Here is a 55,625-nt window from a genome sequence, read left to right as displayed (position 1 = left end):
CGTCCAGCAGGTCCTCCAGCCGCACCGTCGTGCCCTCACGGGTCTTGAACGGCTTGCCGTCCTTGCCCAGGACCGTACCGAACGCCAACTGGTGCGCATGGACGTCCTCGTTCAGCCAGCCCGCCCGGCGGGCCGTCTCGAAGACCATCTTGAAGTGCAGGGACTGACGGGCGTCGACCACGTAGACCAGGGTGTCCGCCTTGAGGTTCTGCACCCGGTCGCGGATCGCGGAGAGGTCGGTCGCCGCATAGCCGTAACCGCCGTTCGTCTTCTTGACGATCAGCGGGACGGGATTGCCGTCCGGACCCTTCACGTCATCGAAGAACACACACAGCGCACCCTCGGAGCGGACGGCGACGCCCGTCTCCTCCAGGATCCGGCAGGTCTCCTCGAGCATGTCGTTGTAGCCGGACTCACCGACGATGTCGGGGTCGCGGATCTCCATGTCGAGCTTGTTGAAGACGGAGTAGAAGTAGATCTTCGACTCGTCGACGAACCGCTGCCAGTGCGCCAGCGTCTCCGGGTCACCGGCCTGGAGGGCCACCACCCGGTCACGCGAACGGGCCTTGAACTCCTCGTCGGAGTCGAACAGGACCCGCGACGCCTTGTAGACCCGGTTCAGCGACGACATGGCCGCCTCGCCGTCCGCCTGGCCGCCCTCGTGCTTCAGCTCGTCCGGGTGCTCGAAGAGGTACTGGATGAGCATGCCGAACTGGGTGCCCCAGTCGCCGATGTGGTGGCGCCGGACGACGTTCTCGCCGGTGAACTCGAGGATCTGGACCATCGCGTCACCGATGACCGCCGACCGCAGGTGACCGACGTGCATCTCCTTGGCCACGTTCGGCTGGGCGTAGTCGATCACGGTCGTGCCGGCGGCGGCCTTCAGCGGGACACCGAGCCGGTCGCCGTCGGCGGCGCGCGCGGCGAGCGTCCGGATGATCGCCCCGTCGGTGAGCGTGACGTTCAGGAAGCCGGGGCCGGACACCTCGACGTCCTTGATCAGATCACCCGTCGGGAGGGCCGCCGTGACCTGGGAGGCCAGCTCGCGCGGGTTGCCCTTGAGTTTCTTGGCGAGGGCCAGGATCCCGTTGGCCTGGAAGTCGGCCCGATCGCTTCGGCGCAGCAGCGGGTCCGCGGTGCCGGCCTCCGGCAGAGCTGCCGTCAGGGCGTCCGCCAGCTGCTGCTGGAGCGTGGAAGCGAGGGAAGTGACCGAAGCCATGAGCCGGCTGCCGTTTCCGTAGAGGACAAGAGATCACCCAAGTATCCCACGGGGCGTAAAGCCGTTTTCGCGCTGTGGGCGGTAGCTGGGAGAATGGGGGTGCCCCTGCGAGGGGTTGCCCCTACGAGTCCTACACGAGAGAAGGACGTGCCGACCGTGGCTTCGAGTCAGAGCAGCACCGAGACCGACTGGGTCTCCCGCTTCGCGGACGATGTCATCGCCGAATCGGAGCGACGTGCGCCTGGCAAACCGGTCGTCGTCGCGTCCGGCCTCTCCCCGTCCGGCCCGATCCACCTGGGCAACCTCCGCGAGGTCATGACCCCGCACCTCGTCGCCGACGAGATCCGCCGCCGCGGCCACACCGTGCGGCACCTGATCTCCTGGGACGACTACGACCGCTACCGCAAGGTCCCGAACGGGGTCGCGGGCGTCGACGCGTCCTGGGCCGAGCACATCGGCAAGCCGCTGACCTCGGTGCCCGCCCCCGCCGGGTCCGCCTACCCGAACTGGGCCGAGCACTTCAAGGCCGCCATGACCCAGGCGCTGGACGAGCTCGGCGTCGAGTACGACGGCATCAGCCAGACCGAGCAGTACCAGGCCGGCACGTACCGCGAGCAGATCCTGCACGCGATGAAGCACCGCGCCGACATCGACGCCGTCCTGGACCGCTACCGGACCAAGAAGGACGGTGCCGCGGGCGGCAAGAAGCCCCAGCAGAAGAAGGTCGACGAGGCCGAGCTGGAGGCCGCCGAGGGCTCCGGCGCGGCGGACGAGGACGACGGCAGCGGCAACACCGCCGGCTACTTCCCGTACAAGCCCTACTGCGGCAACTGCGAGAAGGACCTCACCGTCGTCACCTCGTACGACGACGACTCGACCGAGCTGAACTACACCTGCTCGGCCTGCGGCTTCGCCGAAACGGTCCGGCTGAACGAGTTCAACCGCGGCAAGCTGGTCTGGAAGGTCGACTGGCCCATGCGCTGGGCCTACGAGGGTGTGATCTTCGAGCCCAGCGGCGTGGACCACTCCTCGCCGGGCTCCTCCTTCGTCGTCGGCGGCCAGATCGTGCGCGAGATCTTCGACGGCGTCCAGCCGATCGGACCGATGTACGCGTTCGTCGGCATCTCCGGCATGGCGAAGATGTCCTCCAGCAAGGGCGGCGTGCCGACCCCGGCCGACGCGCTGAAGATCATGGAGGCACCGCTCCTTCGCTGGCTGTACGCCCGCCGCAAGCCCAACCAGTCCTTCAAGATCGCCTTCGACCAGGAGATCCAGCGGCTCTACGACGAGTGGGACTCGCTGGCCCGCAAGGTGGCCGACGGCACGGTACTGCCGGCCGACGCCGCCGCCTACGCGCGGGCCATCGGTACGGCCGCCGGGGACCTGCCCAGCACCCCCCGCCCACTGCCGTACCGCACGCTCGCCTCGGTCGCCGACATCACCGCCGGTGCGCAGGACCAGACGCTGCGCATCCTCAGCGAGCTCGACCCCGAGAACCCGCTGACCTCGCTCGACGAGGCGCGGCCGCGGCTCGACCGGGCCGAGAACTGGATCACCACCCAGGTGCCGGCCGAGGCCCGCACCATCGTCCGGGACGATCCGGACAAGGAGCTGCTGGGCTCCCTGGACGAACAGGGCCGCGAGTCGCTGCGGCTGCTGCTCGAAGGGCTCGACTCGCACTGGTCGCTGGACGGGCTGACGACACTCGTCTACGGAGTCCCGAAGGTGCTGGAGGGAGTGGCGCCGGATGCCAAGCCGACGCCCGAACTGAAGGTGGCCCAGCGCTCCTTCTTCGCGCTGCTGTACCGGCTGCTCGTCGGCCGTGACACCGGGCCGCGGCTGCCCACGCTGCTTCTTGCGGTCGGGGCGGACCGGGTGCGGACGCTGCTCGGCGCGTAGCACCGCGGACGTACGGACGGGCGGGCCGCTGAGCGGCCCGCCCGTCTCGTCCTGCGCTGCCGCGTTCTACGCGATGTGGTCCGCGGTCATCTCGTTGTCGAAGCGCTGCTTGAAGCCGGGCAGCAGCCGGCGGAGCAGGGCCGCGCTGCGCGGATGACGCACGTTGTGGCCGTCCGAGAGGTGGATGTCGAGCACCTCGGCGCTCGGGTAGTCCTGGTGCTGATGCGTGTACGCGGTGAACACGTCGTACGCGATCTCACTGAACTCGATCTCGGCCTCGGCCCATTCGGCCGGGTCGGCCTCCGCAGTCTCACCGAGGGGCTCCTGCGACGCGCGCCGGGCCACCGGGGCCTCGGGGCGGGCTGCCTGCTGCTCCTGGTGGGGGGCGGGCTGCTCCTCACCGGGCTGCGGTTCCGCGCTGCGGGGGTGCGGGAACGCACCGATCGTCCCCACGTTGCCGAGCGGTCGGGTCCGGCCACCGGGGCCCGAGGGGATCATGACCGGGGAGGGCTCCAGACCCTCGACGTACGTGGGGTTGTACGTGCCCTCGTACGCCTCCTGCGGCGCCGCGAACCAAGGGCTGTCGTGCGAGCCGGGGCCTTCCTGCCACTCGCCCTGCTCATCGGGCTGGTGCTCCGGGGCCGGCTCCCGGCCCTGCTGCGGATGCTGCTGCCGGGGCGCGGCGGGCTGCTGCTCCGGCCCTTGCGGGGCGTAGGCGAGCTGGGGCTGCTGCCCCGCCTCGACGGCTGCCGGGGCCGGTGGCAGCAGGGCGGGCTCGATGCCCGCGGCTGCGAGACCGGCCGCAGCCGTCTCGGCGAGCGGAACACCGTACTTCGCCAGACGCAGCGGCATCATCGACTCGATGGGCGCCTTGCGGCGCCAGTTGCGGCCGAAGCGGGCCTGAAGGCGGGCCTGGTAGATCAGCCGGTCCTGCTCCAGCTTGATGACCTGCTCGTAACTGCGCAGCTCCCACAGCTTCATCCGGCGCCACAGTTTGAACGTGGGTACGGGGGAGAGCAGCCAACGGGTGAGCCGCACGCCCTCCATGTGCTTGTCGGCCGTGATGTCCGCGATCCGGCCCACGGCGTGCCGGGCGGCCTCGACGGAGACGACGAACAGGATCGGGATCACCGCGTGCATCCCGGTGCCCAGCGGGTCGGGCCACGCGGCGGCGCCGTTGAACGCGATGGTCGCCGCCGTCAGCAGCCACGCGGTCTGGCGCAGCAGCGGGAACGGGATGCGCATCCAGGTCAGCAGCAGGTCCAGTGCCAGCAGGACGCAGATGCCCGCGTCGATGCCGATCGGGAAGACGATCGAGAACTGGCCGAAGCCCTTCTCCTCCGCGAGCTCGCGCACCGCTGCGTAGGAGCCTGCGAACCCGATCGCGGCAATGAGTACAGCACCGGCGACGACAACCCCGATGAGTACGCGGTGCGTGCGTGTCAGCTGCATTGCGGCCACCCGCGTTCCCCTCCCGACTTTGATGGACCGGCCCTGCCTCGGTATCCGGCGCGGGCACAGCCTGGCACATGCGTGCGAGTGATGTTGCGCGGGGAGGGTGCGAAGCCCGGCCCTCGGGGGAGGGCCGGGCTGGGCAAGTACGCCTCTGGGCAGGTGCGTTCGTGTCCCTGCCGGGCTTGGGTTACGAGCTGGTGTCGGCCGACCCCGAGGCCTTGCCGGACGGCTTGGCCGAGGGCTTCACCGTCGCGGCAGCCTCGTCCTCGTCCGCGGCGACCGCGGCGACCGCCTCCTTGGCCGCCGTCTGGGCGTCCTTCAGGATGTCGGCGGCGGCGGGTGCCTTGGCACCCGCGTACCCCGCACCGTTGTAGGTGAGGGTGACGACGACGTTGCCCGTACGGGCCACGATCGTCGCGTACTTGAAGTCCTCACTCGTCTTGGTGAGGCCATAGGTCACGGCGGTCGCCTGCTCACCGATACCGGCGGCGGGCGCGGCCGAGACCTTCTGGGCGCCCTCGGTCGCCTGCGCCTTGGCGATCTGCTTCGTGTAGTCGTCCGTCGCCCGCTTGGCACCGCTGCCGAGGGCGTCGTCCGACTCGAAGCGGGTGAAGCCGACGTCGAGCCAGCGGTACTGCGAACCCTTGACGCCGTTGTCGTCCAGGCCGTTCCAGGAGCAGCTGCCACGGCTGGCGCTGTCGCTGGACCGGCCCGGCGTGCCGCCCTTGTTCTTCGTCTTCGGAACCAGGTTCTCGATCGTCTTCTTGCCGATCGACGTACAGGCGTCGGGCAGCGCGGCGAACTTGGCAGGCTCGACGCTCGGCTGCGACTTCTTCGCACCCGGGGAGGTGGAGGAGCCCGAGCCCTTCGTGTCGTCGGGGTCCGACGAGCAGCCGGCGACGACGAGCATCACCGGAACAGCGGCGCAGACGAGTATGCGGGACAGTCGCGGGGCGGATCGGTGCATGGTTCCTTCACTCGGACGGCACGGCGGTCTCGGTCGTGCGGATGGTCGGGCGGGCGGGTACGTCGGCCTGGCCGACCGTCGTACCGAAGGGCCACGGTACGACGGACGGCGGCCGGATGCCGCCTCCGTCACACGTCCCGGGAGGGCACCGTACGGCCCCGGCGGGGCCGCCGGACCCGGGCTACTCGCTGATCGTCTCGGCCAGCTTCCGGGCCAGGGCCTGGGCCTTCTCCTGGAGTTCCTTGCTGTCGGGAACCTCGGTGACGAGGGCGGACTGCTCGGTGTACTCGATGGTCACTATGACGTTCGATGTGCGGAATACCACGCTCACGGTGCGGTGCTGTGCGGTGGAACCTGCCCTGGTGAGCGCATCGTCCAGAAATGCGGCGTCGCCGAGGCCGTCGAGCAGACGCGGCCGCAGGTCCTCGTCGGAGCCGGTTTCGGGTGCGGAGGGCGTCGCGGGCGTGCCGGAGGCCGACCCGCCGGGAGTACCGGAGGGGGAGCCGCTCGGAGTGCCGGAGGGGGAGCCGCTGGGCTTCCCGCTGGGCGACCCCGTGGGCGTCCCGGACACGGAGCTGCTCGGCCCGCCCGACAGTCCGGCGGCGCTCTCCTTCTTCGCGTACACGTCCTGGGCCCGGTCGTCGTCGCTCACCGCCGGGTCGTACGACACCACGCGCTCGAGGTCGATGGACAGATTCCGGGACGCGTCCGGGGCCTCCGACTTCCAGCGGCACCCGACCTTGCGGTCCGTGTCGAAGGTGACGGAGGCCGTGCCCTCGTACACCTTGTCCTGCTGCTCCTGGGGCAGCTCGGCGGCGCCCGGCAGCAGGTCCTTGAGGGTGGAACGCGGCACCGCGCTGCAGGATCCGGGCAGCGTCCGGTACTTGCCCGGGGGCGCGGCCGAGACCGTCGGGCTGCCGGGCTTGCTGTCGGCGGCGGGGTCGTCGGCGCCGGAGCCGGCGCTGCAGCCGGCGACGAGCGCTGCGAGAAGCGCGACGCCGGGTACGTACGCCATGTGTCGCACGGTCCCAGGCTCCCTTCGGTACGGAAAACAGGTTGCCGCTCGATGGCGGCCGATGGACACAATGTGTATCGCACGCGCCGCTGTGAATGCCGGTCGGCCGACCTGTTTGCCGACCTCGGCACCGGTTTTGCGCTTTGAGTCTTTTCGGGGGAATTGAGGGGTCATGTCGTATGTAGAGGTGCCGGGTGCGCAGGTTCCCATCCGCATGTGGGCCGATCCGGCTTCGGTCGAGGACGTCGCGATGCAGCAGCTGCGGAACGTGGCCACGCTGCCGTGGATCAAGGGTCTGGCCGTCATGCCGGACGTCCACTTCGGCAAGGGTGCGACCGTCGGCTCGGTGATCGCGATGCACGGAGCGGTCTGCCCGGCCGCGGTGGGCGTGGACATCGGCTGCGGAATGTCCGCGGTGAAGACCTCGCTCACGGCCAACGACCTGCCGGGGGACCTGTCGCGGCTCCGGTCGAAGATCGAGCAGGCGATCCCGGTGGGCCGCGGAATGCACGACAGCATCGTGGACCCGGGAAAGCTGCACGGATTCCCGACAGCGGGCTGGGACGACTTCTGGTCGCGGTTCGACGGGATCGCCGATGCGGTCAAATTCCGGCAGGATCGTGCCACAAAGCAGATGGGAACGCTCGGAAGCGGAAACCACTTCATCGAGTTCTGTCTTGATGAGGAGGGATCGGTATGGCTGATGCTGCACTCCGGATCCCGGAACATCGGCAAGGAGCTTGCCGACTTCCACATCGGGCAGGCTCAGAAGCTTCCGCACAACCAGGGCATCATCGACCGTGACCTGGCCGTCTTCATCGCGGACACCCCGCAGATGGCGGCGTACCGCAACGACCTGTTCTGGGCGCAGGAGTACGCGAAGTTCAACCGCGCGATCATGATGGGGCTCTTCCAGGACGTTGTCCGGAAGGAATTCAAGAAGGCGAAGGTCGCCTTCGAACCGGTCATTTCCTGTCACCACAACTACGTGGCGGAGGAGCGGTACGAAGGCATGGACCTGCTGGTCACGCGGAAGGGCGCGATCCGTGCCGGCTCCGGTGACTTCGGGATCATCCCGGGGTCCATGGGCACCGGTTCGTACATCGTGAAGGGGCTGGGGAACGCGAAGTCGTTCAACTCCGCCTCGCACGGCGCGGGGCGGCGGATGAGCAGGAACGCCGCGAAGCGTCGCTTCTCGACGAAGGACCTGGAGGACCAGACGCGGGGCGTGGAGTGCCGGAAGGACTCCGGCGTCGTGGACGAGATCCCGGCCGCGTACAAGCCGATCGAGCAGGTCATCGAGCAGCAGCGCGACCTCGTCGAGGTCGTCGCGAAGCTGAAGCAGGTCGTGTGCGTGAAGGGCTGAGCCCGGATCCCTGAACGCAGACGGAGCCCCCGGGCCGCACAGCGGCGGTCCGGGGGCTCAGCTGTGCGCGCATGCTGTTCGCCCCGGGACCCGCCGCTGCCGCTCGCTGTCCTCAGAGTGTGCGGTGGACCTTGGAGTTGGAGGCCTGGGCGCGGGGGCGTACCACCAGGAGGTCGATGTTGACGTGGCTGGGGCGGGTGATGGCCCAGGTGATCGTGTCGGCCACGTCGTCGGCCGTGAGCGGGGCGTCGACGCCCGCGTAGACCTTGGCCGCCTTCTCGGTGTCGCCGCGGAAGCGGGTGGTGGCGAACTCCTCGGTCTTGACCATGCCGGGCGCGACCTCGATGACGCGGACCGGGGTACCGACGATCTCCAGGCGAAGGGTCTCGGCCAGGACGTGCTCGCCGTGCTTGGCCGCGACATAGCCGCCGCCGCCCTCGTACGAGGAGAACGCGGCCGTGGAGGAGAGGATCACGACCGTGCCGTCGCCGCTCTCGGTGAGGGCGGGGAGCAGGGCCTGGGTGACGTTCAGCGTGCCGATGACGTTCGTCTCGTACATCTGGCGCCAGTCGGCGGGGTCGCCGGTCGCGACGGGGTCGGCGCCGAGGGCTCCGCCCGCGTTGTTGACGAGGACGGCGAGGGAGCGGAACGCGGTGGCGAACTCGTCGACCGCGACACGGTCGGTGACGTCCAGGGCGTAGGCCGTTGCCTGGTGGCCCGCCTCGGTCAGCTCGGCGGCGAGCGCCTCGATGCGGTCCTTGCGGCGGGCGGTGAGCACGACGCGGTATCCGGCAGCGGCCAGCTGTCGGGCGGTCGCGGCGCCGATGCCGCTGCTCGCGCCGGTGATGACGGCGATGGGGGTGGCGGCCATGGCGAACTCCTCGGACAGTTGATCGGTACGGCCAAGGATAGGCAGTCGGCCGGAGCGCGGATTCAGTGGTTGCGGGGTGCGTACATGATCAACGCCATGCCGGCCAGGCAGACCAGTGCGCCGATCACGTCCCAGCGGTCGGGGCGGTAGCCGTCGGCGACCATGCCCCAGGCGATCGAACCGGCGACGAACACCCCGCCGTACGCGGCGAGGATGCGCCCGAACTCCCCGTCCGGCTGGAGCGTCGCCACGAAACCGTAGGCGCCGAGCGCGATGACGCCCGCGCCGATCCAGATCCAGCCGCGGTGCTCGCGCACGCCCTGCCATACGAGCCAGGCGCCACCGATCTCGAACAGCGCGGCAACGGCGAAGAGTGCGACGGAACGGGCGATCAGCATGGGAGCAGCGTTTCACGGCAGCCGGAAGGCGCTGTGCGGGACCGGGCTGCGAGGCTGCGGGGCTGCGGGGCTGCGGCGGAGGCGCTGCCGTGCGCCGTCCTCCGGCCCCGGCCCGGCGGTCATCGGGCTATGGCCTCGCGCAGTGCCTCGGTGTCGGGGTGCTCGCCGGCCCAGGCGATGTATCCGTCGGGGCGGACGAGCAGTGTGGTGGTGCGGTCTCCGGTCCAGTGCGCGTGGACGAGCGGCGCCGGGGTCGCCGGGGTGGGGGTGTCCGGGGGCGTGATCAGAGTGAAGGAGCCGTCGCCCAGGAGGTCGTGGAGCCGGCCTTCGAGAAGCTTCAGGTCGGGGGCGCGGGTGCCCGTGAGGCGATGGCTGCCCCGAGGCGCGGGGTAGGAGATCCCGATGCCGGTGATCATCCCGATCGCCTTGTCCGAGGCCGGTCGCACGGCGGACAGCAGGCGGGTGACCGCGGCGCGCACGGCTCGTTGCAGCGGGGTCCTGGCCATGGCGAGACGGATGATCGAACCGCTGGCGCGGAGGACCTCGGTGCCGACCGGGTGCCGTTCGGTGTGGTAGCTGTCGAGGAGTGCTTCGGGGTCGGCGCTGTGCCCGTGCAGGGCTGAGGCGAGTTTCCAGGACAGGTTCGCGGCGTCCTGGAGTCCGGTGTTCATGCCCTGCCCGCCGGCCGGGGAATGGACGTGGGCGGCGTCCCCGGCCAGAAAGACCCGGCCGGTGCGATAGGCGGACACCTGGCGTTCGTCGCTGTGGAAGCGCGAGATCCAGCGGGCGTCGTGCATCCCGTAGTCGGTGCCGAACGCGAGGCGGGCGGTCTCGCGCAGTTCGTCGAGCTCCACGGGCTCGTTGTCGGAGGCCTGCCGGGTGCGGTTCCAGCCCATGACCCGGTACCAGCCGTCGCCGAAGGGGGCGATGAAGGCGAAGGCGTCCCCCACCCCGTTGACGGTGAGGAGGCTCGGGGGTTCCTCCGCGAGGCGGACGTCGGCCAGGACGATGGACCTGATCACGGATTCGCCCGGGAAGGGCAGCCCGAGGGCGTGCCGGACTGAGCTGCGGACTCCGTCGGTGCCGACGAGGTACTTCCCTACGAGGGTGGAGCGGGTCCCGTCGGTGTCCCGTATCTCGGCGGTGACCGTGCCCCGGTCGGCGGACTGGCTCAGGCCCAGCAGCTCCGTCCCGTACCGGAAGGTCACGCCCGCCGTGCGTGCGCGGCGCTCCAGCAGGTGTTCCACCTCGTACTGCGGGGTGATGAGGAGACAGGGGTAACGGGTCCGCAGCCGCGACAGGTCGAGCGAGAGCCTGCCGAAGAGCCGCATCCGGGTGAGGAGGGTGCCGGTCGCGATCAGTTCGTCGGCGAGGCCGCGGGTGCCGAGCAGCTCGAGGGTGCGTGCGTGGACGGCGAAGGCGCGCGTCATGTTGCCCGTCTCCTGCGGGCGGCGCTCGACGAGGGTGACCGACAGGCCTCGGGCGGCGAGGTCACCCGCCAGGAGCATGCCGGTGGGTCCTGCGCCCACGACGATGACGTCGAGGGTGCCCGAGGTGCTGGACGCGGTGCTGGACGTGCCGGTCATGACGGCCTCCTGTGCAATGCCAACGGTTGTGGGTCAACGCTTGTTGGCAAACATAGAGCGCATGGATGTGGCGTGTCAACACGTGTTGGCCTACGATTGTTGGCATGACAGCGCAAGCCCCCTCCTCCCCGCGCCGCTCGGACGCCACCAAGGCAGCGATCCTCGAAGCCGCACGCGAGCGCTTCGCCGCCGACGGGTACGAGCGCGCCACCATCCGCGCCATAGCCCGCGACGCGCGCATCGACCCGTCGATGGTGATGCGTTACTACGGTTCCAAGGAGGGGCTGTTCGCCGCGGCGTCCGAGATCGATCTGCGGATTCCCGGTCTGGGAGCCCTGCCCGGAAAGCACATCGGCGCGGTCCTCGTCGAGCACTTCCTGGACCGCTGGGAGCAGGACGACGTGCTCACGGGCCTGCTCAGGGTGGGCGTCACCAATGAAGCGGGAGCCGAGCGGATGCGGGCCGTCTTCGCCGATCAGCTCGGGCCGGTGGCGGCCGGCGTCTGCCCCGACCCGGCCGATGCACCGCGCCGGGCGGCGCTCGTCGCCTCGCAGATCCTGGGCATGGCGCTCGCGCGGTACGTCCTGCGCATCGGACCCGCCGTCTCGATGTCCCGGCAGGAGATCGTCGCCTGGCTCGCGCCGACGGTCCAGCGCTATCTGACGGCCGAGCAGCCGTAGGAGTCGTCGGGCGTGGCAGGGTCGGTGGCCCGGGCAGGCGGGTGTACGCGGCAGGGTCGGCGGCCTCGGACGGGTATGCGCGGGAGGAGGCAGCCCGTGGTGTCCGGACGCGGTGGCTACGCGGTCGGCGCCTCGTTGCGGAGCTCGCCGAACTCGCGCACGGCGTCGGCCACGACGGCCTCCAGGCGGGCGTGGTGGGCGCCCCGCCAGTACACCCGCCCGCAGTCCGTGCACTGCGCGAACACGTCGTAGGCCTCCTGCGTGCCGTGTTCCAGTCGGGCGCTCACGGAGTCCTTGTCGGCCGCCGCGAGCCGCCCGTTGCAGGCGGTGCAGCGGGTCCACGGCGCGAGTGCCGGCGCGAAACGGCCCAGGACGTCGCGGAGCTGCTCCTCCGGGCGGTCGCTGTAGATGTACGCCCCCGCCCAGATCTCCCGCCGCCTGAGCAGCCCCCGGTCGCGGGAGAGCAGCACCCGCTGCTCCTTCGCCGAGAGGGCCGCCAGCGCCGGGTCGCCGATGTCCTTGCTCTGGTACGCCGCGTCCACGCCCAGGAGCCGCAACCGGCGTGCGAGCGTGCCCAGATGAACGTCCAGCAGGAAGCGGAGCGGGGCGCCGGGGACCTGCTGCGGGCGTTGCACGGCCCGCACCTCGACCAGCTCGCCCGTACCGGGGATGTGTGAGACGGGCACGGGGCGTCCGTCGACGAGGAGCTGTCCGGCCTCGGTGAGCGGGATACCGAGGGATTCCACGACGTGTCCCAGGGTCGAGGAGCCGTCGGTGACGACGCCGGTGCGCCCCTGCCGGCGCTCGTGGGCGACGAAGAGCCGCAGTTCCGGGGCTACTTCGAGGGCGATCTCGGGTCCGTTCACCTGGCCAGGATGCCACTGTGCGGGCACGGCAGCGAGAGGTTTCCGCGGCGCGGACGCGGGCCGGGGCCGCCGGGTTCAGGGTGGGTGCGGTCAGCGGTCCGGGTACAGGTCCAGCCGCCAGTCGTTGGCCACCATGGGACGGCCCGGCGGGTACTCCAGGTCGCAGGTGCCGAGGAGCATGAAGCCGGCCTTGCGGCACACCGCGTTCGACGCCGCGTTGGCGACGGACGGGAAGGCGTGCAGGAAGCGGTGCTTGTGCTCGGCCCGTGCCTGCTCGGCAACGGCGTTCGTCGCCGTCGTGGCGATGCCGAGCCCCTGGAAGCCGTGGAGGACCGCCCACCCCGTCTCGTACACCTGCTCGCCCTGCCAGGTCGTCTCCCAGAAACCGATCGTCCCCACCCCCTCGCCCGTGGCGGCCAAGGAGATCCGGAACATGCGGCCCCTGCCCGTCCGGTCGGCGCTCAGCGCCGCGTACCGGGCGTGGCGGGCTTCGAGCTGCTCCTCGGTCTCGGGACCGCCGAGGTGGTCCATCAGCTCGGGGGCGTTGGCCAGGCGGAGCAGTTCGAGGTCGTCGTCCGACCAGGGCTCGATCCGCAGAGGGGCAGGGACCGGCGCGGTGCGTTCCATGGGGGGACTGTAGTGCGCGGCGCCGACAGCGGGCCGGGACAGCGGGCCGAGGTCAGCGGGGCGCAAAGGTTGTCGGTGGCACGCCCACCGTCGCCGTGAAGTCCCTGACCAGGTGCGCCTGGTCGCTGTAGCCGAGATCGGCGGCGAGCGCGGCCCAGTCGATGTCCGGTTCCGTCTCGGCGCGCTGCAGCGCTTCGTGGATGCGGTACCGCAGGATGACCCACTTGGGCCCGACACCCACGTACGTGGAGAAGAGCCGCTGCAGAGAGCGTGCGGACAGGCCCTCGGTCCGGGCCAGCGCGTCGACGCGGAGCAGCGAGCGGTCCGTGCGCACGAGTTCGACGAGTGCCATCGCGCGTTCGGCCTGCGGGTCCGGCGGGGGTACGAGCGGCAACAGGTACGCGTCGAGTGCTGCGACCCGGGCGTCCTCCGTGCCGGGATCGAGGACGGTGCCGACCGCCGGCGCCGCGAGCACCTCCTGGGCCGGGAGCCGCTGCCCTGTCCACGCCGACACGGGCCGGTCCGGTGCGAACGGCCGGAACCCGCCGGGCCGGAACTTCACGCCGCAGACGCGTCCGCGGCCCTCCAGCCGCTGGCTGAACAGTCCCTGAACGATGCCGACGACTTCGGCGAAGCCGGCCCGTTCCGTCCTGTTGCCGGACTCGTGCCGCTGGAGGACGAGATGGACCGACGGGTGGGGGACCACATGCGAGGTGTACGGCTCCGTGAGGTCCCAGTCGATCAGCCAGTAGTGCTCCAGCCAGAGGCGCAGCGGCGGGGCGGGTTCGCGCAGGCGGAATTGCACGCGGGTGAACAGGTCGGGGGCGTCGACGATGCCCCGTGTGTCGCGTGCGGGTCCGGCCATGGTCGGGATCCTATGGCGGGCCCTCGGCGTGCCTGTCGCGTTCCTTCAAGACGGGCGTGCCCGGCCGGGGGCATTGTCGGGAGCATGAAGAAGATCAGTGAACTTCTGGACGTTTCCGCCGCACAGGCGTGTCCCGTCGTGCGGGGGATCGGTGACGAGGACCTGACGGCCCCCACGCCGTGCAGCGAATACGACGTGCGGGCCCTGCTGAACCACCTGTTCCTCGTGGTTGCCAACTTCCGCGCCCTGGCGGCCCGGGAGCCGGTCGACTTCAGCCGGACGCCGGATGTCGTCACGGGCGACTGGCGCGGCAGGTTCGGGGACGAGACGGCGCTGCTGGTGAAGGCCTGGGACGAGCCGGGCGCTGAGGACGGTGTGGCCGGGGGCATGGGGCTCCCGGCCAGAACGGTGGGGCTCATGGTGCTGGGGGACTTGACCGTGCACGCCTGGGACCTGGCGCGCGCGACGGGTCAGGACTATGTGCCCGACCCGGCCGTGGTGCGGGAGCTGGGCCCGGGTCTGGCCGGGATGGCGCCACAGGCCCGGGAGATGAAGGTGTTCGGCGAGCCGTTCCCGGTACCGCCCGAGGCCGGAGCCTTCGAGCAGGCACTGGCTGTCACGGGCCGTGATCCGGGCTGGCGCCCGCCCCGGCCGTGACGCCGCCGGCCTCCTCCGCGGCCCGGTCCCGCATGTCCCACGGCCCGACGTAGAGGTGGCCGAGGGAGGCGTACGCGCGGTCGACGATGCCCTCGGCCCGCGTCAGCAGCTCCTGTTCGGCGAGACGGGCCGCGTCACGGGTGTACGGGGACGGCGGAGCCGGATGTCTGCGCCGCCACCAGGAGTCGCACGCTGCGTGGATGCCGACGGCGAAGGTCAGGACCGGGATGGACAGGGCCAGCAGAATGTCGCCCATGCCGGGCCTCCTCCGACGTCGATGCCTCTTGCATCGGCACAGCCGGAGGGGTGGCTGGAGATCCTTCTTCGGACAATGAATGGCTGAATGAGGGCGTGACCTGTGCGGGGCGGGTCGGGCGCCCCGCCCCGTCATCCGCTGCTGCTCCCTCGGGACGTGCCGGCCGGGCCGATCTCCTCGATCAGACCCTCGACCAGAACCCTGAGACTGTCCCGGACGGTGCGGACGGCTGCGACGACCTGGCCGGCCGGGTCGTCGAGCTTCCGGTCCAGGTGCCGCTTGCCGGGGAAGACGGGACAGGTGTCACCGCAGCCCATGGTGACGCAGACGTCGGACTCCCTGACCGCGTGGACGGTGAGGATCTTCGGGGTCTCGGCTGCCGGCGGAGGTTCGCCTCCCGCAGCCGTCGCCCCCGCCTCTGCTCCCGCGGCCGTCGCCGATCCCCGAGGGAAGAGCTCCTGCGGCCGTCGCCGATCCTTGAGGGAAGAGCTGACACGGCGCGCCACGCCCCGGCGGAGCGCGTGCCCGCCCCGCGAGCGGCGCAGCTCGGCTGCCGTGAGGTCCTCGTCACGGGCGGGGGCGGACCACGCCCCCGGAAGCGTCCCGCCGAACGGGGCGTGGAGGCGGGAACCCGGCGCTTCCAGCGGGCTCTGGATCGCGTCCGGAACGCACCGGCGGGTCCGTGACCCCCTCGGGCGCACCGGCCGGGAACGGTAGAGTTGCTGAGTTCCCAGGCACGGGACGGGGCCGACGATGCCCCCGGCGGAATCCGGTGCCCGGGGAGTTGCGGGCCGGCGAACCCACTCGCCGCGAAACCGCCCCGGCAGCGGCCATCGGCGCTACTGCCCCGGCGGCAGCCGTCCGTGCTGCTGCCCCCGAGACTTCCGTCCGCCGCAGCGGACGATCCGCGGAATGCCGTCCCGGCTCCGCGGTCCACGCATGTCCCATGGTGCTGCCGGGCGTGCCCGAGTACGACAGGTGTCGCTCCCCTTGCCCTCTTCCGTGCTTTCCGTGGCCGGCCTGCTGCGCGGTCACCGCCCGTCCTGGCTGTCCCCGAAGGTCTTCCGGACGGAGGCCCTGGCAGGCCTCGTCGTGGGCCTGGCGCTGATTCCCGAGGCGATCTCGTTCTCGATCATCGCCGGTGTCGACCCCGCGGTAGGTCTGTTCGCCTCGTTCACCATGGCTGTCGTCATCTCCTTCGTCGGCGGCAGGCCCGCGATGATCTCCGCCGCGACGGGAGCGGTGGCGCTGGTCATCGCCCCCCTCAATCGCGAGCACGGGTTCGGTTACCTGGTCGCGGGCGTCATCCTGGGTGGTGTCTTCCAGGTCGTCCTCGGGGCGCTCGGAGTCGCCCGGCTGCTGCGGTTCGTGCCCCGGAGCGTGATGGTCGGCTTCGTCAACGCGCTGGCCATCCTGGTCTTCATGGGGCAGATCTCCGAGATCACCGATGTCCCGTGGCCGGTGTATCCGCTGGTCGTCGCCGGGCTGGCGATGATGGTGTTCTTCCCGAGGATCACCAAGGCGGTCCCGGCCCCGCTGGTCTCCATCATCATCCTGACCGTGATCACCGTCGCGGCCGGCATCGCGGTCCCGACGGTCGGTGACAACGGTGAGCTGCCCTCGTCGCTGCCCGTCCCGGGCCTGCCGGACGTGCCCTTCACCCTGGACACGCTGACGACGATCGCGCCGTACGCGCTGGCCATGGCGCTGGTCGGCCTGATGGAGTCGCTGATGACGGCGAAGCTGGTCGACGAGATCACCGACACCCGATCCAGCAAGACCCGCGAGTCCATCGGCCAGGGCATCGCCAACATCGTCACCGGATTCTTCGGAGGCATGGGCGGGTGCGCCATGATCGGCCAGACCATGATCAACGTACGGGTTTCGGGCGCCCGTACCCGGCTGTCCACGTTCCTCGCCGGCACGTTCCTGATGGTCCTGTGCATCGTCTTCGGGCCGGTCGTCTCCGACATCCCGATGGCGGCACTCGTCGCGGTCATGGTGATGGTGTGCTTCGCGACGTTCGACTGGCACTCCATCGCGCCCAGGACCCTCAAGCGCATGCCCGCCGGTGAGATCACGGTCATGGTCATCACGGTGGTCTGCGTGGTCGTCACCGAGAACCTCGCGATCGGCGTCGTCGTCGGTTCGGTCACCGCGATGGTCATCTTCGCCAAGCGGGTCGCCCACCTCGCCGACGTCACCGCGGTCACCGACCCGGACGGCAGCCGGGTCGTCTACTCCGTCACCGGTGCGCTCTTCTTCGCGTCGTCCAACGACCTGGTCGGTCGGTTCGACTACGTGGGGGATCCGGACGAGGTCGTCATCGACCTGACCGCCGCACACATCTGGGACGCCTCGTCGGTCGCGACCTTGGACGCCATCACCACCAAGTACGAACAGCGCGGCAAGAGTGTGGAGATCACCGGGCTCAACGAGCCGAGCGCCCGCATCCACGACTCACTCAGCGGTGAGCTGACCGGCAGCCACTGACGTCTCAGGCCGCGGTGGTGCGCAGCAACTGCCCCATCGCGGCGAGCACGGAGGGCTCGACCCGGTAGTAGACCCAGGTGCCGCGCCGCTCGGAGGAGAGCAGGCCGGCCTCCTTGAGCTTCTTCAGGTGGTGGGAGACGGTCGGCTGGGAGACGCCGACGTCGGAGATGTCGCAGACGCAGGCCTCGCCGCCCTCGTGCGAGGCGACCAGCGAGAACAGCCGCAGTCGTACCGGGTCGCCGAGTGCCTTGAACATCGCGGCCGTGCGTACGGCTTCCTCGGAGGTGAGGGCGCGCTCCGTCATGGGCGGGCAGCAGGGAACGGTTTCCGGCTCCACCAGCGGCAACGCCTTCGTATTCGACATACGTCTATGTTGACACACATCGAATCACGCGCTCGAAGAAACTGCTGACTCGACGGCAGGTCCCCTCCCTCGCCGGCGACCGGGACGCAGCCGAACGCGTCGAGCCGACCCCGCCCGAGACCGGCGTCTGCGGCGGTGCGGGGCTCTTCGACGACGCAGCCCGCCACGGGGGGCCGAGGGTGACGGAGAGGGCTGCTGCGCCGCCCCGCTCACCCTGCGCAGATCGGTCGGCGCCCCGGCGTCATAACCGGCTGCTGATCCGCTCCCCGGGGGTGTCCGCAAACGGCCGGCTGCCCAGCGGGGCTCCGGGCTCCGGAAGAGCCGGCCCGGCCACCAGAAGCAGTCCGGCGGATACCGCGAAGGTCGCCGCGCACCCCCCGGCGCGGGACGCGCGTCTGCTGAACGGATCGGGCAGCCCGGCCCCAGGAGCGTTCCGGCCCTTGCCGAGGGCCGCCCGTCAGTTCGTCAAAGGCCAGGTCAGGGCCATACCAGGCAGTACGCCTGGTGCCCCGCGTCATGCAGCCGGTGGGAGAAGTCCTGCCACTCGTGGAGCAGCTGGTACACGTTGAACGCGTCGCGCGGGCCACCGCGGTCCGGGACCGTGGACCAGATGAAGGCCGCCGCGCCGACCGACTCCTCGCCGACGCCCCGCAGCGGGTCGACGACCGTCATCGGAAGCTTGACCACCGCGTAGTCGGGGTGGAGCACGACCAGTTCCAGCGGAGGGACCTTGTTCAGGGGTATGCCCTGTATGCCGGTGAGGACCATGGCCGCCACCGTCTCGGGCTTGATCTTGCTGAACATGCCGCCCATGCCCAGTTCGTCGCCGCCCAGCTCCTCCGGGCGCATCGAAATGGGCACACGTGCGGCAGTGGCGCCGTCGGGGGCACCGAAATACTTGTAGGTCACCCCCACCAGTCCACTGCTCCTGCTCCCGGGACTCCCCGCCTGGGTGTCCCGTACGCGTTCGCCCTCACGCCGGTGCCGCCCTCGACGGGCAGGCTCGGGCCCCAGGTCGTCGGTCCCTTCGCCCACTCCGCCACCGCGATGCATATCTCATCCACCCGACTACTTCTTAGGAGACACAGCCCCCGCCGCGCAACCCGATCATCGTGTCAGTGACCTCCCCCACGAGCGTGCGGTGAAACACCTGTCCGCAAGACCGTCGGTGCCTCTGACACCATGGCATGTGTGAGCTTTCCCTATGACGCCCCAGTTTCGCAGACGCGAGGAGACTGAAGCCCTTTCGTTGTACGAGCCTCATACGGGGAGAGCGCGCTCCCTGCTCACCGGTGGCCGAGAATTCCGGCCGGACCCCCCGAACCTCGAATCGCAGATCAGGACCAAAGTGGCGTATTCATACGAAGCCCCAGTTTCGCAGACGCTTTTCGACCGCGCGTCCCTCGTGACGCCCGGCGGCGTGAACTCACCCGTGCGTGCCTTCCGGGCCGTGGGCGGTACGCCCCGGTTCATGGTGTCCGGTACAGGTCCGTACCTCACCGACGCCGATGGCCGAGAGTACGTCGACCTCGTGTGTTCGTGGGGGCCGATGATCCTCGGGCACTCCCACCCCGAGGTCATCGCGGCCGTCCAGGACGCGGTCGCCCGGGGTACCTCGTTCGGTACGCCCGGTGAGGGCGAGGTCGCGCTCGCCGAGGAGATCGTGGCCCGGATCGAACCCGTGGAGCAGGTGCGGCTGGTGTCCTCGGGCACCGAGGCGACCATGTCCGCGATCCGGCTCGCCCGTGGATTCACGGGGCGCGCGAAGATCGTGAAGTTCGCCGGGTGCTACCACGGGCACGTCGACGCGCTGCTGGCCGCCGCCGGTTCCGGTGTCGCCACCTTCGGCCTCCCCGACACGCCCGGAGTCACGGGCGCCCAGGCGGGCGACACGATCGTGCTGCCGTACAACGACCTGGAGGCGGTACGCGCCGCGTTCGCCGCGCAGCCGGGCGAGATCGCGTGTGTGATCACCGAGGCGTCGCCGGGCAACATGGGCGTCGTACCGCCGCAGGACGGCTTCAACGCCGGGCTGAAGGAGATCTGCGCGGCCGACGGCGCGCTGTACATCTCCGACGAGGTGATGACCGGCTTCCGTACGTCCAGGGCCGGCTGGTACGGCATCGACGGCGTCCGCCCCGACCTGATGACCTTCGGCAAGGTCATGGGCGGCGGCTTCCCGGCCGCGGCCTTCGGCGGCCGTGCCGATGTGATGGCGCACCTGGCCCCGGTCGGCCCCGTCTACCAGGCGGGCACCCTCTCCGGGAACCCGATCGCGACCGCCGCCGGCCTCGCCCAGCTGCGGCTGCTCGACGACGCGGCGTACGTGAAGGTCGACGCGGTATCCGCGGAGCTCCGGGCGCTGGTGGGCGAGGCGCTCACCAAGGAGGGTGTCGCGCACACCGTGTCGGCGGCGAGCAACATGTTCTCCGTCTTCTTCACCGACGGGCCGGTACGCAACTACGAGGACGCGAAGAAGCAGGAAGCTTTCCGCTTCACCGCCTTCTTCCACTCGATGCTGGAGCAGGGCGTCTATCTGCCGCCTTCCGCGTTCGAGTCCTGGTTCGTCTCCACCGCCCATGACGCGCGGGCGGTCGAGCGGATCGCCGCAGCACTGCCCGCCGCCGCACGTGCCGCATCGGAGGCCACCGCATGAGCGAGACCAGCGCGCGCAGCAAGGACATCACCGTCGTCCACCTGATGCGCCACGGCGAGGTGCACAACCCGGAGGGCGTGCTCTACGGGCGGCGCCCCGGCTACGGACTCTCCGACCTCGGCCGCCGGATGGCCGACCGGGTCGCCGAGCACTTGGACAAGCGCGACATCACCCATGTCGTCGCCTCGCCGCTGGAGCGCGCCCAGGAAACGGCCACCCCGATCGCCAAGTCGCACGGTGTGGACCTGGCCACCGACGAGCGGCTCATCGAGGCGGCCAACGTCTTCGAGGGCAAGACGTTCGGGGTCGGCGACGGCGCGTTGCGCAAGCCGGACAACTGGAAGCACCTCACCAATCCGTTCAAGCCGTCCTGGGGTGAGCCGTACGTCGAGCAGGTCGTCCGGATGATGAGCGCCCTGGACGCGGCGCGCGACGCCGCCCGCGGGCACGAGGCGGTGTGCGTCAGCCATCAGCTGCCGATCTGGATCGTGCGGAGCTTCGTGGAGCGGCGGAGGCTGTGGCACGACCCGCGCAAGCGGCAGTGCACGCTGGCCTCGCTCACCACGTTCACGTACCAGGGCGACAGGATCGTGTCCGTCGGGTACACCGAGCCGGCCCGGGACCTGGTGCCCGCGCATCTGCTCGCGGGGGCGAAGCCGGTGAAGGGGAAGTCCAAGGCGTTCGGGGCATAGGGCCCTTTACGCCCCGGGCGCCACTCCTTCGCGGTCGCGTTATGTGCAGTACCTGTAAGGGTCTGATCACGTAACAACTTTTGTGATTATCAGCGGAACCGTCGTGTTGCTTTCCTCATCTAAGCCTTCGCCAGTTTGTATGGGCTTGAGGTAAAACGACCGCAGATGGGGACGCCATGCGTGAGATCAACCGAAGGGGCCTGCTCGGGGCGGGGCTCGGCGCCGCAGCCGCTCTCACCATGAACGGCTGCGGCACCCTGGGATCGTCGGACAGCGAACGTGCCGGGCCCGGGAAGACCCCCAAAGGCGACAAGGGAACGCACGGGAACGGCGGAGGCCCTCCCAAGACGAATGTCAGGCTCATCGGTGACGGTTCCACCGCCGATACCGGAAAGCAGCCGAATCAGCCCGCCGCCCCCGTCCCGCTCGAACCCGGGCAGAAACCGCCGCAGTTCGTGATCTTCTCCTGGGACGGGGCCGGTGAGGTCGGCAACGGCCTCTTCCCCCGCTTTCTCGACATCGCCGAGGAACACAACGCCGGGATGACCTTCTTCCTCTCCGGGCTGTATGTCCTGCCCGAGTCGAAGAAGTCCCTGTACCGCCCGCCCAACAACCCCAGGGGCGCCTCCGACATCGGTTACCTCACCGACGATCACGTCAAGCAGACCCTGAAGTACGTCCGCCAGGCCTGGCTCGACGGCCACGAGATCGGCACGCACTTCAACGGGCATTTCTGCGGTGGTTCGGGATCCGTCGGCAACTGGTCGGCCGGGCAATGGCAGAGCGAAATCGACCAGGCGATCTCCTTCGTCACCGAATGGCGGACGAACACCGGCTGGACAGACCTCGATCCACTGCCGTTCGACTACCGGAAGGAACTCGTCGGCGCCCGCACCCCCTGCCTGCTCGGCCAGGACAATCTCCTGCCGACCGCGAAACAGCTGGGCTGGCGCTACGACGCGAGCTCGCCCGGCGGCCGGCAGATGTGGCCGGAGAAACGCCAGGGCATCTGGGACCTTCCGCTGCAGGGTGTGCCGTTCCCCGGCCACAGCTTCGAAGTTCTCTCCATGGACTACAACATCCTCGCCAACCAGTCGGTGAATTCGACCAACGGCATGCCCGCGCGTTATCCGGGATGGCGCACCCAGGCCACCGGCGCCTACCTCGCCGGTTTCGATCGCGCCTACGAGACGAACCGCGCACCTTTCTACATCGGCAACCACTTCGAGGAGTGGAACGGCGGTATCTATATGGACGCCGTCGAGGAAGTGATCAAAAAGATCGCGGACAAGCCGGATGTGCGCCTCGTCTCCTTCCGGCAGTTCGTCGACTGGCTCGACGTGCAGGACCCGGCGGTGCTCGCGAAGCTTCGTACCCTCGAGGTCGGCCAGGCGCCGGACGGCGGCTGGAACACGTTCTTTAAACAGGCTTGACAAGGGGCTTTACGGGCACCGAGGGGGGTGCGGAAGATCCCTGGAACTGCCATGCGAAACTTTTCACATGAGCTCTGGCCGCGCACCCCGACGCCGCTTCACCCTGCTCGCCGCCACAGCAGTGGCCGGTGCACTGACTCTGTCCGCATGCAGTGGTGACGGCGCCAAGTCCGGCGGTGGCGGCAACACGAACTTCGTCACCGGCAGCGGCGGCATTTCCACCGTGGCCAAGGGTGAACGCACCGACGTACCGAAGCTCGACGGCACGACCCTGGACGGCAAGGCTCTCGACATCGCCGACTACAAGGGCAAGGTCGTCGTCCTGAACGTCTGGGGATCGTGGTGCGCCCCCTGCCGCGCCGAGGCCAAGCACTTCGCGAAGGTCGCCCAGGAGACCCAGGACCAGGGTGTCCAGTTCGTCGGGATCAACACCCGTGACCCGCAGAAGGCCGCCGCGATCAACTTCGAGCAGGACTACGGCGTCACCTACCCGAGCCTCTTCGACCCGACCGGAAAGCTGCTCCTCCGCTTCCCCAAGGGCACCCTGAACCCGAAGGCGATCCCATCGACCGTGGTCGTGGACCGCGACGGGAAGATCGCGGCCCGCACGCTCGCCGCCGTCGACGCGGAGAAGCTTCGCGAGATGATCGACCCGTTGATCGCGGAGAAGTGATCCGGTGTTCCAGCTCGCCGCGACCACCGGAATGAACGAGACGGTCTTCAGCGGGGCCCTCCTGGTCGCCCTGCCCATCGCCCTGCTCGGCGGTCTCGTCTCCTTCTTCTCGCCGTGCGTCCTGCCGCTCGTGCCCGGCTACCTCAGTTACGTCACCGGGGTCAGCGGCACCGATCTGGCAGAAGCGCGGCGCGGCCGGATCGTCGCGGGTGCCTCGCTCTTCGTTCTCGGTTTCACCGCGGTCTTCGTCTCCGGCGGCGCGCTCTTCGGCTACTTCGGCGACCGGCTCCAGGAACACAGCGAGGTGCTCTCCAAGGTCCTCGGCGTGCTGATGATCCTGATGGGGATCTTCTTCATGGGGCTGATGCCGTGGATGACGCAGCGGGAGTTCCGCATCCACAGGAGGCCGGTGACCGGACTGGCGGGCGCACCCGTGCTCGGCGCCCTCTTCGGGATCGGTTGGACCCCGTGCCTCGGCCCGACGCTCACCTCGGTCAGCATGCTCGCGATCGACCAGGGGACCGCGGGGCGCGGGGCGGTACTCACCGTGGCGTACTGTCTCGGACTCGGTATCCCCTTCGTGCTGGCGGCGGTCGCCTTCCGCAAGGCACTCGGCGCGTTCGGCTGGGTCAAGCGCCATTACGTATGGGTCATGCGCATCGGCGGCGGCATGATGATCGCGACCGGCGTGCTCCTTCTGACGGGCGCCTGGGACGTGCTCATGCAGGAGATGCAGGTCTGGTCCAACGGCTTCACTGTGGGGATCTGAGTCCATGAGCAACACGAACACCAAGGAAGAGCGCGACCTCGGCGAGGCCGGAGCACAGCTCTCCACCGCCCCGCGCGAAGAGTCCGCATCCTCCGTGCCCGCGATGGGCGTCATCGGCTGGGCCCGCTGGTTCTGGCGGCAGCTCACCTCGATGCGGGTCGCCCTGATCCTCCTGTTCCTGCTGTCGCTCGGAGCCGTCCCCGGCTCGCTGATCCCGCAGAACAGCGTGGACGAACTGAAGGTGCAAACCTTCAAGGAAGCCCACACCACGGTCACTCCGATCTACGAGACGCTGCAGTTCTTCGACGTCTACAGCTCGGTGTGGTTCTCCGCGATCTACATCCTGCTGTTCGTCTCCCTCGTCGGCTGCATCGTCCCGCGCACCGGCCAGTTCGTCGGCCAGCTGCGCGGCCGCCCGCCGGGCGCCCCGAAGAAGCTGACCCGGCTGCCCGCGTACACCACGTGGCGCACCGAGGCGGAACCCGAGCAGGTCCGTGAGGCCGCCCTCGCCATCCTGCGCAAGCGCCGCTTCCGCTCCCACACGGTGGGTGACGCCGTCGCCGCGGAGAAGGGGTATCTGCGCGAGGCAGGGAACCTGATCTTCCACATCGCGCTGATCGTCATGCTGGTCTCCTTCGCCGGAGGACAGCTCTTCAAGTCCGAGGGCGGCAAGCTCGTCGTCGAGGACGACGGCTTCTCCAACACGCTCACCCAGTACGACAACTTCAAGTCGGGGTCGCTCTTCGACACCGACGAGCTCACCCCGTTCAGTTTCACGCTGGACGACTTCGTCGGTACGTACGAGCGCAGCGGCCCCCAGCGCGGCACACCCCGGACCTACGAGGCCCGGGTGACGTACTCCGAGGGCACGGACGGCGCGCCGAAGAAGAAGGTCATCGAGGTCAACAAGCCGCTCGTCGTGGACGGCACCAAGGTCTACCTGAACGCGCACGGCTACGCCCCGGTGATCTCCGTCAAGGACGGCAAGGGCAAGGAGGTCTACAGGACCGCCGTGCCCTTGCTGCCCATCGACAACAACGTCACGTCGACCGGTGCGATCAAGGTGATGGACGGCTACCGCGGTGCCGACGGCAAGAAGACCCAGCTGGGCTTCCAGGCCTTCTTCGTCCCGACCTTCGCGGGTGACGGCCAGGGCACGATGTTCTCGCAGTTCCCCGGCGCCGACTATCCGGTCCTCGCGCTCAACGGCTACTACGGCAGCCTGGGCGTCGACTCGGGACTGCCGCAGAACGTGTACCAGCTCGACACGTCCCAGATGAAGGAATTCAAGGACAGCAACGGGGACAAGCTCAAGCAGCGGCTGCGTCCCGGCGAGACCATGAAGCTGCCCGGCGGAGCGGGCACGGTCACCTTCGAGAGCGTCGAGGAATGGGCCAGCTTCCAGATCTCGCGCCAGCCCGCCAGCGGCTGGGCGCTCACCGGCGCCATCGCCGCCATCGCCGGACTCGCCGGGTCGCTCTTCATCCAGCGGCGCCGGGTGTGGGTGAAGGCCGTACGGGGAACGGACGGCGTCACCGTCGTCGAGATGGCCGGGCTGGGCCGCAGCGAGTCCGCGAGACTTCCCGAGGAGCTGGCCGGTCTCGCGGTCGCGCTCCACACCGAGGCGCCCACGGCGCCCGATCCCGATCCCGAGCCCGAACAACCTTCCGAAGAACCTGCCGAAGGGGCTGAGAAGTGAGTCTCGCCGCCGCAACCAACGAGAACCTGGCGAACATCAGCAACACGCTGATCTATTCGTCGATGGCCGTCTACACCCTGGCCTTCTTCGCCCACATCGCGGAATGGGTGTTCGGCAGCCGCAGCAAGGTCGGCCGCACGGCCGCCGCGCTGGCCGGGTCCGCCACCGCGGACTCCACGGTGAAGGTGCAGACCGCGCAGAACGCCGGCGGCACGGCCGTGCTGGACCGTCCCAGGATCGTCACCCGCTCCGCCGCAGGCACCCGGGACGTCCCGGACGGCCCCGGAGCCGCGGGCGGCACGTTCAAGGGCGACCTGTGGGGACGGATCGCGGTCTCCCTGACCGTGGTGGCCTTCGCCGTCCAAGCCGCCGGAGTCGTCGCCCGGGCCGCGTCGGTGCAGCGCGCCCCCTGGGGCAACATGTACGAGTTCTCGATCACCTTCTCCACCGTGGCGGTCGGCGCCTACCTCCTCCTGCTGGCCCTGCGGAAGAACGTCCGCTGGATCGGCCTTCTGCTGGTCACCACGGTCCTGCTGGACCTCGGCATCGCCACCACGACGCTGTACACCGACAGCGACCAGCTCGTGCCCGCGCTGCACTCCTACTGGCTGTGGATCCACGTCTCCACCGCCATCATCTGCGGCGCCGTCTTCTACCTCGGAGCCGTCGGCACGCTGCTCTACCTGTTCCGCGACAGCTACGAGAACAAGCTCGCGGGCGGCGGCACGCCCGGAAGGTTCGCGACCTCCGTGCTGGAGCGGCTGCCCTCGGCGAAGTCCCTGGACACCTTCTCGTACCGCATCAACGCGGCCGTCTTCCCGCTGTGGACGTTCACGATCATCGCGGGCGCGATCTGGGCGGGCGACGCCTGGGGCCGCTACTGGGGCTGGGACCCCAAGGAGGTCTGGTCCTTCATCACCTGGGTCGCGTACGCCTGCTACCTGCACGCCCGCGCGACCGCCGGGTGGAAGGGCCGCAAGGCCGCCTACCTGGCGCTGATCGCCTTCGGCTGCTGGCTCTTCAACTACTACGGCGTCAACATCTTCGTCACCGGCAAGCACTCCTACGCCGGAGTCTGAGAACAGCACGAAGGGCGCGGTCCGCATCTGCGGACCGCGCCCTTCGTCGTTCCTCACTCCTGGCCGATGTCCTCGTTCCACAGCTCCGGACGGTCACGGACGAACGCACGCATCAGCGCGACGCACTCCGGGTCGTCGAGCAGCACGATCTCCACCCCGTGCCCGGCCAGCCAGTCGTGGCCGCCGTGGAAGGTCTCGGCCTCGCCGATCACCACCCGGGAGAGCCCGAACTGCCGGACCAGACCGCTGCAGTACCAGCACGGCGAGAGCGTGGTCACCATCGTCGTGCCCCGGTACGAGCGCTGCCGGCCGGCCGCCCGGAACGCCGCCGTCTCCGCGTGCAGGGACGGATCGCCGTCCTGGACGCGGCGGTTGCGGCCCCGGCCGAGGAGGGTGCCGTCCGCCCCGTACAGCGCGGCGCCGACCGGGATGCCGCCCTCGGCCAAGCCCGCCCGGGCCTCGCCGAGGGCGACCGCCAGCCAGTCGGCGTACGGAGTGCTCACCGGGCCAGGGGGGTGTCCAGGACCGCCTTGCGGTGGCTGAACGTCTCCAGTGAGTACCGGCCGTGGTAGTTGCCCATGCCGCTCTCGCCGACCCCGCCGAAGGGCAGGTCGGACACCGTCAGGTGGGCCAGCGGCAGGCCCAGGCCCACCGCGCCCGAGGAGGTTTCGGCCAGCAGCCGCTCCCGTACGGCGGGGGAGTGCGTGAAGGCGTACAGAGCCAGCGGCTTGTCCCGGTCGTTGATGAAGCCGATGGCATCGTCGAGCCCGTCGACCGTCACGATCGGCAGTACGGGGCCGAAGATCTCCTCGCCCATGACGGGGGCGTCCGGCGCCACATCGGCCAGCACCGTCGGCGCGATGTACTTGTCGGCACGGTCGTGGATGCCGCCCGTGACCGTACGGCCGGAGTCCAGCAGGCCCACCAGCCGGTCGAAGTGGCGCTCGTTGACGATCCGCCCGTACTCGGGGTGGGCCGAGGCGTCCTGTCCGTACAGCCCCTCGACCGCCGCCGCGAGCGCGTCCGCCAGGGCGGGCGCGGTCTCCGGGTCGGTCAGGACGTAGTCGGGGGCGACACAGGTCTGGCCCGCGTTGAGGAACTTGCCCGCGGCCAGCCGTGCGGCCACCGTCGTCAGATCCGTGTCGCGGTCGACGAAGACGGGCGACTTGCCGCCCAGTTCGAGGGTGACCGGGGTGAGGTGGCGGGCTGCGGCGGCCATGACGATCCGGCCGACCGTGCCGTTGCCGGTGTAGAAGATGTGGTCGAAGCGCTCGGCCAGCAGCGCGGTGGTCTCCGGGACCCCGCCCTCGACGACGGCGACCGCGTCGGTGTCCAGATACTGCGGCAGCAGCCTGGCCACGGCGGCGGAGGTGGCGGGCGCCAGCTCGCTGGGCTTGGCGACGACGGCGTTGCCCGCGGCCAGCGCACCGGCCAGTGGGGCGAGCAGCAGCTGCACCGGGTAGTTCCAGGGCGCGATGACGAGGACCACGCCCAGCGGGTCCTGCACGGTGTGGGCGGTGGCTCCGTCGAGGGCCGCCGGTACGGGAGCGGGCTCGGGCCGCAGCCAGTCCGCGAGCCGCGCCAGGGTGTGGTCGATCTCCCGGACCGTGAAGTCGATCTCGGTCCGGTAGGCCTCCTTGCGGCTCTTGCCGAGGTCGGCACGGAGCGCCTCGGCCAGCTCGTCACCCGACTCGGTGAGCAGTGCGCGCAGCCGCGTCAGCTGGGAGGTGCGCCAGTCGAGGCCCTTGGTGCGTCCGGTACGGAAGGTGCCGCGGAGGCGGGCGGTCACCTGGGCCGGCGTCTCGGCGCCGCTCACAGAGCCGCCATGATCTCGCGGGCCAGCTGTTCCGAGGAGGCCGGGTTCTGTCCGGTGTGCAGGTTGCGGTCGTGCACGGTGTGGGGTCCCCAGGGGTCACCGGCGGAGTAGTCGGCGCCGAGTTCCACGAGCCGGTTCTCCAGCAGCCAGGGCGCCTTGGTGGCCAGGCCGGCCTGGGTCTCCTCCGTGTTGCTGAATCCGGTCAGGCGGTAGCCGGCGAAGGGCCAGCTGCCGTCCTCGCGGCGGGCGGCCAGCAGTGCGGCGGGGGCGTGGCACAGGACGCCGAGGTGCGCGCCGGAGTCCAGCGCGGCCGTGAGGAGGCGGCCGGACACCTCGCTGACGGCCAGGTCCTCCATGGGGCCGTGGCCGCCGGGGTAGAAGACGACGTCGTACGAGGTGGGGACGACGTCCTCGAGGCGGGCGGGGATGCGGAGCGTCTCGTCGATCGCCGCGAGGTACGAGGCGACGGCGTCGGCCTGCTCCTGGCCCCCGTTGACCTCGGCGGCCAGGCTCGCCGTGTCGACGGTGGGGGCCACGCCGCCCGGGGTGGCGATGGTGATGTCGTATCCGGCCTGGGTGAAGACGCGGTGCGGGGCGGCGAGCTCCTCGGCCCAGAAGCCGGTCGGATGGGTGGTGCCGTCGTTGAGGGTCCAGTGGTCGGCACCGGTGAGGACGAACAGTACGGAGGGCATGGGGGGTGCTCCCTACGAGACGCGAGACGCAAGACACGAGTGAAGCTTGATATGCTCAAGCAATACAGTTCATGTAACTGCCCAAAGTTGAGCATGTCAAATGAATGCGTCGCGTGGCGGACACGGTTCCGGGCCTCGGGGCCACGCGTACAGATCGAAGGATGACCGACCATGACGACGGAACCGGCACCCCGCGCCGTCCCTACTCCGGACGAACTGCTGGAACCCCTCGCGGTCGTCGTCCGCGGCCACCACGACGACCTCACCGCCGTCGCCGCCCGCCACGGCCTCAGCACCTCGCAGGCGCGCGCACTGATCGCCCTGAACGAACCCATGCCGATGAGCGCCCTGGCCCATCACCTGGTCTGCGACGCGTCCAACGCCACCGGCCTCATCGGCCGCATGGAGACCCGCGGCCTGGTCACCCGCACTCCGGCCCCCGACGACCGCCGCTCCAAGGTCGCCGCCCGCACACCGGACGGCACCGAGCTGGCCCACCGCATCCGCGCCGAGATGCGCGTCGTGCACGGCGCCCTGGAGGCGCTCACCCCTCAGGAGCGCACGGCGCTGCTGCCCCTGCTCAACCGGCTGGGGCGGCTGTTGTCCTCATGAGGAGGCGTCGCCGGACCCCGCCCCGTCCTCACGGCGCTTGATCTCGTCCTCGCGGCGGCGCAGATCCGCTTCCCAGTCCTTGAGGAGTGACTCGTCCTTCTTGTTCTCTTCCTTGATCGACTTCAGGAAGTCCGGATTGTCGTCCGGCGCCACCCACGTCGTGCGGTGGTTGCGGTGCCACTCCGAGGGCGTACGGCCTCCGGCGGGCGGCACCCGCAGCTTGCCCGCGGCGAACCAGACGATCGGACCCACGATCCAGAACAGCAGGATGATGAAGACCCAGGCCAGCTTCGGCAGGTGCCTGGCCTCGTCCTCCGGCGTGTTCAGGCAGTCTATGAACGCGTAGATCGTCAGTGCGAGCGGCAGGAGATAGATCAAGGCCCTGAGCATCGTGGAAGGGTCCCCCGAGGAAAGGTGAGGGGCGCTCTGTCCCGCCCCGGTGACGGGCCCAGGGTAGCGGGTGGCCGATACTTGTCCCCATGGCTTACGACGATCTTCGCTCCCTGCTCCGGGCTCTGGAGCGCGAGGGCGATCTCAAGCGCATCAAGGCCGAGGTCGACCCGTATCTGGAGGTCGGCGAGATCGTCGACCGGGTGAACAAGGCGGGCGGGCCCGCGCTGCTCTTCGAGAACGTCAAGGGGGCGTCCATGCCCCTGGCCATGAACGTCTTCGGGACCGACCGGCGGCTGCTCAAGGCGCTCGGCCTGAAGTCCTACGCCGAGATCAGCGACAAGATCGGCGGCCTGCTCAAGCCGGAACTGCCGAACGGGTTCGTCGGGGTCCGCGAGGCGTTCGGGAAGCTCGGCTCGATGGTCCACGTGCCGCCGAAGAAGGTGAAGTCAGGGAGCGCGCCCGTCCAGGAGGTCGTCCTGACCGGTGACGACGTGGACCTGGAACAGCTGCCGGCGCTCTTCACCTGGCCCGAGGACGGCGGTTCGTTCTTCAACCTGGGCCTCACGCACACCAAGCACCCCGAGACCGGCATCCGCAACCTCGGGCTCTACCGGCTGCAGCGCCACGACAAGCGCACCATCGGCATGCACTGGCAGATCCACAAGGACAGCCACAACCACTACCAGGTCGCAGCCAAGCGCGGTGAACGGCTGCCCGTCGCCATCGCGTTCGGGGCGCCGCCCGCGGTCACGTACGCCTCCACGGCGCCGCTGCCGGGGGACATCGACGAGTACCTCTTCGCCGGCTTCGTCCAGGGCAAGCGCATCGAGATGGTCGACTGCAAGACCGTCCCGCTCCAGGTGCCGGCGCAGGCCGAGGTCGTGATCGAGGGGTGGCTGGAGCCGGGCGAGATGCTGCCCGAGGGGCCCTTCGGTGACCACACCGGCTTCTACACGCCGCAGGAGCCCTTCCCCGCGCTGACGATCGACTGCGTGACGATGCGGAAGCGTCCGCTGCTGCAGTCGATCGTGGTGGGCAGGCCGCCGACGGAGGACGGGCCGCTGGGGCGGGCCACCGAGAGGTTCTTCCTCCCGCTGCTCAAGATCATCATCCCGGACATCGTGGACTACCACCTGCCCGAGGCGGGCGGCTTCCACAACTGCGCGATCATCTCGATCGACAAGAAGTACCCGAAGCACGCCCAGAAGGTGATGAGTGCCGTCTGGGGCGCGCACATGATGTCGCTGACCAAGCTGATCGTGGTCGTGGACGCCGACTGCGACGTCCACGACCTGCACGAGGTCGCCTGGCGGGCGCTCGGCAACACCGACTACGCCCGCGACCTGCTCCTCACCGAAGGGCCGGTCGACCATCTCGACCATGCCTCCTACCAGCAGTTCTGGGGTGGCAAGGCGGGCATCGACGCCACGCGGAAGCTGCCCGAGGAGGGCTACACACGGGACGGCGGCTGGCCGGAGATGGTCGAGTCCGACCCCGACACGGCGGCGAAGGTCGACCGTCGCTGGAAGGAGTACGGCCTGTGAGTGCCTCCGCCGCTGCGATGCCGCAGCCCCGCAGCGCGCCCCGCGCGTTCCTGCGGCTGGTGATGATCGAGCACTCGGTGTTCGCCCTGCCGTTCGCGTACATCGCCGCGCTGACCGCGATGTTCCAGCTGGACAAGGACATCCACTGGGGCACCCTGCTGCTCGTGACCATCGCGATGGTCGGGCTGCGGACGTTCGCCATGGCTGCCAACCGGATCATCGACCGGGAGATCGACGCCCGTAACCCCCGCACCGCGAGCCGTGAACTGGTCACCGGTGCGGTGTCGGTCAAGTCGGCGTGGACCGGGGCGATCATCGCCGTCGTCGTCTTCCTCGGCGCGGCAGCCCTGCTGAACCCGCTCTGCCTGGCACTGGCGCCCGTCGCCGTCGTGCCGATGGTCGTCTACCCGTACGGCAAGCGGTTCACGAACTTCCCGCACGCGATCCTCGGCATCGCCCAGGCCATCGGGCCGATCGGTGCCTGGCTCGCGGTGACCGGCAGCTGGTCGTGGGACGCGGTGATCCTCGGCCTGGCCGTCGGGATCTGGATCGGCGGCTTCGATCTGATCTTCGCCTGCCAGGACGTGCAGGCCGACCGGGCCCACGGGGTGCTCTCCTTCCCGGCGCGCTTCGGGATCCCGGCCGCACTGTGGGGCGCGCGGGTCTGCCACGTCGTGACGACCGGGCTGCTGGTCTGGTTCGGCCTGGCGACGGACGCCGAGGTCTTCTACTGGATCGGCATGGCGATCGTCGCCGTCGCCTTCGTGTACGAGCACCGGGTGGTGCGGCCGCACGATCTGTCCCGGCTGAACCGGGCGTTCTTCTCGGTCAACGGGTTCATCGGGATGGCGCTGTTCGCCTGTGCGCTGCTCGACCTGCTGGTGCGCGGTCTCACACCGTGACGGCACCGGCCGTGCGGCGGGGGCGGCGGAAGGCGAAGGCCGCCGCCACCCCGCCCAGGAGGCCGAAGAGGTGGCCCTGCCAGCTGATGCCGGAGTCGGTCGGCAGCACGCCCCAGAGCAGTGAGCCGTAGACCGCGGCGATGATCAGGCCGACCACGATGTCGAGCGGGCGGCGGTCCACGAAGCCACGGACCAGCAGGTAGCCGAAGAGGCCGAAGACGACACCCGACGCGCCGAGCGTGATCGTGTCGGCGGGCGCGGTGAGCCAGACGCCGAGGCCGCCCGTCACGATCACCACCAGGACCACCGCGGCGAACCTGCGTATTCCGGCGAGAGCCGCGATGAAGCCGAGCACCAGCAGCGGGACGCTGTTGGAGGCCACGTGCTCCCAGCCGCTGTGCAGGAACGCGGACGGCACGATGTCGGCGAGCTCCGCGGGCTCACGCGGGCTGATGCCGTACGTGTCGAGGGAGTGGCCGGTAGCCGTGTCGACGCCCTCCAGCACCCACAGCAGCGCGATCCATCCCAGCATCACGGCGCCCGCCGTGACGGCCCGTGCGGTGGCGCCTGCGCGCGTACCGGTCATGGTCACCCCCTGGTCCATGGCTGTCCCTTCACCTGACGGAACGTACGGAGTACCTGGCTCGGTTCCTGACCGGGGGTGCCGGATAGGCTCGGTGGTGTGGATTCCGGGACTTCAGTGAGTCAGCAGCAGCGCGCGCCTTGGATTGTCGGGGTGTCCGGCGCATCGGGGACGCCGTTCGCCGCCTCGGTCCTGCGGGGGCTGCTGGCCGCGGGGGAGAGCGTCGACCTGGTGGTGAGCCGCGCCTCGCGCCTCACCCTCCTGGACGAGACGGGGATCGCCTTCCGCGACGCGCACTGGCGGGAGGACCTGGGCGACTGGCTGGCGCGGGGGGCGGACGGGAAGCCGCACGCCTTCGCGGTGGGCGAGACGGATCTCGGCCGCGTACGGCACTGGGCGGCCGGCGATCTGGCGGCCGGGCCGTCCTCGGGGTCCTACCCGACGAAGGGGATGCTCATCGTTCCGGCGTCGACGGCCTGCGTGGCCGGGGTGGCGCTCGGACTCTCGAAGGACCTGCTGCAGCGGGCCGCGAGCGTCACGCTCAAGGAGCGGCGGAGGCTGGTCGTCGCGGTGCGCGAGACCCCGTTGAGCGGGCAGACGCTGAAGCAGATGGTCGCGCTCGACGAGGCGGGCGCAGTGGTGCTGCCCGCCTCTCCGGCGTTCTACGCGGGTGCGACGCACATCCAGGACCTGGTGGACTTCGTCGCGGGGCGGGTGCTGGACGCGGCAGGTGTGCCGCACCAGCTGTACCGCCGGTGGGAAGGAGAGCTCGGTGGGGGCTCCCGTGACAGGCCCTAGCCGGTCAGCGCTTCTTGGGCGTGCGGGGGGCGCGGGTCTTGTCGACACGGTGCGCGGCGGCGGGCTGGTGGGCACGCGAGCGGTTGGCCAGGTCCTGCAGCTCGCGCATCCGGGCGTAGGCCATCTCGATCGTGTACACGGTGAAGTTCACTCCTGAAGATTCGAAAGCATTTCTTGGATGTTCTGAAAGATTTGCAGGGTCTGAACCCTGCATGCCTTAGATTCTACACTTAAACTCGCGGTACTGCTGAACAATGGAAGGTTTCAGTCACATGGACGCGGTGGACAGGCAGCTCATCCAGGCCCTCAGAGAGAACGGGAGGGCCTCGTACGCCGAGCTGGGGCGGCTCGTGGGGCTCTCCGGGCCCAGCGTCACCGACCGGATCAACCGGCTGGAAACCGCCGGTGTCATCACCGGCTACCGCGCGACGGTCGCCTCCGCGTCGCTGGGACTCGGGGTCACCGCGCTGATCGGAATCTCGCTCTCCGACGCCGCCGACCACGAGGACGTCGCACACCGGCTGAAGGACCTCGCCGAGATCGAGGACTGCTGGTTCATCGCGGGCGACGACTCGTACATGCTCAAGGTCCGGGTCGGTGACGTGGACGGTCTCGAGAAGACGATCCGCCGGCTCAGTGGTACCAAGGGGGTCTCGCGGACCCGTACCACGATCGTGCTCTCCACCAAGTGGGAGAACCGGGTCGGGGAACTGCCCGACGAGGCATAGGCGTACGGTTGGCTGCCGGAGTCTGTTACGTAGAGATATGGGAGGGGCACTGGTGGACGCGGGACTCAAGCGCGAGCTGGAGGAGAAGGTCCGGGCCGGCGAGCGGCTGACCCGCGAGGACGGGATCGCGCTCTACGAGTCCGACGACCTGGCCTGGCTCGGCGGGCTGGCCCACGAGGTGCGCACGCGGAAGAACGGCGACGTCGTCCACTTCAACGTCAACCGCCACCTCAACATGACCAACGTGTGCACCGCGTCCTGCGCGTACTGCTCGTTCCAGCGCAAGCCGGGCGAGAAGGACGCGTACACGATGCGCATCGAGGAGGCCGTCCGCCTCGCCAAGGCGATGGAGAACGAGAACCTCACCGAGCTGCACATCGTCAACGGACTGCACCCCACCCTGCCGTGGCGCTACTACCCCCGTTCGCTCAGCGCGCTCAAGGAAGCACTGCCGAACGTGGGGCTCAAGGCCTTCACGGCGACGGAGATCCACCACTTCGAGACGATCTCGGGGCTCTCGGCGTCCGAGATCCTCGACGAGCTGATCGAGGCCGGTCTGGAGTCGCTGACCGGCGGTGGCGCGGAGATCTTCGACTGGGAGGTCCGCCAGCACATCGTCGACCACAACACCCACTGGGAGGACTGGTCGCGCATCCACCGCCTCGCGCACGAGAAGGGGCTCAAGACCCCGGCGACGATGCTGTACGGGCACATCGAGGAGCCCCGTCACCGCGTCGACCACGTGCTGCGGCTGCGGGAGATGCAGGACGAGACCGGCGGCTTCCAGGTCTTCATCCCGCTGCGCTACCAGCACGACTTCGTGGACATGAAGGACGGCAAGGTCCGCAACACGCTCCAGGCGCGGACGTCGATGGCGACCGGCGCGGAGGCGCTGAAGACCTTCGCGGTCTCGCGGCTGCTGTTCGACAACGTTCCCCACGTCAAGGTGTTCTGGGTGATGCACGGGGTGCAGACCGCCCAGCTCGCGCTCCAGCACGGCGCGGACGACATGGACGGCTCGGTCGTCGAGTACAAGATCACGCACGACGCGGACGACTACGGCACGCCGAGCAAGCTCGGCCGTGAGGACCTCCTGGACCTGATCCGGGACGCGGGCTTCCGGCCGGTGGAGCGCAACACCCGGTACGAGATCCTGCGCGAGTACCCGGGTCCGGACGCGGGCCGACGCGAGTCGCCGCAGCCGATGCGCGTCTGAGGCGGTCCGGTTCCGGGTTCCGTTCCCGGGTCCGTTCCCGTCTCGTGAAAGCCCCGGCCAGCCGTCCCCGGCCGGGGCTTTCGCACGGGCTGCCGCGCCGCATGGGCTTCTCGCGTGGTGGACACCGGTTGAGGGCCAGGGGCGTAATGGTTAATCTGCCACTATGGCACTTACATTTGAGGTGGACCCCCCGTTCGACCGGGTGCTGCGGGACGGCATCACCGCGCTCTGGGTCGACGTCACCAACGCGGGCGGAGCCGTCGGCTTCGTGCCACCCGTCACCGCCGAGGAGGTCCGGCCGGAGCTGGTCAGGCACCTCGCCGGGATGGCCGAGGGCCGTACCCACCTGGTCGTCGGACGGGACGAGGGCGGCGTCGTGGCCGCCACCGCCTTCCTCACGCACAACTCCCACCGGCTGATGCGGCACTGGATCGGGCTCTACACGGTGATGGTCCACCCCCGCCACCAGGGCAGGGGCTTCGGGCGCGAACTGATGGCCGCATCCGCCGACGCCGCCCGCGCCATCGACGGCATCGACGCCATCCGGCTCACCTGCCGCGGCGGCACCGGAGCCGACCGCTTCTACACCTCCTGCGGATACCAGGAGGTGGGCCGGGTCCCGGACGCGATCAGGGTGGCCGAGAACGACTACCGCGACGACATCATCATGCTGCTCCCGCTCCTCCGGCAGGACGGTCCCTCCGCGGGGCGGCTCGCGGAAACGGGTAGCCCTGCGAACTGATCGAATTCGGGGCATGCTTCACTGGTCGGGCAGAACCGTGGAACCGCAGACTGCGCGACCGCAGGAACGTCGGACGTAGAGAGAAGGCCAGCCGTGTCCGCTGCCAAGCCGAGCGCAACGATCCGCTACACCGCGATGCGCCTGCTGATTTTCGTGGGCTGCTTCTTCGTCTCCGGCGTGGCCGTCCACTTCGGTGTGCTTCCCGCAGGGCTCGGCGGATCCAACCTCGTCTGGGTCATCCTGCTCGGCCTGCTCCTCTCCGCGCCCCTCAGCTTCGTCCTCCTGCGCAAGCAGCGCGACGAGATGTCCGCCCAGCTCATCTCCACGGTCGACCGGACCAAGGCCAAGCTCGAGGCGAACCGTACGCGCGAGGACAGCGTCACCCAGTAAGCGGAGCGTAAGGTTCCTCACACCCCACGGCCCATACGCACGAAGCCCCCGGACCGGAGCACTCGCTCCAGTGCCGGGGTTTCGGCGTTTCCGGGCCGTACGCGACGCCTTCGAGGCCACCGGCGAGCGGCGGCACCGGCAGTGCTGCGTTCCTTCGTCAAAGAAGACCTTTGAGGTTCTCAAAGTACAAGTGTTAACGTGTTCGACATGAACGCAGCAGTGCGCCCCTTTCACGCCATGAGCCCCCCGCTCGTGGCGCGCCTGCATGTCGATCTCTGCCGCTGTATGTCCGCGGTCTGTTGCCGCAACGTCTGAACCGGCATCATGCAGCGGCGCCGCCCTTGACGCGGGCGCCGCACCCCCGTCCCCGTTCGACCGCACGTAGGTACGTCCGTCCCGGTACGTCCCCATGCGCACATCTGGAGTGTGTCCGTGTCCGCGAATTCCGCGTCCCCCGCGACCGACGCCGGTAAGCCCACCGGCTCCGGTTTCCGCATACCCAAGGTCCCGTTCTGGGTCCAGATCGTCGCCGGTCTGGTCCTGGGTGTCCTGCTCGGCTGGCTCGCCCGCAGCCAGGACATCAACTGGCTCTACACCACGCTCGACCAGGTCGGCAGCATCTTCGTCCAGCTGCTGAAGCTGGCCGTCGCGCCCCTCGTCTTCTTCGCGATCCTGGTGTCGATCACCAACCTGCGCAAGGTCAACAACGCCGCGAGGCTGGCGACCCGCACGCTGCTCTGGTTCATGATCACCTCGCTCATCGCGGTCGCCATCGGCCTCGCGATCGGCCTGGTCACCAACCCGGGCTCCGGTACCGGCCTCACCCCGAAGGACGGCGCCAAGCCCGAGCACGCCGGCTCCTGGATCGACTTCCTGACCGGCATCATCCCGACGGACGTCATCACGCCGTTCACCGAGCTGAACGTGCTGCAGATCGTCTTCATGGCCGCCGTCGCCGGCATCGCCGCGCTCCAGCTCGGCGACAAGGCCAAGCCGATCCTCGCCCTCAGCGAGTCGATCCTGGAGCTCCTCCAGAAGGCCCTGTGGTGGGTCATCCGCCTCGCCCCGATCGGCACCGTCGGCCTCATCGGCTACGCGATCGCCGACTACGGCTGGGACCTGATCGGCAAGTACGCCACGTTCACCGCCGACGTCTACATCGGCTGCGCCCTGGTGATGTTCGGCGTCTACCCGCTGCTCCTCGCCACGGTCGCCAAGGTCAGCCCGCTGCAGTTCTTCAAGGGCGCCTGGCCCGCGATCCAGCTTGCCTTCGTCTCCCGCTCCTCCGTCGGCACGATGCCGGTCACCCAGAAGGTCACCGAGCGCCTCGGCGTCCCGAAGGAGTACGCCAGCTTCGCCGTCCCGTTCGGCGCCACCACGAAGATGGACGGCTGCGCCGCGATCTACCCGGCGCTGGCGGCGATCTTCATCGCGCAGATCTTCGACGTCCAGCTGGGCATCGGTGACTACATCCTGATCGCGTTCGTCTCGGTGATCGGCTCGGCGGCCACCGCCGGTCTCACCGGCGCCACGGTCATGCTGACACTGACCCTGTCGACGCTGGGCCTCCCGCTGGAGGGCGTGGGCCTGCTGCTCGCCATCGACCCGATCCTGGACATGATGCGCACCGCCACGAACGTGGCCGGACAGGCGCTGGTCCCGGTGATCGTCTCGGCCCGCGAGAACATCCTCGACCACGACAAGTACAACTCGGCCAGCTCCTCGCCCATCGAGGAGTTCGGGACCGAGCACGAGGACTCCAAGGAGCGCGTGGCAGTCGCTGCCTGAGGCAGGACCGAACAGCTTCCTGTGCCACGGGAGAGGCCCCTTACCACGCTTGCGCGACGGTAGGGGGCCTCTTCGTGCCGTGGGTCAGGGACTGCTGTCTTGGCGTGAAGGTTCTGCAGGTGGCCCGTGGTCCGGTCAGGACCCGGGGACGGTGTGATGCTCGGTGATTCGCGTGGGCGAGTCTCCACCCTCCGGATCTACGACCGGCGTGATCCTGATCGAGTCGGGCTCTGGCGGCTTTCTGCGGCCCCGCCCGACACTGAACACTTCGACCTTCTCAAGGACCGTGGCGTAAATCGCCACGTGCTGCGGCTTGGACATGAACCCCTCCGACTGTCGTACCGCGCAGCACACAACGTGCATACATCCAACGCGGTCACGGCACGTGCCGACTGGATGCAGGTCGTGGTGATCGCTACGGCGCGAGAGGAAGCTGCGCCCCCGGTCCGTACGAGGCCGGGGGCCGTCAGGGTTGCTGGAAGACGACCTCGAGGTTCCCGGGTGTGGGGCCGTCCAGCAGGGGCTGGTGCCGTCCGCGTAGGTGCAGGTCGAGGAATGCCGCGACGTAGTCCCGGGTGATCCGTGTCGAGCGGTCGCCGGAGAGTGCGGCCTCGGGGTCGACCGGCAGGCCGAGCTGTTCGCCGAGTTCCGGGATGTCCGTGAAGGTGAAGTGGCCGGAGTCCTTGACGGTCAGCCAGCGCTTCCAGCCGTCCAGGTGCTGCCAGCCCTCGTCCCAGGAGCAGTCCTCACCTCCGGGACGGTGGCCCGCGTCGGTGCCGAGCATCAGGAACGGGCGGTCGCCGATGCCCGAGCGGGGAATGGGCTCGAAGAAGGTGCCGTCCATGTTGATCCCCGCGTCGACGCGGGAGTCACCGAGCATGGTGGAGGCCGCGGCGCTCCCGCCGATGGAGTGGCCCGCGGCAGCGACCCGGCGCCGGTCGATCATCCGGGACTTGTCCCAGGCCGGGCGGGGACCGGTCAGCCGGTCGAGTACGAAGGTGAGGTCGTCGGCCCGTCCGGTGGAGACGGTCTTCAGCACGTCCCGCTCGGCCGCCTCGTCCGGCGCCGCCTCGACCACGTCACAGGCCGCGCACGTGAGCATCCGCCCGCCGGGGAAGGCCGTCCCGGTGGACTCGTAGGCGTGATCGACACTCGCCACGACGTAGCCGCGGCTCGCGAGGTCCTCCGCGAGGGAGGTCAGTGTGGCGCGGGGGGTACCGAAGCCGGGGGAGAGCAGCACCAGCGGGAACCGGCCCCGGGCGGCCCGGGCGTCAGTGCGGGCATGGGTGGAGGTGGAGCTGACGACGGTGGGCGGCACGATGCCGTCCAGTTCTCGCTGAGCCAGGAAGAGCCGGGCCTCTTCAGTGCTCATGTAGGGTGCGGTGCCGTTTCCGCCGCCTGGCCGGGCGGGGTAGTGGACCGACACCATCAGTTCGCGGTTCCCGGTGTCGGGCACCCAGGGGTCGGTGCGGCCGTGGTCGGTGAGGTGGAGAACGTCGGAGCCGACGGCGTACGGGCCGGTCGGGCGGGGCAGTTCGAGCGTGGCGGTGGATGCGGCAGAGGTGGGCGCGGGGCCGGACAAGGCGTGGGCGGTGACGGCGGGCGCGGCCGACAGGACCAGAGCCGTGAGGGCGACGACGGTCTTTCGTCCAGGGAGTCTGAGCGTCATGTCACGGACACTAGGCGGCGGGAGCGGGCGACAGCATCGGACCCAGGTGTGATCCCGTGTGGGACCAGAGGTGTACGGGCCCGGCGGGGCCGAGGGGCGACTACCGGTCATCGTGGCCGGGCCGCGCCCCTTCCGCACGGCGGGGGCGGGACCCGCGCCGTACTCTTACCGAGGAGTAGCGCCGTGGGGGCGGGAGGGAAGTCTGACGTGAGTGCAGTGAAGAGCAAACGGATGCCGCGCGCGGTCCGTGAGAAGCAGATGATGGATGCCGCAGTGCAGACCTTCGGGCAGCGCGGGTACCGGGCCGCTTCGATGGACGAGATCGCCGAGCTGGCCGGTGTGTCCAAACCGTTGGTCTATCTGTATCTGAATTCCAAGGAAGAACTCTTCACCGCGTGTATCCGCCGCGAGTCGAAGGCGCTGGTGGAAGCGGTGCAGGCGGCGGTGGAGCCGGGGCTGCCGGCGGACCGCCAGCTGTGGGCGGGGCTGCGGGCGTTCTTCACGCACACCGCGGACAACCCGGACGGCTGGGCGGTCCTGCACCAGCAGGCGCGGTCGCAGGGGGAGCCGTTCGTCAGCGAGGTCGGGGTGCTGCGGGAGGAGATCGTTGCGTTCGTGACGGGTCTGATCGGGGCGGCGGCGCGCGAGGCGCACCATGATCCCGCGCTCCCCGACCGCGATGTGGCCGGGCTCGCGCAGGCGCTCGTGGGGGCTGCGGAGGCGCTCGCGGGGTGGGCGAACGAGACTCCGGGTGTCTCGGCCAAGGAGGCGGCGGGCACCCTGATGAACTTCTCCTGGGCGGGCCTGGAGAACCTCATGCACGGCCGTGGGTGGCAGTCCCGCTAGCTGCCGTCCAGGGCCACGCTGCCGGTGAGGTGGACGCGGTTCGCACCGCGTACCTCGAAGGCGGGGCCGGCAGCCGCGTACGTCACGGTGGCCGGCAGGGGGAGAGGAGCCCTGAAGTCGGCCCGTACGGAACGGATCCGGCCCGGTTCGCCGACTCCGGTTCCGGTCCCGGCTCCGATGCCGGTCTCGGCCTCGGCGAGGCATCGGGCGACGGTCCACATGCCGTGCGCGATGTGCCGGGGGAAGCCGAACAGCCGTGCCGTCAGCGGGTGCAGGTGAATGGGGTTCCGGTCACCCGACGCCGCACCGTACCGTCGGCCGAGGTCGCCGGGCAGCTGCCACTCGGCCACGGCGGGAAGGTTCTCGGTGCCCGCCGCCGTTCGGGCGGCCGGTGCGGTGGTGGTGCCGGTGGTGTGCCGGGACAGGTATCCGCTGCGTGACTCCCAGACCAGCTCGCCCGCCAGCCGCGCCTCCGTCACCATCGTGACTTCGGTGCCGCGGCGATGGGCCGTCAGGCCATCTGCGTACGCGGTGAGTTCGAGCCGGTCCTCCGGGTGCAGGACGCGGTGCCGGGTGATGTCGATCCAGGTGTGGACGAGCCCCAGGACCGGCAGGGGAAAGGCCCGGCCTGTCATGACGCGCATGGCCAGCGGAAAGCCCAGGACGTGCGGGTAGGTGAGCGGCAGCACTTCCGGCTCGGTGAACCCGCACACCCTGCTGTACGAGGCGAGGGGCCCGGGTGCGCTGCGGGCCGGGGGAAGCGACGCCCGGCCGGCGGGGAGCGCGGCGCCGGACCGTCCCGCTCGCTTGAACGGGGAGGTGACGGCACCGCGCAGGAGGGACATGCTCAGACTGGACACGGTCTCAGGCCCCCAGCAGGCTCTGGCCGCAGACCCGCACGATCTGGCCGTTGACGGCGCTCGACGCGGGCTGCGCGAACCAGGCGGTGGTCTCGGCGACATCGACCGGAAGCCCGCCCTGGGAAAGGGAGTTCATCCGGCGCCCGGCCTCCCGGATGAAGAGCGGCACCGCGGCGGTCATCTTCGTCTCGATGAAGCCGGGGGCGACCGCGTTGACGGTGACGCCGTGGTCGGCGGCGGCGTGCGGGGCCAGGGAGCGGACGAGGCCGATGATGCCCGCCTTGCTGGCCGCGTAGTTGGTCTGGCCGTTGTTCCCTGCGATGCCGGCGATGGACGCGGTGGCGACGATCCTGCCGCCGCGGTTGACGACGCCCGCCTTGAGGAGGGCGTCGGTGGTGCGCAGAACGCTGTCCAGGTTGACCTCGATCACCGAGGCCCAGCGTTCGGCCGGCATGTTGGCGAGCCTGCGGTCCCGGGTGATGCCCGCGTTGTGGACGAGGATGTCGAGGCCCTCGGGTGCGGCTGCGGCGATCCTGTCGGCGGCGTCGGGTGCGGTGATGTCCAGCGGCAGGGCGGTGGCGCCGAGCCGGGCGGCGGTACGGGTCAGCTCCTCCTCGGCCTGCGGGATGTCCAGGCAGATCACCGTGGCGCCGTCCCTGGCGAGTACGGAGGCGACCGACGCTCCGATGCCGCGTGCCGCGCCGGTGACCAGCGCGGTGCGCCCGGACAGCGGCGCCGCCCAGTCGGCGACCGGGTCCGGGGTGGCGTCGGTGAGTTCGATGACCTGGCCGCTGATGTAGGCGGACCGGGGGGAGAGCAGGAAGCGGAGCGTGGATTCGGCCGACGTGGCGGCCCCCGGCGGGATCCGTAGCAGCTGCGCGGTGGCGCCCTTGCCGATCTCCTTGCCGAGCGAGCGCACGAACCCTTCGAGCGCCTGCTGGGCCGCCGCCTGGTGGTGGTCGTCGGGGGACGGCGGGGTGCCGATGACGACGACACGGCCTCCTGCGGCCAGCGAGCGCACGACGGGATGGAGCGCGGCGTGGACCTGTCCGAGTCCGGCGGCCGTGGTGATCCCGGTCGCGTCCAGGATGATGCCCGCCGGGTGGCCGGTCCGGTCGGTGGCCTCCGGGCCGATCTTCGCGAGAATCGCGCGCAGCTTGTCCGAGATCGCCGATTCACCCGCTGTGAGGTGCAGCAACGGCCCGTCGAGTGTGGGACTCTCCAGCGTCCAGCGCCGCAGCCGCTGGGGCTGCGGCAGGCCGAGCCTGCGGGTCAGGAAGCGGCCGGTTGCTGTGCTGGTGAGGTGCAGATAGTGGTCGGCCATTGTCCAGACTCCTGCTCGGTCGTAGATTTACTCCAGAGTAAGGTTACTCTGGAGTCAGGAGTTGGTCGAGATGAGTTGGTCGCGTTGATTCCCCTGACACTTCCGCAGCCGCGCAGGGTCGCGGTCATCGGCGGCAGTCGCATTCCGTTCGCACGCTCCGACGGCCCGTACGCACGAGCCTCCAACCAGGAGATGCTCACCGCGGCCCTGGACGGACTGGTCGAGCGGTTCGGTCTGCGGGGGCAGCAGGTCGGCGAGTTCGTCGCGGGCGCCGTCCTCAAGCACAGCCGGGACTTCAACCTGGCCCGCGAGACCGTCCTGGGCTCCGCCCTGGACCCGCGCACCCCGGCGTACGACATCCAACAGGCGTGCGGGACAGGCCTGCAGGCCGTCATCGCCGCCGCCAACAAGATCATGCTCGGTGTCGTCGATTCGGCGATCGCGGGCGGCGCCGACACCACGAGCGATGCGCCGCTGGGCGTCAACGACCAGCTGCGCAGGCTGCTCCTCGAGGCCCGCCGCACCAAGTCGACGGGTGCCCGGATCAAGGCCCTGTCGGGCGTACGTCCCCGGCACCTCGTCCCGGACATCCCGCGCAACGAGGAACCCCGCACCGGTCTCTCGATGGGTGAGCACGCCGCGGTCACCGCCCGGAAGTGGGGCGTCACCCGCGCCGACCAGGACCTGCTGGCAGCGACCAGCCACCAGCGGCTCGCCGCCGCGTACGAGCGGGGGTTCCTGGACGACCTCGTCGTCCCGTTCCGCGGCCTGGACCGTGACCAGAACCTGCGTCCGGGCTCCACGGTCGAGAAACTCGCCACGCTGAAACCGGTGTTCGGAGCCGGCCACCCCGACGCGACGATGACGGCGGGCAATTCGACCCCGCTCACCGACGGTGCGGCCACCGTGCTGCTGGCGAGCGAGGAATGGGCGCAGGCGCACGGCCTGGAGCCGCTCGCGTACCTGTCCCTGTACGAGACGGCGGCCGTCGACCACGTGAGCGGCGAGGACGGACTGCTGATGGCGCCCGCGTACGCCGTACCGCGCATGCTGGAGCGCGCCGGGCTCACCTTCGACGACTTCGACCTCTTCGAGATCCACGAGGCGTTCGCCTCCCAGGTGCTTGCCACGCTGGCGTCCTGGGAGAAGCAGGGGCTGTCGGCGATCGACCGCGACAAGCTCAACGTGGCGGGATCGTCCCTGGCCACGGGGCATCCGTTCGCCGCGACCGGCGCGAGGATCGTCGCGACCCTGGCCGGGCTCCTCGCGGAACGGGACGCTCCGGGCCGGGGCCTGATCTCGGTCTGCGCCGCCGGCGGCCAGGGAGTCACCGCCGTCCTGGAACGCCCCTGACCCCGCCGGGCGGGACCGGGCGCCGGCTCGCCCGCCGCGCCCCGCACCACCCCGCGCCCCCAACAGCCCGCCCCGGCACCGGACCCACGGACGAGCCCGGTGCCGACCCCCACGCCGAGGAGCCGCTCGTGTCCACGTCAGCCGCTGCCGCCGCACCCGCGGCCCCCACCGTGCCCGTTCTGGTCGAGCCCACGAAGGTCAGAGCCGCCGACGGCACGGTACGGGAGGTCTCCGTACCCCTGTTCGCGCCGACCGTTCGGCGCGGATCGCTCGCGGACATCCCCTTCGACAACGCCCGCGATGCGCCGTCCGAGGCCGTCATCAGCCGTAAGCAGTCCGACAGCACCTGGCAGGACATGACGGCCGCCGAGTTCGCCGAGGAGGTGCAGACGGTCGCGAAGGGCCTCATCGCCGAAGGCCTCAAGGCCGGGGACCGGGTCGCGATCATGGCCCGTACGACCTACGAATGGACGCTGCTCGACTTCGCGGCCTGGGCGGCAGGGCTGGTCACCGTGCCCGTCTATCCCACCTCGTCCGCCTTCCAGACCCGCTGGATACTCCAGGACTCCGGCGCCGTGGCCTGCGCCGTGGAGACGAAGGAGCAGGGCCGGCTGGTCAGCCAGGAGCGGCAGCAACTCGGAGATCTCGCCCACCTCTGGCAGTTCGACACCGGCGCCATCGGCCGTCTGAAGTCACTGGGCAGGCAGATCCCCGACGCGGAGGTCGCCGCCCGGCGTTCGGCCCTGGACCCGGACAGCCCCGCCACCCTCATCTACACGTCGGGCACCACGGGCCTGCCCAAGGGCTGCGTCCTGAGCCACGGCAACTTCTTCGCCGAGGTCGACAACGCGATCGAGCTGTTGCACCCGGTCTTCAAGTCCGTTTCCAAGTACCCCGCCTCCACCCTTCTCTTCCTGCCCCTCTCCCATGTCTTCGGCCGGATGGTGGCGGTCGGCTGCCTGCGCGCCCGGGTCCGGCTCGGCCACGCGCCCTCCATCCGGACCGAGGACCTGCTGGCGGACCTGGCGGGCTTCAAGCCCTCGTTCCTGCTGGCGATCCCGTACGTCCTGGAGAAGGTCTTCAACACCGGCCGGGCCACCGCCGAGAAGATGGGCCGCGCCTCCTCCTTCGACCGTGCGGCCCGCATCGCCCAGCGCTACGGCGAGGCGGTCGAGGCCGCCGAACACGGCACGGGTCCCGGCCCCGGATTCGGCCTGCGCGCCGCCCGCGCCCTGTACGACCCGCTGGTCTACCGGCGCATCCGGGCCGCGCTCGGCGGCCATGTCCGGTACGCGATCTGCGGCGGTTCCCCGCTGGGGCACAGGCTCGCCGCGTTCTACGCGGGCGCGGGCATCGAGATCTTCGAGGGCTACGGACTCACCGAGACCACCGCGGCCGCCACCGTCACCCCGCCCCTCAAGCCACGCCTGGGCACGGTGGGCTGGCCGCTGCCCGGCACCGCCGTACGGATCGCGGACGACGGGGAGGTGCTCCTCAGCGGCGGTCAGGTCTTCCAGGGCTACTGGGACACCGAGCGCGGCGAGACGGTCCCGTATTCGGAGGAGGGCACCTGGTTCCCGACCGGCGACCTCGGCGCACTGGACGAGGACGGCTACCTCACGATCACCGGCCGCAAGAAGGACATCATCATCACGTCCGGCGGCAAGAACGTCATCCCGGCCCCGCTGGAGGACTGGCTGCGCGCCCATCCGCTGGTCGGCCAGTGTCTGGTGGTCGGCGACAACCGTCCGTTCGTCACCGCCCTGATCACCCTGGAGCCGGACGGGCTCGCGCACTGGCGCCGGATGCGCAAGAAGGTCGACGTGCCGATTCGTGACCTCGTCGACGACGAGGAGCTGCGCGCGGCGCTGCAGCGCGCGGTCGACGAGGCCAACCGGCTGGTCTCGCGTGCCGAGTCGATCCGTAAGTTCACGGTCCTGCCGGGGGACTTCACCGAGGAGAGCGGTCACCTCACCCCCTCCCTGAAGCTGAAGCGGGACGCGATCACACGGGACTTCGACGCGGAGATCGAGGACCTGTACCGCAGGTAGATGACGCTCAACGCGTAGGGGGGCGGGCCCAGTTGGGTCCGCCCCTCCTTCCTCCTGGGTCTACTGGTGCAGGCGAAACTCCGGCACTCCTACGTCCGTTCGACGCGGGTGTCCACCGTTCATGCTGCGCGCCAGTAGCCGAGCGCGTTGACCCGGTCCTTGGCGAGGCCGAGCTCCTTGCGGGCGTACGAGGACAGGGCCCGGGTCGTCGCCGTGTCGCACGCGATCCAGAGGTAGGCGTCCGAGGCGTCGTCGCCGAGCAGCTCCGGCAGGGCCGCCTTCACCTCGGCGACCAGGTGCTTGCCCGCGTCGCGTCGTGGAACCGTGTGCAGGGTGTGGCGGGACGGGTCCAGGCGCAGGGGGAGCTTCTCGTCGGCGGCGTGCGCGTTCTCGAACCAGATCGTCGCCGGTGTCTCCGGGGCCGCGTCCAGCAGGGAGTTGACCGCGGGCAGCGAGGCGGCGTCGCCGATCACGAAGAGCCGGGCGGGCCGCGGTTCGGGCAGCGTGAAGCCGGTGCCCTGAAGGGTGGCGTCGACCGTGTCGCCCGGCTGGACCGTCCGGGCCCAGGTGCTCGCGGCCCCGTCGTGGAGGGCGAACTCCAGGCTGAACGTCCCGGCCTCCCGGTCGGGGTCGACGAGGGTGTAGGCGCGCTGGTGCGGTTTGCCGTCCTGCTCGAACCAGATCCTGACCCACATCGTCGGGTGCGCGCCGTCCGTCGCGTCGAGCAGTCCGCCGTCGGTCAGGTGCACCCGCCGGAAGTTCTCGGTGACCTGTTCGGTCCCGGTGACGGTGAACGTGAAGTCACGCCCCCGGAAAAGCTTGAGGACGACGCCCTCCCAGCCATGGCCCACGACCGTGCCCCTCTCGCCCGAAGAATAATTGAGGTTAGGCTAACCTAAATTCCAGGCTCCGGGGAGTGGTATCCCGTCGGGAGGGGAAGCCGCGGCAGCGGGCTAACGCCCCAGGAACACCGGGTTGGTGAGCGCCGCCAGTGCTCCCGGCAGTCCCGGCACCGATGCCGGGTGCCGCACCTCGGCCCGTACATAGGCCGCGTACGAGGGAGTGGTGCGCCACTCGACCGTGCCCGACCCGGACTCCGGCAGCGCGGCCGTGAACAGCGTGCCCTGGTCCGTGACGAAGTGCGCCGCGCACCCCGGCGCACCGGCGACTTCCAGCCGTACGGTGACGGGTGTGCCCTCGTCGGCCCGCAGCCGCTCACCGATCCCGGCATGCAGACCGCGCCCGCCCGAGGCGCCGAACGCGAGCGTGACGGCGGACGACTCGGCGATGTACGAGCGGCCCGCCCGGATGCCCGCGGTGATCGCCTTCCGCGACAGCTCGTCGGCCAGGACGACGGTCTGCGGCAGCCCGACCTTGTCCGGCTCTCGGTGGGCGTCGCTGTTGCCCATGGCCGGGATCCACGGCTTCGACGCACGGACGGCCGCGACGAGGGAGTTGTCCCACTCGGCGAGCGCGATCTCGTCCTCCGGCGTGTACGGGCCGTTCCACACCTCCACCGCGTCCGCCTCGCCGAAGCCGAACTTCCAGTGGCAGCCGATGCAGGTGGCGTGCGGATGCGCGGGAACGACCAGGCCGCCGGCCCGTCGCACGGCCTTGGCGTAGTGCCCGAAGCGGTTGTCGCGCGCCCGGTAGCGCCAGTCGACGAACGTGCCCGGGTCGGTGGCGAGCGCCACGACGTGCCCGTTGCGGGTGGTGACCTCCTCGCCCGTCAGGATCAGCAGGTCGTCACCCCACAGCCCCTGCCAGGCGCTGTGCGCGGCGTGGGTGTTGTGCTCGCTGCTGTTGATGAAGTCGAGCCCGGCGACGCGCGCTGCGGCCGCGATGTCCGCCGGGGTGCGCTTGCCGTCGGAGTGGACGGAGTGCAGATGGCAGTCCCCCCGGTACCAGGCCCTGCCGCGCCCCTTCGCGCGCTCGGGCGGGTAGACGGGCTCGGGGGTGGTGCCGGAGGGCCCGAAGGTCAGGGTGACCGTCACCTCGTACGGGAGGCCCTCGGGGGCCACGGTGTACGGGCCCAGCGCGATGTGCCAGGTCCCCGCCCGTACCGGCCCCGGGATGTAGCCGGGTGTCGCCTCCTCGGCCCGGATGAAGAAGCTGCCGCGCGCCCCGCCGGACCATCCGCGGAAGCCGCGCCCGCCCAGGTCGGTGCCGCGCTCGTCGAAGATCCCGATGTCGAGGGCGTTGCCCTGGGTGCCAGCCGGTACGGGAGTCTTCACGTAGGTGTACGAGACGGCGATCTCCCGCACTCCGCTCGGTACTTCGACCGGCAGGTTCACGAAGTCGGGGCACCCGGTGGGCAGGGTGCCCCGCACGGTCCGCACCGCCGTGACCGGGCCGTCCCCGCTCCCGTCCCCGGGTCCGGGCGTGGGTGCGGCGTCGGCGAAGCTCACAGGGCCCAACGTTAGAGCGGTGGCGGCGGTCCCGGCGAGAAGGCCGCGCCTGGCTATCGATCCGGTCATACGAGTGGCTCCCCAGGGTGTCGTGAGTGACGAGGGTGATGTACTCGAACTCTCGTATGAGGCCGTGAACTCCGGGGAAACGCAAGAGGGGGAACGGCCTTCGCGGAGCCGCGCGACCCGGGGGTGATCGGAAGCGCTGCTTTGCGCACCCGACGGCATGCGACCGCATACCTTGGTGCCCGTCACCGGACGACGACGGAGGTGTCCGCGCATGCGGATCGCGACAACGATCTTCCTCACCGACGAGACGATCACGCCCGTACGGCTCGCGCGGGAGCTGGAGCAGCGCGGGTTCGCCGGGCTGTACCTGCCCGAGCACACGCACATCCCGGTGAGCAGGGACACCCCGTACCCGGCGGGCGGCGAGCTCCCGCCCGAGTACGGCCGCACCCTCGACCCGTTCGTCGCCCTGGGCCAGGCGGCGGCGGTCACGGAGCGCCTGTCCCTCGGCACCGGCATCACCCTGATCGCCCAGCACGACCCGATCGTCCTGGCGAAGCAGGCGGCCACGCTCGACCACCTCTCCGGCGGCCGGTTCACGCTCGGCATCGGCTTCGGCTGGAATGTGGAGGAGGCCGCGGACCACGGGGTCACCTGGTCGACACGGCGGGCGCTGGCGAGCGACCGGATGGCGCTGATGAGGGCTCTCTGGGCGGACGAACCGACCGCGTACGACGGTGAGTTCGCCTCGGTCAGGGCGAGCCACGCGTATCCGAAGCCGGTACGGAAGCCGCGCGGCCCGGTGAACGGCCCGCGCACCCTGATCGGCGGCGCGGCGGGGCCGAAACTGTTCGCGCAGATCGCCGGCGACGCGGACGGCTGGCTGCCGATCGGCGGGCGCGGCCTCTCGGAGTCCGTACCGCAGCTGCGCGCGGCCTGGGAGTCGGCAGGCCGCGATCCGAAGCATCTCCAGGTGGTGCCGTACGCGGTCCTGCCCAGCCCGGGGAAGCTGGCGCACTATGCGGACCTGGGCATCGAGGAGGTCGTCCTGCAGCTGCCGCCGGCGGGGGAGGCGGAGGTACTGCGGGCGCTGGACGCGTACGCCGAGCATCTCTGACGACCGGACGGCGGAGGACGGCCGGGTGACTGAACGGCTGGGCGGCCGGGATCGTCCGGTGGCGATCTCCGGAACCAACCGCGAACGCTAAAATTGCGTCTTTCACCTCCGGACATCGATGGTGCGGCCCGTGTGCGTGTGTGCTCGGCTGCCGGGGATCAGGAGCACGATGAACAGGCCGTTGCGGCACATAGCGATTTTCTGTGGGCTGCTGATGCTCGCCCTGCTGATCCGGAGCAACTGGCTGCAGTTCGCCAAGAGCGAGGAGCTCGCCACCCACGAGCACAACCGCCGGGTCAAGATCACCCAGTTCGCGACCCCGCGCGGTGACATCATCGTGAACGGCGAGGCGATCACGGGCTCGAAGGAGGTCTCCGGGACCGACTTCAAGTTCCAGCGCACCTTCAAGGACGGCGCGATGTACGCCCCGGTCACCGGCTACGCCTCCCAGGCGCAGGGCATGTCCCTGCTGGAGAAGACGTACGACAGTGTGCTCAGCGGCCAGGACGAGCGCTTCGCCTTCTCGAACGCCAAGGACATCCTCACCGGCGAGGAGCGGCGCGGCGGCGATGTGATCACGACCATCGACCCGAAGGCGCAGAAGGCGGCTTACAAGGGCCTCACCGACCTCGACGCGCGGGGTGCGGTCGTCGCTCTCGACCCGGAGACGGGCAAGGTGCTCGCCCTGGTCTCGACCCCTTCGTACGACCCCTCGGTCTTCGCGGGCAACTCCTTCAAGGAGGGCGACACATTCCAGTCGCTCGTCGACGCCAAGAGCAAGCCGCTGGCCAACCGGCCGCTGCGCGAGACCTTCCCGCCCGGCTCCACCTTCAAGATCCTCACTGCTGCCGCTGCCCTGGAGCACGGCGTCGTCACGGACGTCGACGCGCCGACGGACGCGGTCTCCCCGTACCAGTTGCCGCTCGCGTCGAACAAGATCAGCAGCGAGGCGGGCGACCGGACCTGCAGCAAGGCCTCGTTCAAGACGGCCATGCAGTTCTCCTGCAACAACGTCTTCCTCGACGCGGCGTCCAAGCTGGGCGACGACAGGATGCGGGAGACGGCGGAGAAGTTCGGCTTCAACTCCGACGTCTACTCCGAGGAGTTCGGCGACATGCTCGCCACGAAGAGCCTCTACCCCGCAGAGCTCGACAAGCCCGGCACGGCCCTGACCGGCATGGGTCAGGGCAGCCTGACCAGCACGCCGATGCAGATGGCGATGGTGACCGCCGCCCTCGCCAACGACGGCAAGCTGATGCAGCCGTACATCGTCGAGGAGCTGCGCGGCCCGAACCTGTCCACCCTGGAGACGCACGAGCCGAAGCTCAAGAGCCAGGCGGTCTCCGAGGAGACGGCGAAAAAGGTCCAGGAAATGATGGAGTTCACCGCCAAGGAGGGCAGCGCCAAGCGTGCGCTGATCGACGGTGTGACGGTGGGCGGCAAGACCGGTACGGCGCAGCGCGGTGACGACGTGACCAAGGAAGTGCCGTACGGCTGGTTCGTCTCGTACGGCAAGACGTCCGACGGCCGGTCGGTGGCGGTCGCGGTCTTCATCGACCCGACGGCCATGGACATCTCCCGCGAGGACATCTCGGGCGGCGGCCTGGGCGGCCCGATCGCGCGGGAGGTCATGAAGGCGGTGCTCGGCACGTAGGACGGCACCGGAGATACGTCGGCCCCCGCCCCGGCGCGTCGCCGGGCGGGGGCCGACGTCATCCGGCGGGCCGGTCCGGCAGTGCGGTCGGGGCCGTGGCGGGCGGGTCCGGCAGCACGGCGGGCGGGGCGGGGGCCAGGGAGCCGTCCGTCTCCGCGTGACCGCCTCCGGCCAGTCGCAGTGTCAAGGCAGCCAGGACGCCCGCCACCAGGCCCCAGGTCAGGGCGGCCGGGACGCCCCCTCCGAGGCCGCCGGACAGCTGCACCAGCCCCCAGCGCATGCCCGAGTCCGTGCCGGTCACCGCCATCTGCCACAGCTGGTTCGCCAACAGCCCGATGACGGTCGCGCACACCGCTCCGGCCGCCATCGCGGGGACGGTGGCCCGGGTGAGCATGCCGGGCAGCCACCTCAGCCCGCACCACACCACGGCGAGCAGCAGCACGTCGGCGGCGCGGTACAGCAGCCAGTGGCCGACCGGTGTACCCGCCGGGCCCGCCCAGCCGCCGAGCAGCAGCCACTGGCGCAGGAAGTCGCCGGGCTCGGACATCAGCCGGCCGGACAGGGAGACCCTCTGAATGGATGCGGCGACCGGCTGGTAGGAGAGGACCACCAGGGACAGTGCGACGGCGGCGGTACCGACGGCGGCGGCCAGGTGGGCGGCCCGGGCCGGAACGGCTGCCCGCGGCAGTTCACCGGCGCCCTTGGCGGTGACCCGTGCGGTCAGCACGGTGACCACCGCGGCGACGAACGCGGCCAGTACGAGGATCTGCCGCCCGGACGACATCATGCCCGCGAGCTGGGGCAGGAAGCGGTAACTGCCGCGCCCGTGCGAGGCGATCACCCATGGCGCGGAGAGCGTGGCCGCCAGCGTCCCGGCCACCATGCCCCAGGCCCACACGGCCAGCAGTGAGACAGGCATCCTGCCGTTCACCGGGGGCAGCCTGCGCAGGAGCAGCAACGCTCCCGGCACGAAGAAGGCGAAGACCGCGGCGAACCGGATCTGCATCGCGGTCTCGTACAGGGCCAGGTAGCGGGAGCCGTCGGTCACGGCCGTGTCCCCGATCCCGCCGAGCACCGCGGTGCCCAGCCGGACCGAGTCCGGCGGGTCGTACGACCAGGGGGTGAGCCAGTGCTCGAGTTCGGCGGCCGCCCTGCCGCCGATCACGTCGGCGGTGCCCTGAAGGTGCAGGGCGTTCACGCCGGCCCCCGCCCACCACAGAAGCGCCGTGAGCAGCAGTCCTCCGGCAAGTGCCGGTATCGCCGCGCGCCGGTATGTCATGTTGCTGCCCCCGCCTTGATCACACACCCCGTCAATCCCCTTGCGGGTTGGAGGTTACGGGGTGGTGATCACATGGGGATCACGGGCGGCAAGCGCTTCGACGGAGGGGTGTCCCGCGTCCTCGGCGCGTGGGGCGGCCGCCCGGTCCTTCCGCTCACCGGACCGATCGGAGGACGGCACCGGTGCGGGGCGTGGTGCCGGACGGTGTCGCGTTCATGAGTGCCGGCAGGTCCGTCAGCGCGTTGATGCACCAGTCCGCCGTCTCCGTCACGTCCGGGTGGTCCGCCCACCAGTGTCCGTACGCGCCCCGGCGGATGTGCGCCGCCCGCAGGCCCGAGGCCTTGGCCGGGAACAGGTCGTTGGCCGGGTGGTCGCCCACGTACAGGGTGGCGTGGGGGGCGGCGCCGGAGACCTCCAGTACGCGCTCGAAGAACTCCCGGTCCGGTTTGGCCGCACCCCACTCCTCCGAGGTGACGACCACGTCCGCGGGGAGGTCCAGGGCCCGCAGCAGCTCCCCGGCGCGGACGGTCTGGTTTCCGGCGATCACGATCCGCAGGCCCAGTGCGCGCAGTTCCGCCAGGGCGGGGCGGACGTCGGGGTAGAGGTCGGACTCGTCCAGGTGCTCGCCGCGGCCGGCCGCCGCACGGGCGTGGTACGCCTCGGTGACGTCCATGTCGGGGCGCAGGATGCGCAGCGCGTCCGAGCTGTCGCGGCCCTGCACGACCGCGGCGCCGACCAGTGCGCTGACGGTGTGCGTCGGGACGCCGAGCCAGTTGGCCCAGGAGGCCCAGTGGCGGTCGTCGCGGACGAGGGTTTCGCCGATGTCGAAGACGATCGTTTCCATCACCGGACCGAGCCTACGGGGCAATTACGGCATAACGGCCAAGGCGCCAGGAGGGGCCCGACGGTTGCTGCGGACAGAGGCCCTGGTCCAGGCCGGGTGCGTCGCTCGTATGCTCGGCTCATGACCGATCCTCAGCTCGGACGCCCGACCACCAACGCCATGCGGCGCGCCCTCCGCCGGGCACGCGACGGAGTCGCCCTCGACGTGACCGAGGCCGCCGTACTGCTTCAGGCGCGGGGGGAGGATCTGACGGATCTGACGACGTCCGCCGCCCGGGTCCGCGACGCGGGGCTCGACGCCGCGGGCCGCCCGGGAGTGATCACGTACTCCCGCAAGGTCTTCATTCCGCTGACCCGGCTCTGCCGTGACACCTGCCACTACTGCACCTTCGTCACCGTGCCCGGGAAACTCAGGCGCGCGGGCCACGGAATGTTCCTGTCACCGGACGAGGTCCTCGACATCGCCCGTAAGGGCGCCGAACTGGGCTGCAAGGAAGCACTGTTCACGCTCGGCGACCGTCCGGAGGACCGCTGGCCCGAGGCGCGCGAGTGGCTGGAGGCCGAGGGGTACGACGACACCCTGGCCTACGTACGTGCCATGGCGATCCGGGTGCTGGAGGAGACGGGGCTGCTGCCGCACCTGAACCCCGGGGTGCTGACCTGGACCGATCTGCAGCGGCTCAAGCCCGTCGCGCCGTCCATGGGCATGATGCTGGAGACGACGGCGACCCGGCTGTGGTCGGACAAGGGCGGCCCGCACCACGGGTCCCCGGACAAGGAGCCGGCCGTTCGGCTGCGGGTGCTGGAGGACGCCGGACGGTCCAACGTCCCGTTCACCACCGGCATCCTGATCGGCATCGGCGAGTCGTACGAGGAGCGCGCCGACTCCCTGTTCGAGCTGCGCAGGACGGCCCGCGCTTATCAGGGCATCCAGGAAGTCATCGTCCAGAACTTCCGGGCGAAGCCGGACACCGCGATGCGCGGGATGCCGGACGCGGAACTGGAGGAACTGGCCGCCGCGATCGCCGTCGCCCGCCACATCCTGGGCCCCTCCGCCCGCATCCAGGCCCCGCCGAACCTCGTCGACGCCGAGTACGCCCTGCTGATCGGCGCGGGCATCGACGACTGGGGCGGGGTGTCACCGCTCACGCCCGACCACGTGAACCCCGAGCGCCCCTGGCCGCACATCGACGAACTCGCCTCCCGTACCGCCGCGTCCGGATTTCAGTTGCGTGAACGTCTCACCATCTATCCGGAGTTCATCCAGCGCGGTGAACCCTGGCTCGACCCCCGCCTCGTCCCGCACGTACGGGCGCTCGCGGACCCCGAGACCGGTCTGGCGAAGGAGGGCGCGATCCCCGTCGGGCTGCCCTGGCAGGAGCCCGACGAGGGCTTCAGCGCCTCCGGCCGCACCGACCTGCAC

Annotated in this window: 54 protein-coding genes and 1 pseudogene (2 of these 55 running past the window's edge); 28 read left to right on the top strand and 27 right to left on the bottom strand. The window is 70.1% G+C overall.

Annotated features, from left to right (window positions below; all coding sequences use genetic code 11):
* Positions 1–1,219: the 5' portion of an arginine--tRNA ligase gene (gene argS / locus ABZS61_RS10855; protein WP_356417824.1), read on the bottom strand. 551 nt of this gene lie to the left of the window's left edge; the window shows 1,219 of its 1,770 coding nt (coding positions 1–1,219); the start codon lies at positions 1,217–1,219; its stop codon lies beyond the left edge, outside the window.
* A 147-nt stretch (positions 1,220–1,366) separates the two neighbouring features.
* Here argS and lysS point away from each other — a divergent pair, with 147 nt between their 5' ends.
* A complete protein-coding gene (gene lysS / locus ABZS61_RS10850) occupies positions 1,367–3,118 on the top strand; it encodes a lysine--tRNA ligase (RefSeq protein WP_356417823.1) in 1,752 nt (583 codons plus the stop codon).
* Between the two features lie 66 nt (positions 3,119–3,184).
* Here the strand turns inward: lysS and ABZS61_RS10845 are convergent, their stop codons facing one another.
* From ABZS61_RS10845 to ABZS61_RS10835, 3 genes are all read right to left on the bottom strand, one after another.
* Positions 3,185–4,579, bottom strand: a complete 1,395-nt coding sequence (locus ABZS61_RS10845; protein ID WP_356417822.1) for a DUF2637 domain-containing protein — start codon at positions 4,577–4,579, stop codon at positions 3,185–3,187.
* A 181-nt stretch (positions 4,580–4,760) separates the two neighbouring features.
* A complete protein-coding gene (locus ABZS61_RS10840; protein WP_356417821.1) occupies positions 4,761–5,540 on the bottom strand; it encodes a DUF3558 domain-containing protein in 780 nt (259 codons plus the stop codon).
* A gap of 181 nt (positions 5,541–5,721) precedes the next feature.
* On the bottom strand, positions 5,722–6,555 hold the full coding sequence (locus ABZS61_RS10835; RefSeq protein ID WP_356417820.1) for a DUF3558 domain-containing protein: 834 nt from the start codon (positions 6,553–6,555) through the stop codon (positions 5,722–5,724).
* Between the two features lie 172 nt (positions 6,556–6,727).
* Between ABZS61_RS10835 and ABZS61_RS10830 the strand changes: the two genes are divergently transcribed.
* Positions 6,728–7,921 (top strand): RtcB family protein, encoded by a 1,194-nt coding sequence (locus ABZS61_RS10830; RefSeq protein ID WP_356417819.1) that lies wholly within the window; start codon positions 6,728–6,730, stop codon positions 7,919–7,921.
* A 112-nt stretch (positions 7,922–8,033) separates the two neighbouring features.
* Here ABZS61_RS10830 and ABZS61_RS10825 read toward each other — a convergent pair whose 3' ends face one another.
* From ABZS61_RS10825 to ABZS61_RS10815, 3 genes are all read right to left on the bottom strand, one after another.
* Positions 8,034–8,792, bottom strand: coding sequence for an SDR family oxidoreductase (locus tag ABZS61_RS10825; RefSeq protein WP_356417818.1), 759 nt, complete (start codon positions 8,790–8,792; stop codon positions 8,034–8,036).
* Positions 8,793–8,854: 62 nt separating this feature from the next.
* Complete coding sequence (locus ABZS61_RS10820) at positions 8,855–9,190, bottom strand: YnfA family protein (protein WP_356417817.1); 336 nt, start codon at positions 9,188–9,190, stop codon at positions 8,855–8,857.
* Positions 9,191–9,309: 119 nt separating this feature from the next.
* Entirely contained in the window at positions 9,310–10,776 is a 1,467-nt protein-coding gene (locus ABZS61_RS10815; RefSeq protein ID WP_356417816.1) for an FAD-dependent oxidoreductase, read from the bottom strand.
* A gap of 104 nt (positions 10,777–10,880) precedes the next feature.
* Between ABZS61_RS10815 and ABZS61_RS10810 the strand changes: the two genes are divergently transcribed.
* The gene (locus ABZS61_RS10810; protein WP_356417815.1) at positions 10,881–11,456 is read left to right on the top strand and encodes a TetR family transcriptional regulator; all 576 of its coding nucleotides are present in this window, start codon (positions 10,881–10,883) and stop codon (positions 11,454–11,456) included.
* Between the two features lie 116 nt (positions 11,457–11,572).
* Here ABZS61_RS10810 and ABZS61_RS10805 read toward each other — a convergent pair whose 3' ends face one another.
* The 3 genes from ABZS61_RS10805 to ABZS61_RS10795 form a co-directional block, all read right to left on the bottom strand.
* On the bottom strand, positions 11,573–12,322 hold the full coding sequence (locus ABZS61_RS10805) for a Mut7-C RNAse domain-containing protein (protein ID WP_356417814.1): 750 nt from the start codon (positions 12,320–12,322) through the stop codon (positions 11,573–11,575).
* A gap of 90 nt (positions 12,323–12,412) precedes the next feature.
* A complete protein-coding gene (locus tag ABZS61_RS10800) occupies positions 12,413–12,949 on the bottom strand; it encodes a GNAT family N-acetyltransferase (protein ID WP_356417813.1) in 537 nt (178 codons plus the stop codon).
* 52 nt (positions 12,950–13,001) lie between these two features.
* On the bottom strand, positions 13,002–13,814 hold the full coding sequence (locus ABZS61_RS10795) for a helix-turn-helix domain-containing protein (RefSeq protein WP_356417812.1): 813 nt from the start codon (positions 13,812–13,814) through the stop codon (positions 13,002–13,004).
* Positions 13,815–13,898: 84 nt separating this feature from the next.
* On the opposite strand from ABZS61_RS10795, the gene ABZS61_RS10790 reads away from it, so the two are divergent.
* Complete coding sequence (locus ABZS61_RS10790) at positions 13,899–14,471, top strand: TIGR03086 family metal-binding protein (RefSeq protein WP_356417811.1); 573 nt, start codon at positions 13,899–13,901, stop codon at positions 14,469–14,471.
* On the opposite strand, the gene ABZS61_RS10785 is transcribed toward ABZS61_RS10790, so the two are convergent.
* Together ABZS61_RS10785 and ABZS61_RS10780 are read right to left on the bottom strand one after the other, a co-directional pair.
* The gene (locus ABZS61_RS10785; RefSeq protein ID WP_356417810.1) at positions 14,431–14,727 is read right to left on the bottom strand and encodes a hypothetical protein; all 297 of its coding nucleotides are present in this window, start codon (positions 14,725–14,727) and stop codon (positions 14,431–14,433) included. The two genes, ABZS61_RS10790 and ABZS61_RS10785, sit on opposite strands and share 41 nt — an antisense overlap.
* Positions 14,728–14,858: 131 nt before the next feature.
* Entirely contained in the window at positions 14,859–15,428 is a 570-nt protein-coding gene (locus ABZS61_RS10780) for a hypothetical protein (RefSeq protein ID WP_356417809.1), read from the bottom strand.
* A gap of 289 nt (positions 15,429–15,717) precedes the next feature.
* On the opposite strand from ABZS61_RS10780, the gene ABZS61_RS10775 reads away from it, so the two are divergent.
* The gene (locus tag ABZS61_RS10775; RefSeq protein WP_356417808.1) at positions 15,718–17,220 is read left to right on the top strand and encodes a SulP family inorganic anion transporter; all 1,503 of its coding nucleotides are present in this window, start codon (positions 15,718–15,720) and stop codon (positions 17,218–17,220) included.
* 4 nt (positions 17,221–17,224) lie between these two features.
* On the opposite strand, the gene ABZS61_RS10770 is transcribed toward ABZS61_RS10775, so the two are convergent.
* Complete coding sequence (locus tag ABZS61_RS10770; RefSeq protein WP_356417807.1) at positions 17,225–17,584, bottom strand: metalloregulator ArsR/SmtB family transcription factor; 360 nt, start codon at positions 17,582–17,584, stop codon at positions 17,225–17,227.
* 65 nt (positions 17,585–17,649) lie between these two features.
* Here ABZS61_RS10770 and ABZS61_RS10765 point away from each other — a divergent pair.
* Positions 17,650–17,831 (top strand): annotated as a pseudogene (locus ABZS61_RS10765) (flavoprotein); the annotation flags it as partial.
* Positions 17,832–18,061: 230 nt separating this feature from the next.
* On the opposite strand, the gene ABZS61_RS10760 reads toward ABZS61_RS10765, so the two are convergent.
* On the bottom strand, positions 18,062–18,637 hold the full coding sequence (locus ABZS61_RS10760; protein ID WP_356417806.1) for a hypothetical protein: 576 nt from the start codon (positions 18,635–18,637) through the stop codon (positions 18,062–18,064).
* A 295-nt stretch (positions 18,638–18,932) separates the two neighbouring features.
* Between ABZS61_RS10760 and hemL the strand changes: the two genes are divergently transcribed.
* From hemL to ccsB, 7 genes are all read left to right on the top strand, one after another.
* Positions 18,933–20,240, top strand: a complete 1,308-nt coding sequence (gene hemL / locus ABZS61_RS10755; protein ID WP_356417805.1) for a glutamate-1-semialdehyde 2,1-aminomutase — start codon at positions 18,933–18,935, stop codon at positions 20,238–20,240.
* Positions 20,237–20,932: a histidine phosphatase family protein gene (locus ABZS61_RS10750; RefSeq protein WP_356417804.1), complete on the top strand. Its 696-nt coding sequence runs from the start codon at positions 20,237–20,239 to the stop codon at positions 20,930–20,932. Before hemL ends, ABZS61_RS10750 begins: the two co-directional genes overlap by 4 nt.
* Positions 20,933–21,108: 176 nt before the next feature.
* Positions 21,109–22,365, top strand: coding sequence for a hypothetical protein (locus ABZS61_RS10745; protein ID WP_356417803.1), 1,257 nt, complete (start codon positions 21,109–21,111; stop codon positions 22,363–22,365).
* Positions 22,366–22,432: 67 nt separating this feature from the next.
* On the top strand, positions 22,433–23,038 hold the full coding sequence (locus tag ABZS61_RS10740) for a TlpA disulfide reductase family protein (protein ID WP_356417802.1): 606 nt from the start codon (positions 22,433–22,435) through the stop codon (positions 23,036–23,038).
* Between the two features lie 31 nt (positions 23,039–23,069).
* Entirely contained in the window at positions 23,070–23,807 is a 738-nt protein-coding gene (locus ABZS61_RS10735) for a cytochrome c biogenesis protein CcdA (protein ID WP_329215258.1), read from the top strand.
* Positions 23,808–23,811: 4 nt separating this feature from the next.
* Positions 23,812–25,506 carry a cytochrome c biogenesis protein ResB gene (locus ABZS61_RS10730; protein WP_356417801.1) on the top strand — a complete coding sequence of 565 codons (1,695 nt, stop codon included), beginning with the start codon at positions 23,812–23,814 and terminating at the stop codon, positions 25,504–25,506.
* Complete coding sequence (gene ccsB, locus ABZS61_RS10725) at positions 25,503–26,585, top strand: c-type cytochrome biogenesis protein CcsB (RefSeq protein WP_356417800.1); 1,083 nt, start codon at positions 25,503–25,505, stop codon at positions 26,583–26,585. Before ABZS61_RS10730 ends, ccsB begins: the two co-directional genes overlap by 4 nt.
* A gap of 53 nt (positions 26,586–26,638) precedes the next feature.
* Here the strand turns inward: ccsB and ABZS61_RS10720 are convergent, their stop codons facing one another.
* Genes ABZS61_RS10720 through ABZS61_RS10710 form a run of 3 tightly spaced genes read right to left on the bottom strand, consistent with a single transcriptional unit; the run spans position 26,639 to position 29,093 of the window.
* Entirely contained in the window at positions 26,639–27,088 is a 450-nt protein-coding gene (locus ABZS61_RS10720; protein ID WP_356417799.1) for a nucleoside deaminase, read from the bottom strand.
* Entirely contained in the window at positions 27,085–28,401 is a 1,317-nt protein-coding gene (locus tag ABZS61_RS10715) for an aldehyde dehydrogenase family protein (RefSeq protein WP_356417798.1), read from the bottom strand. Before ABZS61_RS10715 ends, ABZS61_RS10720 begins: the two co-directional genes overlap by 4 nt.
* A complete protein-coding gene (locus ABZS61_RS10710) occupies positions 28,398–29,093 on the bottom strand; it encodes a type 1 glutamine amidotransferase domain-containing protein (protein ID WP_356417797.1) in 696 nt (231 codons plus the stop codon). Before ABZS61_RS10710 ends, ABZS61_RS10715 begins: the two co-directional genes overlap by 4 nt.
* 171 nt (positions 29,094–29,264) lie before the next feature.
* On the opposite strand from ABZS61_RS10710, the gene ABZS61_RS10705 reads away from it, so the two are divergent.
* Positions 29,265–29,705 carry a MarR family transcriptional regulator gene (locus ABZS61_RS10705; protein WP_356417796.1) on the top strand — a complete coding sequence of 147 codons (441 nt, stop codon included), beginning with the start codon at positions 29,265–29,267 and terminating at the stop codon, positions 29,703–29,705.
* On the opposite strand, the gene ABZS61_RS10700 is transcribed toward ABZS61_RS10705, so the two are convergent.
* Positions 29,700–30,095, bottom strand: a complete 396-nt coding sequence (locus ABZS61_RS10700) for a PLD nuclease N-terminal domain-containing protein (RefSeq protein ID WP_356417795.1) — start codon at positions 30,093–30,095, stop codon at positions 29,700–29,702. The two genes, ABZS61_RS10705 and ABZS61_RS10700, sit on opposite strands and share 6 nt — an antisense overlap.
* Before the next feature lie 89 nt (positions 30,096–30,184).
* Between ABZS61_RS10700 and ABZS61_RS10695 the strand changes: the two genes are divergently transcribed.
* Both ABZS61_RS10695 and mqnP read left to right on the top strand, forming a co-directional pair.
* Positions 30,185–31,642 carry a menaquinone biosynthesis decarboxylase gene (locus ABZS61_RS10695; RefSeq protein ID WP_356417794.1) on the top strand — a complete coding sequence of 486 codons (1,458 nt, stop codon included), beginning with the start codon at positions 30,185–30,187 and terminating at the stop codon, positions 31,640–31,642.
* A gap of 17 nt (positions 31,643–31,659) precedes the next feature.
* Complete coding sequence (gene mqnP / locus ABZS61_RS10690) at positions 31,660–32,544, top strand: menaquinone biosynthesis prenyltransferase MqnP (protein WP_356417848.1); 885 nt, start codon at positions 31,660–31,662, stop codon at positions 32,542–32,544.
* Here mqnP and ABZS61_RS10685 read toward each other — a convergent pair.
* Entirely contained in the window at positions 32,534–33,130 is a 597-nt protein-coding gene (locus tag ABZS61_RS10685; RefSeq protein WP_356417793.1) for a rhomboid family intramembrane serine protease, read from the bottom strand. The two genes, mqnP and ABZS61_RS10685, sit on opposite strands and share 11 nt — an antisense overlap.
* A gap of 114 nt (positions 33,131–33,244) precedes the next feature.
* Here ABZS61_RS10685 and ABZS61_RS10680 point away from each other — a divergent pair, with 114 nt between their 5' ends.
* Positions 33,245–33,925, top strand: a complete 681-nt coding sequence (locus tag ABZS61_RS10680; protein ID WP_356417792.1) for a UbiX family flavin prenyltransferase — start codon at positions 33,245–33,247, stop codon at positions 33,923–33,925.
* A 4-nt stretch (positions 33,926–33,929) separates the two neighbouring features.
* Here the strand turns inward: ABZS61_RS10680 and ABZS61_RS10675 are convergent, their stop codons facing one another.
* Positions 33,930–34,076: a hypothetical protein gene (locus tag ABZS61_RS10675; protein WP_329215560.1), complete on the bottom strand. Its 147-nt coding sequence runs from the start codon at positions 34,074–34,076 to the stop codon at positions 33,930–33,932.
* A gap of 121 nt (positions 34,077–34,197) precedes the next feature.
* Between ABZS61_RS10675 and ABZS61_RS10670 the strand changes: the two genes are divergently transcribed.
* The 5 genes from ABZS61_RS10670 (at position 34,198) to ABZS61_RS10650 (ending at position 38,789) form a co-directional block, all read left to right on the top strand.
* On the top strand, positions 34,198–34,653 hold the full coding sequence (locus ABZS61_RS10670) for an Lrp/AsnC family transcriptional regulator (protein WP_329209980.1): 456 nt from the start codon (positions 34,198–34,200) through the stop codon (positions 34,651–34,653).
* A gap of 52 nt (positions 34,654–34,705) precedes the next feature.
* The gene (gene mqnE, locus ABZS61_RS10665; RefSeq protein WP_351168512.1) at positions 34,706–35,869 is read left to right on the top strand and encodes an aminofutalosine synthase MqnE; all 1,164 of its coding nucleotides are present in this window, start codon (positions 34,706–34,708) and stop codon (positions 35,867–35,869) included.
* Positions 35,870–36,032: 163 nt separating this feature from the next.
* On the top strand, positions 36,033–36,611 hold the full coding sequence (locus tag ABZS61_RS10660) for a GNAT family N-acetyltransferase (RefSeq protein ID WP_356417791.1): 579 nt from the start codon (positions 36,033–36,035) through the stop codon (positions 36,609–36,611).
* 93 nt (positions 36,612–36,704) lie between these two features.
* Complete coding sequence (locus ABZS61_RS10655) at positions 36,705–37,001, top strand: DUF4229 domain-containing protein (protein WP_356417790.1); 297 nt, start codon at positions 36,705–36,707, stop codon at positions 36,999–37,001.
* 432 nt (positions 37,002–37,433) lie between these two features.
* Positions 37,434–38,789 carry a dicarboxylate/amino acid:cation symporter gene (locus ABZS61_RS10650; protein WP_356417789.1) on the top strand — a complete coding sequence of 452 codons (1,356 nt, stop codon included), beginning with the start codon at positions 37,434–37,436 and terminating at the stop codon, positions 38,787–38,789.
* A 466-nt stretch (positions 38,790–39,255) separates the two neighbouring features.
* On the opposite strand, the gene ABZS61_RS10645 is transcribed toward ABZS61_RS10650, so the two are convergent.
* Positions 39,256–40,458, bottom strand: a complete 1,203-nt coding sequence (locus ABZS61_RS10645) for an alpha/beta hydrolase (RefSeq protein ID WP_356417788.1) — start codon at positions 40,456–40,458, stop codon at positions 39,256–39,258.
* Between the two features lie 231 nt (positions 40,459–40,689).
* Here ABZS61_RS10645 and ABZS61_RS10640 point away from each other — a divergent pair, with 231 nt between their 5' ends.
* Positions 40,690–41,304, top strand: a complete 615-nt coding sequence (locus ABZS61_RS10640; RefSeq protein ID WP_356417847.1) for a TetR/AcrR family transcriptional regulator — start codon at positions 40,690–40,692, stop codon at positions 41,302–41,304.
* Here ABZS61_RS10640 and ABZS61_RS10635 read toward each other — a convergent pair.
* Both ABZS61_RS10635 and ABZS61_RS10630 read right to left on the bottom strand, forming a co-directional pair.
* Entirely contained in the window at positions 41,301–42,164 is an 864-nt protein-coding gene (locus ABZS61_RS10635) for a MaoC/PaaZ C-terminal domain-containing protein (protein WP_356417787.1), read from the bottom strand. The genes ABZS61_RS10640 and ABZS61_RS10635 overlap by 4 nt on opposite strands.
* Positions 42,165–42,168: 4 nt before the next feature.
* Complete coding sequence (locus tag ABZS61_RS10630) at positions 42,169–43,488, bottom strand: 3-oxoacyl-ACP reductase (protein ID WP_356417786.1); 1,320 nt, start codon at positions 43,486–43,488, stop codon at positions 42,169–42,171.
* 75 nt (positions 43,489–43,563) lie between these two features.
* On the opposite strand from ABZS61_RS10630, the gene ABZS61_RS10625 reads away from it, so the two are divergent.
* Together ABZS61_RS10625 and ABZS61_RS10620 are read left to right on the top strand one after the other, a co-directional pair.
* Positions 43,564–44,841, top strand: a complete 1,278-nt coding sequence (locus ABZS61_RS10625; RefSeq protein ID WP_356417785.1) for an acetyl-CoA C-acetyltransferase — start codon at positions 43,564–43,566, stop codon at positions 44,839–44,841.
* A gap of 128 nt (positions 44,842–44,969) precedes the next feature.
* Positions 44,970–46,892, top strand: a complete 1,923-nt coding sequence (locus ABZS61_RS10620) for an AMP-dependent synthetase/ligase (protein WP_356417784.1) — start codon at positions 44,970–44,972, stop codon at positions 46,890–46,892.
* Positions 46,893–47,011: 119 nt separating this feature from the next.
* On the opposite strand, the gene ABZS61_RS10615 is transcribed toward ABZS61_RS10620, so the two are convergent.
* Positions 47,012–47,743: a siderophore-interacting protein gene (locus tag ABZS61_RS10615; protein ID WP_356417783.1), complete on the bottom strand. Its 732-nt coding sequence runs from the start codon at positions 47,741–47,743 to the stop codon at positions 47,012–47,014.
* A 102-nt stretch (positions 47,744–47,845) separates the two neighbouring features.
* On the bottom strand, positions 47,846–49,369 hold the full coding sequence (locus ABZS61_RS10610; protein ID WP_356417782.1) for a CehA/McbA family metallohydrolase: 1,524 nt from the start codon (positions 49,367–49,369) through the stop codon (positions 47,846–47,848).
* A 211-nt stretch (positions 49,370–49,580) separates the two neighbouring features.
* Here ABZS61_RS10610 and ABZS61_RS10605 point away from each other — a divergent pair, with 211 nt between their 5' ends.
* Positions 49,581–50,426, top strand: a complete 846-nt coding sequence (locus tag ABZS61_RS10605) for an LLM class F420-dependent oxidoreductase (RefSeq protein WP_356417781.1) — start codon at positions 49,581–49,583, stop codon at positions 50,424–50,426.
* A 169-nt stretch (positions 50,427–50,595) separates the two neighbouring features.
* A complete protein-coding gene (locus tag ABZS61_RS10600; protein ID WP_356417780.1) occupies positions 50,596–52,080 on the top strand; it encodes a penicillin-binding protein 2 in 1,485 nt (494 codons plus the stop codon).
* Between the two features lie 58 nt (positions 52,081–52,138).
* Here the strand turns inward: ABZS61_RS10600 and ABZS61_RS10595 are convergent, their stop codons facing one another.
* Both ABZS61_RS10595 and ABZS61_RS10590 read right to left on the bottom strand, forming a co-directional pair.
* The gene (locus tag ABZS61_RS10595; protein ID WP_356417779.1) at positions 52,139–53,359 is read right to left on the bottom strand and encodes a hypothetical protein; all 1,221 of its coding nucleotides are present in this window, start codon (positions 53,357–53,359) and stop codon (positions 52,139–52,141) included.
* Between the two features lie 154 nt (positions 53,360–53,513).
* A complete protein-coding gene (locus ABZS61_RS10590; RefSeq protein WP_356417846.1) occupies positions 53,514–54,203 on the bottom strand; it encodes an HAD family hydrolase in 690 nt (229 codons plus the stop codon).
* Positions 54,204–54,323: 120 nt separating this feature from the next.
* Here ABZS61_RS10590 and ABZS61_RS10585 point away from each other — a divergent pair, with 120 nt between their 5' ends.
* Positions 54,324–55,625, top strand: the 5' portion of a protein-coding gene (locus ABZS61_RS10585; RefSeq protein ID WP_356417778.1) for a bifunctional FO biosynthesis protein CofGH. The gene runs 1,281 nt beyond the window's last position; 1,302 of the gene's 2,583 nt are visible here — the first part of the coding sequence; the start codon lies at positions 54,324–54,326; the stop codon falls past the right edge of the window.

The sequence above is a fragment of the Streptomyces sp. NPDC005566 genome, assembly GCF_040605575.1.
Taxonomy (GTDB): domain Bacteria; phylum Actinomycetota; class Actinomycetes; order Streptomycetales; family Streptomycetaceae; genus Streptomyces.
The sequence above is the reverse complement of the archived record's forward strand: the minus strand, read 5'-3'. Positions and strand labels throughout refer to the sequence as shown.

Excerpts from the sequence above, each read along its gene's own strand:
- ABZS61_RS10840 (WP_356417821.1), bottom strand. The coding sequence starts at position 5,540 with ATGCACCGATCCGCCCCGCGACTGTCCCGCATACTCGTCTGCGCCGCT.
- ABZS61_RS10835 (WP_356417820.1), bottom strand. The coding sequence starts at position 6,555 with ATGGCGTACGTACCCGGCGTCGCGCTTCTCGCAGCGCTCGTCGCCGGC.
- ABZS61_RS10830 (WP_356417819.1), top strand. The coding sequence starts at position 6,728 with ATGTCGTATGTAGAGGTGCCGGGTGCGCAGGTTCCCATCCGCATGTGG.
- ABZS61_RS10825 (WP_356417818.1), bottom strand. The coding sequence starts at position 8,792 with ATGGCCGCCACCCCCATCGCCGTCATCACCGGCGCGAGCAGCGGCATC.
- ABZS61_RS10820 (WP_356417817.1), bottom strand. The coding sequence starts at position 9,190 with ATGCTGATCGCCCGTTCCGTCGCACTCTTCGCCGTTGCCGCGCTGTTC.
- ABZS61_RS10815 (WP_356417816.1), bottom strand. The coding sequence starts at position 10,776 with ATGACCGGCACGTCCAGCACCGCGTCCAGCACCTCGGGCACCCTCGAC.
- ABZS61_RS10810 (WP_356417815.1), top strand. The coding sequence starts at position 10,881 with ATGACAGCGCAAGCCCCCTCCTCCCCGCGCCGCTCGGACGCCACCAAG.
- ABZS61_RS10800 (WP_356417813.1), bottom strand. The coding sequence starts at position 12,949 with ATGGAACGCACCGCGCCGGTCCCTGCCCCTCTGCGGATCGAGCCCTGG.
- ABZS61_RS10795 (WP_356417812.1), bottom strand. The coding sequence starts at position 13,814 with ATGGCCGGACCCGCACGCGACACACGGGGCATCGTCGACGCCCCCGAC.
- ABZS61_RS10790 (WP_356417811.1), top strand. The coding sequence starts at position 13,899 with ATGAAGAAGATCAGTGAACTTCTGGACGTTTCCGCCGCACAGGCGTGT.
- ABZS61_RS10785 (WP_356417810.1), bottom strand. The coding sequence starts at position 14,727 with ATGGGCGACATTCTGCTGGCCCTGTCCATCCCGGTCCTGACCTTCGCC.
- ABZS61_RS10770 (WP_356417807.1), bottom strand. The coding sequence starts at position 17,584 with ATGTCGAATACGAAGGCGTTGCCGCTGGTGGAGCCGGAAACCGTTCCC.
- ABZS61_RS10760 (WP_356417806.1), bottom strand. The coding sequence starts at position 18,637 with ATGCATCGCGGTGGCGGAGTGGGCGAAGGGACCGACGACCTGGGGCCC.
- ABZS61_RS10750 (WP_356417804.1), top strand. The coding sequence starts at position 20,237 with ATGAGCGAGACCAGCGCGCGCAGCAAGGACATCACCGTCGTCCACCTG.
- ABZS61_RS10745 (WP_356417803.1), top strand. The coding sequence starts at position 21,109 with ATGCGTGAGATCAACCGAAGGGGCCTGCTCGGGGCGGGGCTCGGCGCC.
- ABZS61_RS10740 (WP_356417802.1), top strand. The coding sequence starts at position 22,433 with ATGAGCTCTGGCCGCGCACCCCGACGCCGCTTCACCCTGCTCGCCGCC.
- ABZS61_RS10735 (WP_329215258.1), top strand. The coding sequence starts at position 23,070 with ATGAACGAGACGGTCTTCAGCGGGGCCCTCCTGGTCGCCCTGCCCATC.
- ABZS61_RS10730 (WP_356417801.1), top strand. The coding sequence starts at position 23,812 with ATGAGCAACACGAACACCAAGGAAGAGCGCGACCTCGGCGAGGCCGGA.
- ABZS61_RS10710 (WP_356417797.1), bottom strand. The coding sequence starts at position 29,093 with ATGCCCTCCGTACTGTTCGTCCTCACCGGTGCCGACCACTGGACCCTC.
- ABZS61_RS10705 (WP_356417796.1), top strand. The coding sequence starts at position 29,265 with ATGACGACGGAACCGGCACCCCGCGCCGTCCCTACTCCGGACGAACTG.
- ABZS61_RS10700 (WP_356417795.1), bottom strand. The coding sequence starts at position 30,095 with ATGCTCAGGGCCTTGATCTATCTCCTGCCGCTCGCACTGACGATCTAC.
- ABZS61_RS10695 (WP_356417794.1), top strand. The coding sequence starts at position 30,185 with ATGGCTTACGACGATCTTCGCTCCCTGCTCCGGGCTCTGGAGCGCGAG.
- mqnP (WP_356417848.1), top strand. The coding sequence starts at position 31,660 with ATGCCGCAGCCCCGCAGCGCGCCCCGCGCGTTCCTGCGGCTGGTGATG.
- ABZS61_RS10685 (WP_356417793.1), bottom strand. The coding sequence starts at position 33,130 with ATGACCGGTACGCGCGCAGGCGCCACCGCACGGGCCGTCACGGCGGGC.
- ABZS61_RS10670 (WP_329209980.1), top strand. The coding sequence starts at position 34,198 with ATGGACGCGGTGGACAGGCAGCTCATCCAGGCCCTCAGAGAGAACGGG.
- ABZS61_RS10660 (WP_356417791.1), top strand. The coding sequence starts at position 36,033 with ATGGCACTTACATTTGAGGTGGACCCCCCGTTCGACCGGGTGCTGCGG.
- ABZS61_RS10645 (WP_356417788.1), bottom strand. The coding sequence starts at position 40,458 with ATGACGCTCAGACTCCCTGGACGAAAGACCGTCGTCGCCCTCACGGCT.
- ABZS61_RS10640 (WP_356417847.1), top strand. The coding sequence starts at position 40,690 with ATGCCGCGCGCGGTCCGTGAGAAGCAGATGATGGATGCCGCAGTGCAG.
- ABZS61_RS10630 (WP_356417786.1), bottom strand. The coding sequence starts at position 43,488 with ATGGCCGACCACTATCTGCACCTCACCAGCACAGCAACCGGCCGCTTC.
- ABZS61_RS10610 (WP_356417782.1), bottom strand. The coding sequence starts at position 49,369 with ATGACCGGATCGATAGCCAGGCGCGGCCTTCTCGCCGGGACCGCCGCC.
- ABZS61_RS10605 (WP_356417781.1), top strand. The coding sequence starts at position 49,581 with ATGCGGATCGCGACAACGATCTTCCTCACCGACGAGACGATCACGCCC.
- ABZS61_RS10600 (WP_356417780.1), top strand. The coding sequence starts at position 50,596 with ATGAACAGGCCGTTGCGGCACATAGCGATTTTCTGTGGGCTGCTGATG.
- ABZS61_RS10595 (WP_356417779.1), bottom strand. The coding sequence starts at position 53,359 with ATGACATACCGGCGCGCGGCGATACCGGCACTTGCCGGAGGACTGCTG.
- ABZS61_RS10590 (WP_356417846.1), bottom strand. The coding sequence starts at position 54,203 with ATGGAAACGATCGTCTTCGACATCGGCGAAACCCTCGTCCGCGACGAC.